The organism is Sporosarcina sp. P17b (assembly GCF_002743115.1).
Classification (GTDB): domain Bacteria; phylum Bacillota; class Bacilli; order Bacillales_A; family Planococcaceae; genus Sporosarcina; species Sporosarcina ureae_C.
This window is the reverse complement of record NZ_PDYP01000006.1, coordinates 173,014-218,233: the sequence shown is the minus strand read 5'-3', so window position 1 is coordinate 218,233 and position 45,220 is coordinate 173,014. Positions and strand designations below refer to the sequence as shown.

The following is a 45,220-nucleotide window of genomic DNA, read 5'->3' as shown; positions in this document are numbered from 1 at the left end:
CGCAAACAGTTCGATCAATATGTCAATATCCGTCCCATCCAGTTGTTGAACGGTGCGCCTTGTCCTATTGATAACGGAACGAAGGAAACGATTGATATGTTGTTCATTCGGGAAAACAGTGAAGGTGAATATGCTGGGGCTGGTGATTGGTTGTTTAAAGGTAAGCCGGAGGAAGTGGTGTTGCAGACGGGGGTGTTCTCTCGTAAAGGAACGGAGCGGATCATTCGGTATGCATTTGAGACAGCTTCAAATCTTGGAATACCGTTGTTGGATTCGATTGAGGAACTATTGGTGACGAAATCTGTTATTGAGCTTGGAGATTTGATAGAGGACGTACTGAATAAAATTATGATGACGATAAAATATGAATATTGGAATTCACATTTATCCATGGCCGTAATTTCTTTTCGTTACAGGTAGGCTCTTTATAGGCACGACTTCAGATTCGATTGTTCCTACTGGAGAAGACGTTCTTCTCTTACGATACATGCATGTTGGGCTTTATATTGAGTGGTTCGGGTTATACTTTTGGTGCCGTAGACCATCTACTGCACCAAAGCACAGATCTTTTTCATGATACTATCCACACCTACCTACTGCGTGGATAGTGTTTTTTAGCTATTTCTTGCTTGAATCCTCTTTTAAATATTTCCTGCACGTTGTTGACTGTGACATATGCCTCTTCATCTATATGCTGTAAAATACGTCTGAGGTGAACGAGTTCTGATTGATTGATGATTAAATATAGAATATCTTTCTTTTCCAATGTGTAGCCGCCACGGCCGTCTAGAATCGTGACACCTCTTCCCATCGTAGTCAGTAGCTCCTGTCGAATTACTTCCTGGTGATTAGAGATTATCATTACGGCTTTGCGATCATCTGCTCCATCCACAATTTTATCAATCACAATGGCGCCAACATAGACAGCTACTAATGTATACATAGCCTTTTCTTTACCTATAACGTAAACCGAGAGTAAGATCACTGCGATATCAATGACGAGTATGGATTTACCTACACTCCAGCCCAGTAATTGAGACATCAGCCTAGCTAATATCGTCGTTCCTCCGGAGGTTCCACCGACTCTAAAAATAATTCCAAGCCCTCCACCAACGAATACCCCCGCAAACAGCGCAGCTAGGAACGTATCATTGCTGAATTGTACTCCCCAATTGACGGTCAGTTGCAAAAATATCGACATGAACACCGTTGTGATCAGTGTATAGACAAACGCCTTTTTGTCTAAAAACTTATATCCTACTAAAATTAAGACTAAATTCAAAACAAGACTTGCTACTGCGGTTGACCAGTTGAATACGTAATGAGCAATAATGGAAAGACCAATCACACCACCTTCAGACAGCATGTTAGGAATAGCGAAGTAGTTAATGCCAATCGCAAAAATTAGAGAGCCGGAAATCAATGCTACATAATCAATCCATCTTTGTTTCATTACTCCACCCTTTCGACTTCATCATGCAATTAATATGATTCATATGGATGTGTTGCTATAAACATGAAATAGTCCCCACCGATTGTAAGATGAGGACCATTAGATGTTAGACGTTTATCTTGCGTCAAGACAAGAAGTTTTCTTTACCCTTTAAAATTATAAAGACGTTAATTAGTTGTTGTAGTTAAATCAAGAATAAACACACCAATTCAATAGTGTTTTCGCTACCCTGTTCATCTTCTACTCACTAATGTATCAATCAATACTTTTAGAAAACGACAAGACGGATCGCATTAACAGTTCCATTCTAGGAAGGAATGTATCCAATTCCATATACTCATCTACCGCATGCCAGTTGCCGCCTACAGGTCCCATTGCACATATAGTAGGGATTCCAATTGATGAAGCAAACCCTGCATCCGCGGCACCTTTAGTTTTCTGCTCAGTTATCGGCAGTGACATTTCCTGAGCACTTTTTTTCACGATTTCATAAAGATGCGCAATTCCATCGTTATATTCCATCGGTAAGATACTCACTCCACCTGATAAAGTGCTTTTCGTTCCTGGGATATACGATGTATTTACAATCTCTTCAATTCCTTTATACAATTCATCGAAGTCTTCCGTTTTCCAAAATCCTGAATGAACAGTAGCTGTTGCATGTGGCGATACCATATTATTACTGACACCGCCCTTAATAATGCCAATATTAACGGTTACGTCCTTATCATTATTCATTAGTTCTTTAATTTTGATCATCTTCAACGCAAGTTCATCATTCGCGCTAATTCCGTTCTCAATGAACGCACCGGAATGGGAAGCCTTTCCTTCTACTTCAATTTTTAGATGTGCAGACCCTTTTCGCGCGGTAACAACCGAGCCATCAGGACGTCCTGCTTCGAGATTGAAAACAGCCAATGCATCTTTAGCCCTTTCTTCAATAACTGCCCTAGAGATTGGAGAACCAATTTCCTCTTCCGGTGTAAATAAGATTTCAATATCGCATAAGTCTTCAGCAGCAAACTCCTTAAGTGCTGTTGCTGCATAAATCATTGTAACTAGGCCAGCTTTCATGTCTGAAACTCCAGGTCCGCGCAAAAGATTCCCCTCTACAGCGAAGGGTCTTTCCTTTGTCGTTCCATCTGGATGAACGGTATCCATGTGACCCATCAATAAGATTTTTCCGTCTTTCGGACCTTTAATCGTAGCGATTATATGGTTTCCGAATTCCTCATTTTCTCTTACCTCATAAGGAATATCTTTACTATCCAGCAACCCCATAATCTTCGTGGCTACATTATTGACTCCTACTTTATCGTAAGAAAAACTATCCGTGTTTACAATCGACTTAAGAAAATCCAAAGCCTCTTGTTCATTTTCTGCTAGGTAATCGGTAAGCTTTGTCATTACTTGAGTGCTCATCATTCAATCACTTTCCTTTTCTAATTTCCTTGTTAACGTATACTTTTTGAATTCATTAAATATAATTTTTCCGAAGACGAGGATTGTAATGACTAAAATGACCGCACTTACTGGTCTAGTGAAGAAAATACTTAAGCTTTCTTGGGACAATAACATAGACCTTCTGAAGTTCGTTTCTGCAATAGGAGCTAGAATCATCGCTAACAGTAGAGGTGCTAAAGGTAATTCGACTTTTAGCATCACATATCCCAACAAACCAAAAATCAGCATAATCATTACATCAAACATTGAATTTGCGATAGAATATGAACCCAATACACAAAGTACTACAATAACAGGCATTAAAATCCCTTCAGGTATACGCAGTAACTTAGGGAAAATCTTAGTGGCACCGAGCCCTAATACTAGCATGAAGATATTCGCTACAATTAAAGCCATGAAAATCCCATAAATTACATCAGCATTTGTTGTAAATAGCATCGGTCCTGGCGTTAGCCCTTGAATCATCAATGCACCTAGCATTACAGCCGTGATAACATCGCCTGGAATACCTAATGTCAGTAGAGGTACTAATGCTCCACCTGTTACTGCACTATTAGCAGATTCAGTTGCAGCTAAACCATCTACGTTTCCTTTTCCAAACTTTGTTTTGTCTTTCGAAGCACGCTTCGCTTCATTATAAGCAACGAAAGAAGCCACACCTGAACCTGTTGCCGGAATAATCCCTATAAAAGTTCCAATTACTGAAGAACGAAGTAGGTTAAACCAGTTTCTTTTTAAATCGGATATTTTCAATCCGATGGAAGTAGATCCAATTTTACTCCTGAGCTGTTCACCCTTTCCTTCCACCCTTGTTAGGACTTCCGAAATGGCGAATAATCCAACCAACGCAGGTACAACATTAATTCCATTTAATAAATCTACACTGCCAAACGTAAATCTTTCTGTTCCTTTTACCGGATCTAACCCGATAGAAGCAATGAATAAGCCTATTAAACCTGCAATCACACCTTTTAATAGTGATTTACCTGAAACACCTGCCACTATCGATAAGCCAAATAGAGCTAAAGCAAAGTATTCAGGTGGTCCGAATGTCAGGGCAAATTTCGCTAATTGCGGTGAAATTAGGATTAGTACAACACAACTGAATACTCCACCGATAACAGATGCTACTGTTGTCATAGTCAAAGCTTTTTTTGCTTCGCCATTTTTAGTCATTGCTGGCCCTTCTAACAACGCTGCCGCTGCTGCCGCCGTTCCAGGTGTTCCTACTAGGATTGCAGTGATTGATCCGGCGTAGACAGCCCCAACATATACCCCTAATAAAGCACTAAATGCGACTACAGGTGGTATACCAAAGGTGAGAGGTATTAATAGCGCAAGACCCATTGTCGCTGTGAGTCCAGGCAATGCTCCAAAAACAATCCCCAGTGCAACTCCTGCTAAGTTAGCAAGGAGCGCGGCTGGTGCCAAAGCGAATAGTAATCCTGCAAGAATTTCTGGGGACACATAATCCCCTCCTTTTTAAAGTTTAAGGTAATGGAATTTTGAAAAGGAAAGTAAACACAAAATATAAAACAAAAGGTAGTAGTATAGATGTTGCGATCAAGACGGGAATCTTCCGAATTCCAAATAACCATTGCCCAATAAAGAGGAATATGATGGTAGATATAATGAACCCCGCAAGAAAGAACAAAGCAATATAACCAATTAACAAAAGAATGAAGAAAACAACTCCAAAAATCATCTTTCCACTAATCGTTATTATTTCTGTACTGCGTTTGAACCTCAAGATTGCGGTCAAAAGTAAGAACACAGCTGTAATCATCAATAGAAGAAATATTAATCTCGGAAAGAAATCCGGTCCATACTTAGTCGTAGAATCTACTGCTAACTTTGCTGAATAAAAATAACCAATCACAGAAAACAACAATATAACGATACCTGTAGAAATATCACTAACTTCTTTTTTCATAGATTCCATACCACCTATGTCGTGTTATTTTAATTTAACGACTGAATTACTTTTGCATTTTTTTCGTTTTCCACTAATACTTTCTCTTTAAATTCATCAGAGTTCAGGTATTTAATTGGAAGTCCTGCATTTTCAAATTGATCTTTAACTTTGTCTTCTTCCAATGCATTTTTGATAGCGTTATCCAATCTATCTACGATTTCTTTAGGTGTATCTTTAGGTGCCATAAAGCCAAACCACGCACCTTGACCGACCAATTCATAGCCCAATTCTTTGAATGTAGGAACGTCAGGCAAGCTTTCCAATCTTTCATCTGTAGTAACAGCTAGAATTTTCAGTGCATTATTTTCGGCGTGAGGAATAATCTCAGAAATAGTATTAACAGCCGCAGTGATATGATTGCCAAGTAGCGCACTAACTGCTTCTGCTCCTCCATCGAACGGAACATGCTCCATATCCACATCAGGAAGTTGGTTCAAGAAATCAGAAGTAACAACATGTTGGTGCAATCCAGCTCCTGTAGTTCCATAAGTAGCTTTACCAGGGTTCTCTTTTGCAAATTCCAATAAATCGTCCAAGGATTCAATACCTGAGTTTGAATTAACAGCTATGCCATATGGCGCCTCGGAAATTTGTGATATCGGATAAAAATCTTCGGATACGTTATATCCAACTTCATTTGCATTTGGTGTCAATGTAGATGGACCTACAGCTGTCAAAATAATAGTATAGCCATCTGGTTTAGAGCCTTTTAGTGAGTTCATACCTGTCGCACCAGCTGCCCCCGGCTTAGATACAACATTGACCGTTTCACCCAGTTGTTCTTGAAGTGATTGGCCGATCAAGCGCGCTTGTACATCCGCACTACCTCCCGGGCCATATGGTATTATCAAACTAATTGGACGTTTTGGAAAATCCGAACCACCCTTTGAAGCGCTTTCATTTCCTGACTCCTTATTACAAGCAGTTAGAATAACAAGTGCCAATGCAAGGAATAGCACTGCGAACCGTTTACTATTTTTCATCATTTATTTCCTCCCTATTTCCATTTTAAGTTTAATTTTCTACCTTTTTCGCCATGAATTACACAATGAGCTTTCAGAAGATTTAAACATAGTGCTATAATATATCTATATCTTATAAATGTAAAATATATATCAAGTGTATTCTATATATCTTTTTCCTATATAGAAATAGAGGAGATTATTGAATATGAATATTCAAAAACTAAAATACTTTATAGCAGTCGTTGAATACGGAACCATTTCCAAGGCTGCTATAGCACTCAATATCACGCAGCCACCGTTAAGTGCATCCATTAAAAGCTTCGAGGAAGAACTCGGCGTTGATTTATTCAATAGAGTTGGCAAAAGAATGCATCTAAACACTACCGGTGAGTTGTTGTATGAACGTGGAAAAGAATTACTAGCCTCTACAGAAATAATTACTCAAGAAATTAACGAACATCACCAAGGTCAGCGGGGCCATGTCACAATAGGTTGTTCAACCATTGCCAATCTCACTATTATCCCTGAGGTAGTCCATTATTTTAATAAACGAGACATTCCAATAACCATTCATGTTAAAGAAGGAAACGCCGCTTATATTTTAGATCAAATACGTCACCATAAATTGGATATAGGTATATTACGTAATGTGTTTAATAAAGAAGATTTACATACAACAGCTTTACTGTCAGAGCGATTGTTAGTCGCCCTTCCACCATCTCATCCTTTAGCAGGTAATACTTCAGTTACATTGGATGAATTAAAAGACGAGAAATTCTTTTTGCAACATACTACTTTTGGCCATGGAATCTCAGATGATATCTTGGAAGAATGTTATCTTCGTGGGTTTAATCCTAACGTCATTTATTGGGGAACTGAAACACTACCTATGCTTAGTATGGTAAAGAGAGGCATGGGCATAGCTTTTTGCCCGGAAGCCTTTTCAAAATTAGAGGGATTCGATCCTCCTCCACTTTTAGAGTTATCTGATCCAGTTATTAATACAAAACTAAATTTGGTGATATCGAAAAACAGTGTAAAGAAAGCTGCAACAGAACATTTTATTAAGGTTACTAAAGAAATTTTAAAGGATATGGATACTCACTAAATATATTTTATATATAGGATATTTACAAAATCATCCGAAAAACTGAATATGCATCCCCCTTTTTAAATGATAGTCTAATAATGAATATACAATCACAAAGAAAAGAGTGACCAAATGAACCCTTACAAAATAGCCGTAATCTCCGGAGACGGAATCGGCCCAGAAGTAATTGACGAAGGTATCAAAGTAATGAAACGCGTAGCTGAATTGGACGGACGACTCTCCTTCGAATTCACCCACTTCCCATGGGGCTGCGAGTATTACTTAGAGCATGGACAAATGATGGCGAGTGACGGGATGGAGCAACTTGAGAAGTTTGACGCGATTTATTTAGGCGCGGTGGGATTCCCTGGAGTACCTGACCATATTTCGTTATGGGATCTACTATTGATCATTCGCAAACAGTTCGATCAATATGTCAATATCCGTCCCATCCAGTTGTTGAACGGTGCGCCTTGTCCTATTGATAACGGAACGAAGGAAACGATTGATATGTTGTTCATTCGTGAAAACAGTGAAGGTGAATATGCTGGAGCTGGTGATTGGTTGTTTAAAGGTAAGCCGGAGGAAGTGGTGTTGCAGACGGGAGTGTTCTCTCGTAAAGGTACGGAGCGGATCATTCGGTATGCATTTGAGACGGCTTCAGATCTTGGGAAGACGCTGACTAGTATTAGTAAAGCCAATGCGTTGAACTATTCGATGGTTTTCTGGGATCAAGTATTTGAAGAAGTAAGTCTAGAGTATCCGCATGTGGAGACGGCAAGCTACCTGGTCGATGCGGCTGCCATGTTGATGATTAAAAATCCGGCACGATTCGAAGTGGTCGTTACGTCGAATCTATTCGGTGATATTTTGACGGATTTAGGCGCTGCACTAGCTGGAGGAATGGGACTGGCTGCTGGGGCGAATATTAATCCAGAAAAGACGTACCCTTCTATGTTCGAACCGATTCACGGATCGGCCCCTGATATTGCAGGTCAGCATATTGCGAATCCGTTAGCGGCTATTTGGTCAGCTAGTCAAATGTTCGACTTCTTTGGATTCGAGGATTTGGGTAAGTTGTTGCTGGATTCGATTGAAGAATTGTTGGTGACGAAGTCTGCCTTGACACCGGATTTAGGTGGTAGTGCTTCGACTATTGAAGTGGGCGATGCGATTGTGGCATTAATTGAATCGAAGTATGTAAATAATAAATAGTTAATATAAAAAGGTGCTATTTTGCCAATAGCACCTTTCCTTAATAAATCATTATGTAAGATACCTACTTAAATTGTACTCATCATCCTTTTGTAGTCTTTCCCCCAATCTAACTTCTTCAATTTCTCTAAATCCACTTCATACATATTTTTATACGTACGCGCAATGTCTTCGACTGGCGTTTTTGATCCATAGTACAGAATGTGAAAGTCATCATCGCGGTATTGGACAACAAATACGTCGTCGAACTTCTCGAACGTATTCTTATTAAATACTATAAAGCTATTACTTTGTTGAGCAGTCGTTTTGACGCTAATCAACCGCCCTTGGCTCACTACGTCGAAGCCATGTTGATTCGTTTCACGGGCGAGTTGTCCGTCCGTCATCATGGCACAATACAATTCGCCAATCCTTCCAATCAGATGGCGTAATTCTGTTGGTTGGCACGACAAAACTTGTAACTCAAAACGTAATACACGAATATATTCTTCATACAAATTCTTAATCTGTTCGGGACTAATCGTATCGCGATTCTGCAAGTCTGCTGGATAGAGTGTTTTCACCCCATCCTTCCATTCCCCAATCACTACTTCTTCCTGCGTGCTTTTTGACTTGTGGAAAATCATTCCTGTGTATTTGGCATATTCTCCAATGTACTTATACGTACTTTTCGTTAGGTACACGAATAGATGTTTAGTAAATGTAATGCCATTATTAAAGCGGTTATAGCAAAAATCTGATGGAATTACGCTACTTGGATTTGTACCATGCATTAATTGAAGTTCGCGCTTCAAATCACCCGCAGTAATAATATCCCCTTCTCTTCCTTCCAGCACTTGCTTCATCTGATCATAAATTTTCAATGAATTCCCTCCCTAAAAGTGTTTTCGTTATACCGATGCAAGTGAAAACAGCAAAATCCTTACTTCTCGTTGTTTTCACTAATGACCCAATTCGCTGTCCTAGAAGGAAATAAATCCAACCAGAAAATCTATTTATCTGCTAGCAGAATTATATGCGCTATCGATAACCTATCTCACTAAAAATTCTTATCCTTCGAGCTGTTCAATACGCTACCGATCCAACGTTTCTTTCGTAAGTAGTAATATAACCCCCACGTAGACAGAACGATGACGAGAATTGCTCCTACATAGCCATATTTCCAATCGAGTTCCGGCATAAATCTGAAGTTCATTCCCCATAAGGCACCCCAAGCGGCTACTGGTGTGAAGAGCATGGTGATGACGGTCAATGTTTTGACGATTTCATTGCCTCGATAGGAGGAGATGATCGATTCAAGATCGACCAGTTGGCCTATTTCTTCGTTGTATTCTCGGATCGTTTGGCGGCAACGTCGGATACGCCGACAGGTTCGCTTGTAGAAATTCCCTTCCATGATGTCGTCTCCGAATGCTTCCACTGTGGCTTCTTGAATTTCCATGAACGGAATGACGAGGTTTTTCCAAACTAGAATTTCGAACCGATTGTCCATAATCTGTTCAAAGACCGGCTCATCATTCTTCGCTTTGACGCTCCACAGTAAATCATGCATCCGGTCTTCAAAGCTATCGATTTCTTGTAGGAATACGTTCGTAATTTCTCCGATGAGCACCATGAACCCTTCGATGGCATCCTCTGCTTTGTCCATGTATTTCAGTACTTGCTGTTTGGCAGCACCTGTGAAGAACGCTGTATCGATCCCCGACGTTAGAAGGGTATCTTTTGTAAGGTAATAATGAAGGATGGTCTTTTCGCTGCGGACTTCAACGTTCTGGGAATAGACAACGGAGCCCCACATCGATTCCTTCCCCTCTTCAGTTCCGTCCATTTCCAAATTGCTGTTTTGACGTTCGTTCAACGACATGGCCCAGCGTTTGCTGGCAAGTGGGATATCCGGGGACTCGTTAATCTCCTGTTGAGTGGCTGCATCAATGCGAACCCATGTCCAATTATTATACGCAAGTACAGGTTCCATCATCGGACTACCCCCTTTTTCTTTCTAACTTTCCTTGTTGAGAAACAAATTAAACATTTGAGCGCTAATTCCAAGTCCTTCACTTTCACCGCATCACGATAAACGTTGAGTTTCTATTAAATAAGCAAATTTCTCTTTCTGAAGTAAACATCAGTGATCTTCACTAGAGACACTTTTTGCTCTTTTAAAGAAGAATAAAGCTATTCCAAGAGTCAGTATATCCGCAAGCGGAATCGCAAAGAAAATTGAGAAAGACGGGCAGATTGTGAAAATATCATATTTCTCGAAGATAGTCGGCAAGATGATCACAAGTGGTATGACGGAAACGACTTGTCTCGTTACTCCGATGATGACGGCTTTCATTTCGCTACCTGTCACTTGAAGCAGCGTCATGATTGTATACGTCACGCCGAGAATGGGAAACGTGATGAAGATCACTTGGATGATCGACATGACTGAGTCGATGATTGCTTGATCCCCTGTGAATAGCACGAGAATATATTTTCCTACTAAGAATACGATCGCTGTGATTCCGATTCCGTAGAAGAAACAATACTGTACGGTTTTCTTTACGACGAGAAGTTTTTTATCTTCATCGCCTTTTCCATTGAAGTACGCAATGATCGTTTGAACGGCTTGTGTGATACCAATGATTGGCATCAATAGTAGCATGTACATTTTATTGGCAATATTCCACATCGCGATATGTGCATTGCCGCCTACTGTCAGCAACTGATAATTGACGATGAATGCGGTTATGCCTGCTAATAGTTGAATCGTCGTTTGGGCAAATCCGATTTTGAACATATTATACGACATCGTGATAAACGACTTTGGTGAAATGGGGTTAGATGTAAACCAGTTATGGTTTTTCACGAGATACATGACAGCCAGCAGCGCGCACACTACTTCACTAATGAGTGTGCCGAGTGCGATCCCGATCATTCCGAGCTCTAAGCCGAATGTCAGGATGGCGTTACCTACTACGTTGATGACAACAGATAGAACGATGATGACGGCTTCCGCTTTTGGATTTCCGAATGCGCGTATGACACTTGTTAGCGTATACCCGATCGCACTGAATATATTACTGATTATGATAATGCGTAAATAATCTTGCGCCAGTTCGTATACTTCCGCCTCGGCACCAAGCATCGACAATATGGGATGCATGAATAAGTAGACGAGGAATGACGTACTGGCGCTGACGACGATCGTCATGATGAAGCCACTCTTGAAATAATTATTCAGTTTTGTTTTGTCGTTTCGACCTAAGTATGTAGAGATCATAATAGCTGTAGAAATTGCAAACAGTGTTTGAAGTGCTACAAATACCGCCATCAGTGGGGATAATAACCCCATTGCGGTCAATGCACTTTCACTTTGGCTACCTAAGTGTCCCGCAAAGGAAGTGTCCACGACCGCTGTCATCATTTCTATGAGTAAAGAAAAGATCGCTGGAATGGAAAACGTCAGGATGAGTCTATTAATTGATTGGCTTTCATATACGTTATTTTTCATTGGATATCCCTCCGAAAATAACTATACCAATCGTAATAGGACACCTAATGTCTTATTTGAAAATGAACTGTGTATGTTCTTTGTAAGAAATAAATGTTCTTTCAAATTCTATTTCCGTACACTGCGCTTCTTTAATTGTAGAGATGTCAATCAATAGATAGTCCACGTCGTAAGCGTATAGGTATAATCCTTCCGACCGTAATACATAACTAATCGGCGCGACTAAAATCTGCTCGTCACCGCATGTAACTGCAAGTAGTACTTCTTCATCCAAGCAATGATTGATTTTCTTATATACGCTTTCGGTCATATCTATTTTTTCTCCTGTAAAATCCACAACGAAATAATCATTTGCATCCGTCTCCAATAAATCAACCAACTCCGGTGAAATAAGAGCCAGTTTTTTCATGACTTGATCTTTATTTCGGTTTGAAGAGATGCTATCGTACATCGACAATGCAATGGTGATCGTTTGCAAGTCTTCATTCGTGAAGAAGCTTTCGGTTAATTTATAGCTCTCTTCTATATAGATCCCACCTTGATTTCCTTGCTTACACGTTACGGGGACGCCCATCATAGATAATTTATCCACATCTCGCTGAATCGTTTTGACACTCACTTCAAACATCTCGGATAATTCTTTATGGGTTACTTTTTTCACTTTCAATAAATACAGCAATATTTCAAATTGACGATTCCGTATGACACTCCCTCCAATCTTTTCTATATTAGTCCTCTATGTATCGTAGCTTTTCTTATTATGTAATGAAAGTAATGAACGGTGTATTCACAAATAAAAAAACGCCACGGCATCTATATACCACGGCGTTTGATTTCTTCTTTAAGTAGTTCAATAAATGCTGGCTCTACACGTATTTTCTCTGTTCGCTCATAGGCTTCGAGTAATGCAGCGTTTGATAAATTCAGCATAAGGGGCACCTACTTTCTACGTAGTTTCAACTTTGTTTGTTTATGATACCCCTTACGTACAGCATGTAAACCATTAAATGAACTTATTGTATATTTATTTTGTAAACACATAGACATTTGAAGTAAAAGCATTATATTGGAAATAAATCTTTGCGATTTAAAATATAGTGTACTAATTTCCTACTTACAAATGCATTAAATATACTAAAGTTTCACTTAATTACAACACTTTATAGTGACTAAGATGTTATAATAGAGTTCGTAATCATGAGAGGAGTTTTTCATATGACATATTCGGTCCATAAAAATAAGGAAATGGAACTGACGAAAGGCATAGAATCTTTACTAGTCGGCCACGTAGTGTATACGTACACAGACCGCAACAAATATATAGAACATGCTACTTCCTATGTAGCTGAAGGATTGGATAAAAACCACATCATTTTATATGTCGATCAACCCACGAGTTTCGCTGCAGTTAAGGAGAATCTTCGAAATGCGGGTTATACGGAAGAGCAAATGGATCATATTTATTTTGTCGATACCGATATGGCATATGAAACGCATGATAACTTTAATGCAGAAGCTGTTTTAAAGAATTTAAATGACTTTTTTGATCCGCATATTATAGAAGGAAATGTTCTCCGCGGGTGGGGTTTGGTGACGTGGCGGCCTCAAAATATAAAAACATTGATTCCTTCTGTAGCCTTACATGAACAAAATTTTGATGATTTTTTCTCTAGAGTCGCGAATATCACGAAAAATTACATCAATGTGTGCGCATACGACAGTTTATCTTTATCCGGTTCGCTCTTGACTGAACTTTTGCAAACGCATGAATACCATATGACGGATACCAATTTCTTACCTTCGCATTTGTATAAAAAACAACCTGTTCCGTTCACAGGAATATCCACACAACTGCAGTTGGAAAACGAATTACGAAGCCATGATACACGTAGAGATAAATTGGACATCACTGGAAAATTAGCTTCTATTATCGCCCACGAACTTCGCAGCACACTTACTGTCGTTCAAGGACGTTTACAGTTATTTGATTTAACTAGTGGCGGTCAGAATGAGGCCAGTCAAGTACATCTTGACGAGATCAAAAAAGGATTAAAAGAGATTGAGCAAACCGCATCTGAATTTCTATCTTTAGCTGAATCGCATGTAGAAGATCAAAAAACCATCAACATTACAACGTTAATCGAACAAGTTAAAGCTCAAATGGAATCGGATATGGAGATGAAAGCCATTGACATCCATATGGACTCCGGTCATAACGAAATGCTGATTTTCGGCGATGCACTGAAAATAAGACAAGTGTTTATTAATTTAATCAAAAACGCGATCGAAGCTATGGAAACGGGAACCATCATACTCCGTGTGAAAGATGATCTTGATCACGTGACGATCGATGTGTGTGATAATGGTCCAGGCATCCCCGATGAGATCCTACGTCAGATAGGTGATCCATTTATGTCTTCAAAAGAAGATGGAACAGGGTTAGGATTGTTGATTAGTGAAAAGATTGTTAGAGAACATAACGGAAGCTTATTGCTGCAAACTCAGATTGGTAAAGGGTCCACCTTCACCATTCACTTGCCGAAATTAGAACAGGAATGACTTGCAACGAAAAAGAAGCTGAAGCCAGTTCGGGCTCCAACTTCTTTTTATTTTGCGATTTTATGAATCCTTTTCAAGCTACTTCATTCAAATAATAACATTCAACAATATACTCAACGTCACCACACTCAACACTGTAGAGAACAAGGTAATCGTCGAGACCAGCTCGGGTTCCGTGTCAAATTCAATTGCGTACATCGTCGTCGTGGCCGCTGTAGGCATTGCGGAGATAATGATGAGGACGGTACCTACTAAAGGGTCCACGTTTGCGAATAGTACGAAAATGAAAGCGAGTATCGGCGCTATGAACATTTTCAATACGACGCCTGAAATGACTACTTGCCAGTTTGGCTTCTTGCTCATGACGGATCCAAGTTGCATGCCGAGCATGACCATCATGACAGGAATTGCTGCATCCCCTACCATGGAAGTCGCAGACATAATGGATTCGGGTACGGTTATCTTAAAGTACTGGAAAATGAAAGCGAAAATCGCGGCATAGGTAGTCGGCATTTTGAAGACCATTTTAACCGAGCGCATCATGCCACTCGTACTGCGCGATGCATAATAGACACCGAAGAAGTTGTTTTGGAGAGATTGGATGACCATGATGAAGATGGCATACGGTAGCGCTTTTTCTCCTAAGCTGAACAACACCACGGGCAAGCCATAGTTTCCGGAGTTCATGAAACCCGTCGCCAGTATCGAGGCGCTTTCTACTTTTTTATCCCATTTGAGGATTTTCGCCAACACTTTGTTCAGAAACACCATGGCGTAAAAAAGTGCGAACATGTAAATCAAGATCATCGTATAGCTCGAATTAAAATCCGCCTTATACAACGAAGTAAAGACGAGCGCTGGTGTTAGTATGTAAATGGAAAGAGAGGAGATCGATTTGATATCTAAGTTTTTGACTCGTTGTAATAAGAATCCCACTGCGAATACTGCAATGATCGGTAAAATCACCGTGAAAAATAAGCCCATTTGTACACCTCTAATGAATAGTATCTTCTCAGCTGCTTGTATATATGTAAATACATTTTCTACTCTACATAGATAACCTACTTAATCTATATTAATAGTAATCATGTCAATTGTCTCTCTATTTGGCATAATAGTTTTTATTGGAAACCAAGATTGCATGCAAAAGACGTTACCTCCCCTGTTTTGAGAGATAACGTCTTTTACATTAGGTTCTACGAATGGCGACTGCTTCATCATGTGTTTCTGTAATATACTTCGCGATTTCTGATTGTTCTTCCGTCAATTCAGTCAGCGTCGCATTTAACTCCTCTACTGTTGCCGTACTTTGTTCCACTACCGCAGCAAACTCGACTGTATGCTTGCGGATTGTCGATGTCCGACCCGTAATGATGTCAAACTCCTGTATAAATTCGGTCAACTCGTTTTGCAATGCGGACATAACGTGGTGCAACGCCACAAAGGATGCACTTGATTCATCCGCCACACTATTTTGCATCGTCAACTGCTTCAATCCTTCTCCTAGCTTATTCACAGCGATTGCGTTCGTGCTATTTAACTCGACTAGGTTAGTATCGATTTTCTTCAACGTTCCATCTGTCAAACCAGCAAGTTTACGGATTTCATCCGCAACTACCGCAAATCCTTTACCATGTTGTCCTGCACGCGCGGCTTCAATCGATGCATTCAACGCTAATAAATTCGTTTGCTCGGTAATTTGTTTGATTGAACTTGCAAATGCATTCGTCTCATTAATTTTACTCGTCAGGATACCGAACGTATTATTCAAATCCGTAAAGAATTCCGCGAATGTATCAAGACTGTCTTTTAACTGAGACATATGTGCAGATCCTTGCTCTGCTTTGGTGCCTGCGTCATTTGTTTTATCACCAAGCACTAAAAGCCCTGTCGAAATTTCTTGAATGGCTTCATGTGTTTGTTCCGCGTTTTCAGCAATCTCTGAAATATGATCGGCTTGATGTTGACTGCCTGAACTCACTTCGTTGACCGCCTCTAACATTTCGCGTTGCGAAATCGTGGATCGTTCAGCATTCGTTTGAAGATATGCCAAATTAGACGTGATTTTCGTGACTGCCGCATCGAGTTTCTCAGAAAGCGCGTGTTCTTCTTCGGCTTTCTGCGACGTGAGTACGAGAAGTTCTTCTACATGATTAAAGACACGACCGTTCTGTCTCACTAATAAAAACAAAGAAAGTGCGACGAGGAAATGGAGGAGCAGAAGATTGGAACCGCTTCCATTTATTAAGTCAGGCGATATGAAATACACATGGTTAAAGATCATTGCGATCAAACTCAGTACATACGCGTAACCCATGATCAGCATTCTCCCATGAACGGCACCTAGCACTAACACGAGATAAATAACACCGATTGTTCCTAAGTTAGCACCCGAGAAAAGAATGAGACTCATCGAAATACAGAAATTCAAAAAGATCAAGATATAAGGGAATTGCTTCGTAATCAATCTTGATTTACCCATCACTACAAAAAACAGCAGTGCGATCACGAATGGTATGGCAACTGATGTAATGATGATTGCAGTCGACTGAAGAATGACTTGTGCAATGAGTCCAAGACCGGCAGCTAGTCCAAAAATCAGCGCCATAATCTTGTTTTTTTTCATCCAATCGGTTAATTTCAGTTCTTCTATCTTCATTTTACATGCTCCTTTGATAGCCGATTGGCCTATGAGAGTTAGGGAAAGCCCTTATGTAAAATGTACCATTTATAGGAAGTTATATATATGGGCATTACGATTCAATTATATTAATATAACTTATCAATATTCTGGCTGGAACCGGTATCATGTCCCTATACTCTCTCGATACTATCTGCAGCCCATTCTAATTTCTATGTATATATGTAGACTTCGTCATCAGACGCCCCCTTTTCCTTCGACTTTGTCACGTTAAGATGGAATGTAAAAGTTTCGTCTTGGGTAGAATAACAAAAAAGAAGGGCGGAGGGGCTGGATTGAGAGACTTGTTGTTTATCTTTCTCTATGCAGGGATCGTCGGGATTGTCATCGAGATAGCAGTCGTATTGTTTGTGATGCGGCACTCATCAAGAAGAATTTTTCAGACATGTTGTCTGAGGACGATATGTTGTAAGGTAAAAAGGTCCTGTTAGACGTATCTATCATACAATCCTTCCAACTCCGCATCCGCTAAGCGCTCTAAATAGTCCACTGAATAAGTTGATCGTAGACAGATAACTAAGATCAAGATGCCACGTTGTTCCTTGCTCATGCCCCCACCATTCGATACAAAATCCGCTCTCCTGCTTTCGCGTGACCGACATACGCAGGATACATGAGCACGTCTTTCTTATGATCATACAAACTTTCTTCAACGCCTGTATCTGCGAACGTCATCGAGTTGATCATCAGTCGGTCTGCTCGCGTAATTTTGTGCTGATTTTGACGGAACAGCTCTTCGTGTAGCCGGTACGCATCGAGCGAATGCTCTGCTAAGTAGAACACGTACCAGTCGTTTTCTGTATCCATGACGAACAACTTCACCTTGCCGATATCCAAGATGTTCTGCTCCATCATGCGCTGTACTTCTGCTTCGTCGAATTCGATACCTTTTAATTTTTCACTATCGTCTTGTAAAGTGATTTGGTTCGTCATGAGCGCCCAGTAAATACTGTGCGCCAAGTGTGATAAATCAATTTCGAATGCGTATTCCAACATATCTTTCACTGTGATCATAGGTTAGCTCCCCCTTTATATTTGTTTTCATCGAAATCGTATAGCTTGCCAGTTTCTTTGCTGTAGATGGTGGTGATCGTACCGGTCGGACCATTGCGGTGTTTAGCAATTTCAATTTCCAGTAGGTTCGTCGGGGCTTTTTCTCTTTCGTAGTAATCTTCCCGATAAAGAAGCGCGATGACGTCAGCATCTTGTTCAATATTTCCTGAGTCACGTAAATCACTCATGACGGGATGTTTGTCGTAACGCGTTTCAGATGCTCTTGATAGCTGCGATAGAACGACGACGGGACAGTCGAATTCTTTTGCCATCGCTTTTAATTCATTGCTAATCTGCCCGATTGCTACCGTTTGATTGTTTACTTTGCCTTCAGGACGAATGATTTGTAAGTAATCGATGAATATAATCGGTCGTTTGGTCGGATTCGTTTTGATGATATACCGTGCTTTTGCTTTGATTTTTCTAACGGTTAAAGTGCTTTGATCGTCAATATGAATACCCCCACCGTTCAAGTGATTCAGCGTTGGTGTCCATCGATCTTTTTGTGGTTCGGTGAAATATTTATACGGATTGCGCATTCGTAAGCGATTATATTCACCTGTCGAAGCGATCATTCGGTCAATCATTGATTTACGACTCATTTCAAGTGAGAAGATGATCGGCATATGTCCATCTTTGCTGGCTTGTAGTGCGAAATGGTTTAGCAGATCCGTCTTTCCCATAGATGGCCGAGCCGCCACGATGATGTATTCACAGCTTTGGAAGCCGTTTAGGATTTTATCCAAATCGCTAAGTCCTGTCGAGATGCCAGGCTCAGTTTCATCCGGCATGAACGGTCTTTCATATTGTGCGAGTAGATGTTCCGTTAAAGTAGTCGCTTCTCTACAGCTATGGAGTTCTTCCAGTTCCCCTAAAGCATGCAGTATGTCATCAGTGCTCCAATCATGCTCAATCGCTTGCTGTAATATCCGTGCCGTTTCTCGCTTTTTCCATTGGTCAATAATCATCTCTTCGTATTCATCAAAACGTTCGACATTCGCAAATCGTTTTAGCCCATATACGTAATTGACTCCTCCTAGTTCGCTCGGTTCTCTCCTTGTCAGAACGGTAATATAGTCTACCGGTTTTCCTTCCTGCGCCAATTCCCGCATGACCGTGTAAATTGTTTGATGCACATGCCCCTGGAAGAATCTCGCTTGCATGTGGCTATCAAGAATTAAATAATTTTCCTCAAACATCGCACCTAGTAAGCTTTTTTCAGCAAGTTCGTAACTCATATGCATTCTCTCCTTTTTCAAAATCTAATGTGGGTGACACATAGGCTTCCAATACGATCGATCGAGCCATTTCAGCTGGGGCTTCATTTAAATAGTTTTCAAATTTCTCTGCTTTAAATAATGTCGATGGTTGTAAGTAGTGGCGGAATTTTGGGTGATGGAGCCATTGCGCCGCCTTCGTATCAATCACTAGTTTAAAATCGTCTAGTGTGTAGCCTTCTGCGATACGCTCAAGGAGAAGGTCCATCGTCGTATTCGTATTGTGCTTGAATCGCTTGAATGCTTTTTCGTTTAAATAATCAATGACAGAAGAAATAGTGGCGAGATCCCTCTCGCTATATCTCTTATTCTTTGTAGTTTGTTTAAGTTCTTTGGTTATTGCTGGGAGCATTATGTTCTCCTCAGGCAGACGTTTTTGTTCGACTCCATCGACCGTTCCCGTCTGCTCGAAGGGTACAAATTCGCCGCACGTCTGTGACAGCTTTTCGTAATCAATTCGATACCATTTCGTGCGATCCATTGGCATTTTATCTTATTACCAACAGAAGACTCCCGTTTCAAGGAATGAATCGGGCACGGCCCAATGAGTAAGCAGGAGATGAATGTCGGTTGCGCTAGCCAAAAAGTGTATCAGTCTGCTATAATGGAAACATACGTTCCCTAATGATGGAGGTGCACTTCATGCTGATCCACAAAGCGTTTCGGTTCCGAATCTATCCAACGAAAGAACAGCAGGTGTTGATCGCCAAGACCATTGGCTGCAGCCGGTTTGTCTTTAATCACTTCTTGTTCAAGTGGGAACACACCTTTAAGGAAACCGGCAAAGGACTTTCTTATGGCATCTGTTCTGCTGAATTAACGCAATTAAAAAAGCAAGAAGATACGATTTGGTTGAAAGAAGTCGATAGTATTTCTCTTCAGTCTTCTTTGAAAAATCTAGCGGACGCTTTTGAAAGGTTTTTCAAAAAACAAAATGCTTTCCCACGCTTTAAATCGAAAAATCATCATGTTCAATCGTACACAACCAGACAAACAAACGGCAATATCGCCATTGTCTGTCATGCGATTAAACTTCCTAAGCTCGGTTTGGTAAAGCTCGCCAAAAGTCGAGAAGTAGATGGACGAATTATGAATGCGACCATCCGACGTACTGCCACTGGAAAATATTTTGTATCCGTCTTGGTGGAAACCGTAATGTCCGAACTGCCCAAGACTCACTCTGTCGTAGGGATAGATGTCGGATTGAAGGATTTCGCTGTCTTGTCAGACGGAACGGTATACGAAAACCTAAAGTTCTTTCGCTCGATGGAGAAAAAATTAACGAAAGCAGAGCGGATTCTTTCAAGACGGAAGGAATCGGCTCGTAAAAGAAAGTGTCTGTTGAGCGATGCGAAAAATTATCAGAAACAACGGATCGTAGTCGCACGCATTCAAGAAACTATCGCCAATAAAAGAAAAGATTACTTGCATAAACGATCAACCGAAATCATCAAAAACCACGATGTCATCGGAATCGAGGATTTGCAAGTAGCCAAACTGCTCAAAAATCCCAAATTGGCGAAAGCAATAAGCGACGTGAGCTGGTCACAGTTTCGTTCCATGCTTGAATATAAAGCGAAATGGTATGGCAAACACGTGGTAGTCGTTGGAAAAACATTTCCTTCCAGCCAGCTTTGTTCGGGATGTGGGGCTAGAAACCAAGACGTGAAGCATCTTGCCTTGCGTGAATGGGGCTGTCCGAATTGCGGATGCCATCATGACCGGGATCTGAACGCAAGTATAAACCTTAAAAACGAAGCCATAAGACTTCGAACCGCAGGGACTGCGGGGATCGCCTAATCCATAACTAGTGGTTACGCTGGTGTTCTTAGGAATCTCCCTCTTCTAAACGTAGTGAAAGTGGGAGTAGTTCAATGTATTCAGAAGTAATGATCAATTGGTCCGTTTCCAGTTTTCTCACTAGCCTCTTCACCACATGCATCTTCCAACACGGAAATTCATGCGTCCACTCTTCATATGTGTTATACACCCATCTATGACCGTCGTTACTATTTTTAGATATTTGCAATCGGTAATGCAGTTGCTGTAGAAACAGCGCTTCATTTGTACCCACAATTGCTGCAAACTGTGGGGAGAATGGTATTTTGATATGTAGGCTATTTTATTTCATTATTCTGTGCCTCCTGTGTAGTTGCTTGATGATTTGTTCTTTCATTAGTCATATAGAAGAATTATTCAAAAAGGATACTGCTTTTTAAAATTTAATTTTTACTTGTTTAAATTCGCGCACAAAAAAAGAAGTTACGGCTCGTGTTTTGAGCTGTAACTTCTTTTTTTGCATGGTTTTTTGACCACTTTTAGTTTTTACTGAACTTTATTTCCAATTCACTGTTGGATTTTTCGTTACGCAATCTATATGCACATTCGTTTTAACCTTTCCACCAAATGTATGATTGGAACCAAATGCGACGTGAATCGTTTCATAGGCTTTTTCATCTTCAAGAATATTGCCGGTTAAACGAGCTGCGTGATTTGTTCCAATGCCTAGTTCGCATAAGTATCGTCCGTCTCCATCGCCTAGCAGTTCCAGCAATTTCTTTCCGTCCTGTCCACTAGCGGCGATTAAGCGACCTTTTTCTATCGTTAACACAATAGGCTCCGCCACTAGCCCAATACCTGAAATGGATCCGTTTATTTCGATTGTTCCTTCTGCTTCACCTTCAAGCGGTGCAATATATGCCTCACCAGATGGCAGATTGCCAGACGCCGCTTGTCCACGGAATACCCCTGTACTCGGCACTCCATCACGCCCGTTTACTGGAATGACTAGCTCATGTGCAGCTCCCGTTTCAATAGTGACCGTATGGGCATCTGTTAATTTGTCTGTCATACTAAGCGTTTCTTTTTCCACACGACTGTAATCTGCAGACATCGCACCATGTAAAAACATATCTTCTGTAATACCTGGCATTGTGATGACGCTGATTCCATGAGTATTGGCATTCTTTCTAGCGACTGTATGTGTCAATGAATGTTTCGTTAAACAGAACACTAAATCATATTTCAACATTTCATCTGCAGCTTCTTGCGGTGGTTCCTCTCCAGACCTAGTACGATCTTCCATAAGATACGTGCGTACTTTCCAGCCATCCTTTTGCAGCGCATCTGTAAACTTCTTCCCCAACTCCTCAGTACTCATATCCATCAGCACCAAAGCATTAATGTCTTTTGTCACTTCAAAGTTATTTACCATTAACGTAGAAACTGTTTGTTGAAAATTATTCATTCTGCTACACCCTTTCTTTTTGATAAATATACACTATATAACACAAATACTAACGCAATAAACGTTCCCGCCCCTACTGGCTCATGCAATAGGAAATAGCCTAATAAGATTGTCGTAATAGGCATTAAATACGTAATCGATAGCGCAAAAATGGCTCCGCCTGACTTTACTATATAATAAAACAATAAATTTCCTATGCCCGAGTTGACTCCACCTAGTAAGAGAAACCAATAGAAGTTTTGGCTGTCTGTAAATCCAGATAGACTGTTAGCATCCACTGCCAACATTATGGGACCTGAAAAGAGAATACCAGCTGTCATGGAACAAAGAGAAATCGTCACAACCGAGTACTTCGCTAAATACTTCCCTGTTAAAACTGATGATAAAGCATAAAAATTTACCGCTAAGAGTAGTACAACAGCACTTCCTATTTGGAAACTCTTCGTCTCCGCTGAACCAATAGCAAAAGCGATAAAGATTCCTATAAATCCAACTATGACACTAAGAACTGCAGGCCTTTCCACTCGTTCTCTTAGTAAAAATATAGTGATTAGCACGCCAAATATTGGACCCGTTGCATTTAATACAGCACTGATCGTCGTGTCTAAGTTCTGCAAACTGATGCTCATGAGTATCCACGGAATCCCTGCACTAAGTAAAGGGATTCCCAACAGTAGAGGAACCACGTCCCATGTAAACTTCCCTTTTCCTTTTTTCATTAGATAAAAAGGCAATAACGTCAGCGCACCGAATAAGCAGCGATAGAATACAATAGACACGGGATGGAAGTCTGGCAGCAATAGCTTGGTGAAATAGAATGTCGAGCCCCACAGTATACTGAGCAAGAATAAAGCGATAATTGGCATGTTACTACCCCCCATGTAAAAAAGACCCGGAAAACCGGGTCTATTCAGACACAAACTCAGACAGGATTTGGGAAACCAATGTACGCGGCAAGGTCACCGGTAGCCCACTGCCCTTTACAGCCTCCAATTTATGTTCTTCACCATAGCCCATGCAATCAAGTACAATCATACTTGCCCCTTGCTCTTGCAGTGCAAGGGCAGCACCTGCGATATCACTTTTTTCATAGGGTGATGCCACTTCTGTAAAGAATTTCAGTCCTTGCTGATTCCACTTCGCCAGTAATTTCTCTCTTTGCTCTTCTAATGGAATGATCAGCCCGATTGAGCATGATGGTGATATAGCGCTAACCATTTCATTTAGCACTTGATCCGGATAGATAATAGGTCGTGTCGTGCGCAATGTTGGGAAATCACCCGTACATAACATTAATGTAATATCCGTTTTACTCTCCAGTTCGGTTAATTCTTTTTGCAATAAAGGAAGGAGTTTGCTTTTCCCAATTTTCACGGACTGACCATTTCGCATTCTGGAAATATAAGTTGTATCAGTGTCATCAGGTTCAACAGAATGAATAGTTTCGTCCGTCAAACTGTCCAATCCCCCACTTTCTATAATGGTGACGTCTGATCCCAGAACGGATTGAATAAATGGCGTCACATCTGTTCGCGGCGACTGTCCGATTGTCAAAACACCTACGATTTTCTTTGTCATTTTTCTTCATTTCCTAATGTTTGAAGATGCTTCATGGAACCATATAGCATTTCCAAACGTTCGAATTCTTTTTTATCGTAGAGTTCTATTTGACCTCTTGTAAATTCTTTAGCAATTTCGATCGTAAATCGGACTGCTTGCGCTACGTCCACTTCATGACTTGCACCCGTTCCGCTACCTGGCACAGCCGTTTTAGCAGTGATTGCCACGCCTACAACAGGTGCATCGGTTGCGACTGCAGGCTGTAGAATACTGTTGATGTGATATACATCATTTCCGTAAGGTGTAATATCCTGCGTCGTCACTGCAAATGTTACAGGTAGGTCCCCTGTTGTCATTTCCATGATTCGTAGTAACTCATCACTAAATTTCAGAACATAGCCTGATTTCACAGTTGGCGATAGTGCAATACCACGATGGTTAAATACACGATTTCCTTTTGTAGTGTCGATGGAAACTACCGCATCCATCTCAGGAACTACTTCATATTGGTTCATCGTTAGGATATCTACAGGTGATCCCATGAAATCTACTGGTTCGTGTGGTTGTGTAGGCGCAGTTGGACAGATATGTGTAGTGATAATGACATCACCAGGTAAACGGTCGCCTTTTACTGACATATTAGCGAGTTTCACGCCTATCGTGACCGCGGCCGCTGCTCCATCTCCATCTGATACAAATCCTATTCTGTGAGGACGGGCACCTATTCCACCTAAACGACCAACGATTCCTAGTGTTCGAGCTTTTCCACCGCTAAGCTTACCTTCTGTTCCTCTGACAACGATTTTCACAAAGTCTGTAGAACCTTTAGCGCCTGTAACTGTTTCATAAGAAGCTTCACAATGTTCAAATCCCTCGAATAGATCGACTACTTGTCTCCCGCTCGCATTGATATCATCTAAGATTTCCATAACGTCCATTGTATATTTTAATGACATAGGTGATCATCCTTTTCAAATAATAGTTTTGTTAATAATCGGTTCAATCACACGTAATAATTTTTCATTGAACATCGTTGAGCTTAATTTTAAATGCTCTTTCGGTACCGAAATTACTGCAATCTTCATTCCTTCTTCTAGCTCTGCACTGACAACAGGCATTCCTGTTTCTGAGTTAAATGTCATAATGAGATCAGGGAATGTGCCTTTTCTTTCGCCATTCATTTCCACTGTCATGTATTCATTCCAAAATGTCATTTCAAGATCATCTACCTGTACAAAACCGACGTCAAATCCCTTTACTGCTTGTAAGTCAAATCGGCTGATTGTTCCTGAATGAATGACACGACCTTTTAAATGTGCAGCTACCGCTTCAATTCGATCAGGACCTTCTACTGAGAAGAAGACTTCACCAAGTTCAATGGCTTGAGAAATGCCACCAACCGCGGCATGTTCTTTAATATGACTAATAGATACAGGGTTTCTGCAAACCCCTACCATGCCACCTGCTTCTACCGAGACTGACCGCACAACGTTGGATGAAATGTCCAGCGTACTAGAGATGACACCTTCTACTCGTCGATCCCCTTCACCACCCGCAAATGCTTGAACGGACACGTAGTCTTCCTCTTCTGATAAGTTCAGAGATCCCATGGAACCAGTTGGGTGAGCTCTACCGTTGCATGGTGCATCCAAGAATGGAAGTCCCGTTGCAGCTGCTTGAAGCCAGCCATTTATAGTGGTGGCAGCCCCATTTTCATTTGTCATGAGTGCTTTAATCGGCCTTGAAAATTCTTTCTGAACCCGTTCTACTGTTGAGACAAGCTGTTCACTGTTGATATACACATCTCTTGCGGAGGGTGCACCAACTAGTGATACACATGCAACATAATCTTCATCTTCTAATTCATCTATCGTGATAAGTTGTGGAGAGCCGAGAGTAAAGGCTTGCTCTGTTTTTTCTAAACCATCTGAAATCCAGCCACCCCCACCTCCGCCTAAAATACAGCCTCCATACACTCCATTAATTGCATCAGCTTTTGTAAGTGTTCGTATCGTCACAAGTATTCCTCCAATTCATTACTTTACTTTCCATAGTGATGTGAAGAAACTATAGATCGCGTCTCCAGCGATAAATCCTGCTGCCATGGTGTACATTGCAGATTCTGCTTCTGGACCTTTTACTTTCAATACAATAAATCGAATCGTTATACCTACAAGTACAGCCCAGCCTGCGATTGGATTCACAATCAATAGCCCCGTGGCGAATAAGATACCCATTTGTCTTTTAGGGCCACCAATTAATTGAATAATCGCTCCTGGAATTGCCCATAAAAGAAGTAACATACCAACATTTCCGCCCAAGCCGCTTTCAATCGTAGTGGCATAGACAAGATCTACTGGTGGTACAAGGTCTTGCGCGAAGAAGGAATCATGGAAAAGTGCTACCATGACAATCGCTACACCAAAACCGATTAATGAACTTTTTAATTGTTGCCTGCGACCAAATATCTCAATTGCTTTCTTTTCATGACTACGCAAGATTGCACCTGATTTAAAGTCATAGCCTAAATCAGCAAACGCTGGACCAGTTGCAGCTGTAAAACCAGTAAGTAACGCAAGTGCAATCGGTGGGAAGCCTAACATCATACCGATCAGCAAGGAAATCAATGTCACCGCAAATGCCGGGAACCAACCAGAGTGCATGGCTGCAATTCCAACGATAATCTCACTAGCTAATGCGGCAAATGCGGCAAACAGTACAAACATAATCGTTTGTGTAACAGTCATATCACCGATGATTCCACCAATAACCGCTAAAATAAGAGCCGCCACTAAATATAGTAGAAAACCGATACCAAATCCTTTTTTCACATCATTATCTGAGCGCGTGTAGCTATAGTCACCCTCTTCTTCACGTTGTGTATTCTTTTGTTTCTTTGCCTCCCAAAGCGTGATGACAAATTGCAGTAAAGCAACTGAGCCCGCACCAATCATCATGCCGTGTGGAATATAAAATTCATTTAAATCCACGCCAAACATCGGAATGGAATAGCCGCGAAGTAATAGGCCAATACCAAACATGAGTAACGCCCAAATGTTTCCGATGAATGCCACACCAAAAGCTGACATCGCGATACCAAAGTACGAACCGATTACGCCTATTCCAATACCGATACCAAGGAATTTGGCTTTTGAACCACCTTGGTCCCCAGCTTTTAACGCTTCAGCTGTCGCAATACCTGGCGGCCATGCTTCGTTGGCTCCAAATAATTTTGAATCAAATACTTTGTAGAGAATGAATACATCGATGAACAAAGCCAGACCTGCACCGATCAGCATCGGCGTAATCAGCTCTGGCATACCCATTACAAATGGGAGACCAATCGGAATGAGCAAGCTATTTGCCGCTCCGAAAGTTGCTGCAGATATGGAAGTCTGAATAAGATTTTGATTCTCTATGGAACGATACTTATAAAACATCTGCATTGGTATTCTAGCTATGAGCATCGCAACCAATGCACCGATAATCGACGTATTCGGTGTGATTCCCAAAGAAGTAATCAACTGCATCCCGATTATTGCGCCAAATATTGAAATGATAATCGAGAAAATAACAAACGGTAAATCAAATGTTTTTGTCTTTGTATTCATCCCTTATCCTCCTTTGCAAATTGCTTATATACGATTGCCTGTGCTTCTACCAAATCAATGATGGGTATATGAATATTCATTGATAAAAATGCTTTCAGTCGAATCGTAGAGAATCCGGTACAGGCAAATAATAAGACATCCGCCCCTGAATTCACTACTTTATTCGCAAGTGCTAGTAATTCTACTTTTGCTTGTTCTGTAAATAGGTCTGTAGTTTTTTGTAAGTTTTGCGAATGTGAATAGGAGTAGAAATGTCCACCTAATTCATCTTTGATATTTTTCGGTATCGTATCCGTAATTCCTATCACTGCAACTTTTCGTCCTGCTTGCATAGCCGCCTTTGCTCCACATTCACCAGCACCCATTATGTAAAAATCGACTATTTCCTTTAACTCTTGTAACGCTGGATCGGCTGCACAACTAATTGTTATTGCATCCACTCCAGGTTCGCTGATGAGTTCTTGAGCGAGAGAAATGATCTTCGGGACAGCTTCTGCTTCTGTCTGACGATCATAAATACCATTTGGCTGATCTTGAATACATCTAGTAAGCGTTTGAATTTGATCCGTTTCCCACATGTGTCTTCCATGCTCGAGCAAGATCTTTTCATCATCCGTTGTAAGCACTCGAATAATTCCCAACATTCCCACCACTCCTTTGAACTAACTATAAATAATTTGACTATTCAATGTAATGTTAGTAGTGTGCAATATTCAGTTGATTACATTGCACATAATTTACACCATAAAAAATAGACGTTCAAAGACGTCTATCGATCTAAGGATTTTATTCGGAGACAAAAGTTCAGAATGAAACGGTTTTCTGCGTCATCAATATTCATTTGCAATAGTTCTTGTATTTTCTGCAACCGGAAAGTCAGTGTTCTTCGGTGTATGAATAATTTTTCCGATGCCTTTGTAATATTACCATTTTCATTCAAATATACTTCTAGAGTGTGAAGTAACTCTTTATTTTGATCGACAAATAATGGCTCTAAAATACTTTTGGTATAGTTTTTCACTACATTTTGAGACGCTATATTAATAAGAATTTCATATATGCCTAATTGATCGTAGGTGTAGAAGTTCTCTTCTTTTCTAATTAGTTGTCCAACTTCCATGGTATTATCCACCAAACGAATACTATCTACCAACGCCCTACTGTCTTTTTCTATTAGTGCTACTGCAATTGTTAGGGAATGATTGCCGTCTGTTACTAATTTTTTAAGTGAATTCATAACAGACATGTCGTTATTTTTTGTACAATTTACTAATGCATAGAAGTGACCATGCTTTTCAAACAATGTGAAAGTGCATTCAGGAATGTTTTCCATACTAGATAGTAGATCTTTCAATACTATATTTGAATGATCAATTACATAATGTGCTAGCGTACTATGTGTTTCAAACCAGCTTGCATGAAAGCGAATAATGAAGTGGTCTTTCAATTTAAATTCTTGCTCATCCGCTTGGTTGAATTGCTCCAGGCGTTTAAGATGCTCAATTCGCTTTTTTTGTAGGTATAGCTGTTCATTCATAAATAACTCTTCTATCTTTTCCACGGTCTCTTTCAGATTTTCGATTGGACTATTGCCGGCTTGAAGCTTTTCCGTATACGGTATATGAAGCATCCCAAAGACATATTTGTTAGATAATAACGGCATGACCAAGATATTCCGAAAGCCATCTATTTTCAGCAATGTTCCACCGGTTTGTATAAGTGATGTCTTCCATTCTTCAGAAAGCTCTACATAATTCGTATGGATTGGTCTAGAAAATAAGGCATTGGAATTGCGCCAGCCGTTTGGAAGAAATGTTTTCGTACAATAGAGTAGCGAACATTGTACATCTTCTATATATAATGGACCTCCGATAATTACACTCAGTTCTTCCATTGCCTTTGAGAGTGAGGCAAAAGATTTGGATTCAAAGTCTATTAGCGGTTGATAGGAATTCTCCTTTAGCTGTTTCTCTTTGTATAGCCGCTCATATAAGGGGGCTAGGACATTGATATACGAAACACTTTTAGGTATGACAATGATAGGGAAATTTTCTTTGTTCGCAAGGGCTAACATCTTTTCCGGCAATTCATCTACGAATCGGCCAAGTTTAATGACAATACCTGCTGCATTTTTATCAATCAACGTCTGAACAATTTCTATTTGCTTTTCTTTATCATTTTTAATCGAATAAAACGTTGTCATTACTAATATCCCTGATGTAACCCAGCTGACTACTTCAGGAACTTCCATTACTTCTATGGAGGTAATTTTACGTGTTATACCTTCGGATCCAGCAACAATTATACTCTTCGTCAAATCTCCAATCGTTAGCGCGTCTTGAATATTCATCTGTATCCCTCCTAAGTTAATAGTATACAATATACTGTAGATTATACGTTTAGAAAGGGATTAGGTTTTTTTGATATTTACTTTCCTTTATCTAAGATGAAACTGCATAACACGCTTACGCTACTTCTTCGCTACTCCCGCTCTATCGTATATGTTTCAATTTTATTGCACTATGAGCCATAGCAATCAAAGTATTGGAGTTTCGAGTAACCATAAGTAAACGCCTTCCCATCTTTACGATAGGAAGGCGTTTTTCTTTCATTCATCTCAGAGTACATAGCCTTACTTCTTACCCGCAATAATTTCAAAAATGATATTCGCATGATCGGTATTATCTAACAACCCTGTAAAGCGCTCTTTAGATGGTCCATATGCATAAACAGGTACATCTTCACCTGTATGTCCACCGGTTGTCCAACCCGTATAGGAGCGTGTGTCGATAATTTGTTTGATAGCCGTTTCAATATCACTTGCCTCTGTACCTGCTGCTTGAACTGCTTCTATTTCTTTCTGTTCTAAAGGTAAACTTTCTTGGTCGATGTAGCGTGTCAATGTCTCCTCTACATCTGAACCGTTTGCAATTTGTTGCGAAATGAATGCCGGTGTGCGTTTCACTGCTTTGATCACATCAACTGACCAATCATATACGCCATCCGCTCCTATGGAAAATCCGCCAGTTGAATGATCCGCAGTCGCAACGACTAATGTATGCTCATCTTGTTTAGCAAATTCGATGGCTGCTTGGAACGCTTTATCGAAGTCTTCCATTTCACTCATCGCACCGACAATATCATTATCATGCCCCGCCCAGTCGACTTGGCTTCCTTCGACCATAAGGAAAAATCCATCTTCGTTTTTCTTCAGTCGCTCAATCGCCGCTTCTGTCATATCTTCCAATGAAGGTGTTTCTGCTGGACGGTCGATCATTTTGGACATGCCGCCATCTGCGAACAATCCAAGTATTTTATCATTCTTATTCTTCAATAATTCTTCTTTTGTTGTGACATATCCATATCCATCCAGTTCGAATGAATGCGCATGGCTCAAGTCTTCCCTGACAAAGTGTTTTTTCCCACCGCCCAGAAGGACATCGATTGTGTGCTCACCGTTGATGCGTTCATTGTAATAATCATCGGCGATCTCATCCATATTCTTTCTACTTTCATTATGGGCACCGTAAGCTGCAGGTGTCGCATGTGTAATTTCAGAAGTAGCTACAAGTCCAGTCGATTTGCCGGCTTCTTTTGCCGCTTCGAGGACAGTTTGCACACGCTCCTTCTTTTTATCCACTGCAATGGCATTATTATATGTTTTAATACCTGACGACATAGCCGTTGCTGCGGACGCTGAATCTGTAATTGACTCTTCGTCATCATCAGGATACGTCATTTGTTGTCCAACTAGATGTTGATCGAACGCTGTTAATTCTATCTCAGGGGTAGTCGGGTCATCTTTGAAGTAACGATAAGCGGATGTATAGGAACTCCCCATGCCATCCCCAATCAAAAATATGACATTCTTGATCTCCGGTGCGTCGTCCTGTTTCACTTCATCATCCGAACTCGCTGAATAATTCCCAGTCCAGATGGCTCCACCAATTAATGCAGCCGATAGTGCTACTACGGGTACGATTTTCTTCAACAATAAACAACCTCCTGTATTTGTAATCAACTTCTACTCTACGGGAAGTTTATTAATATACAGAGAAGGTTGTGTAAATGTTTTGTAAGGAATGAGTTGTTATGAACAATATTTTTTTACTTTTCTATAGCCATTCCACATGCGCAAACCCGGTAATTTGTTGATATCCAATCTCTCGGTAAATTTTATTCGCTGTCGGATTGGCGAGGTCTGTAAATAAAATACAAAAATCGTATTCTTTTAGTAATTCCGCAGATACTTTTGCGACAAGCGATCGAGCATAGCCTTTCTTGCGTTCATCTTCAGGAGTGAATACCATCGAAACCGTCACGCCGTGCTTCGTCGGACGCGCTTTTTTCATCATAGACACGACGCGTCCATCGACTTCCCAAACAAATACTTCGTTGTTTTGAATGAATACTTCTACTTGTTGCTGCACTACTTCATTTTCTGTAGGTGGCAATTCCGCATCGATTTCGAATAATGTGTACCATTTCGCTATTAACGCCACATCTTTATCCACTGCATTGCGCCAGTGGCCTTCGCTATATGTAAGGTCGGTCTGGATGGTATCGAGACGATAAATGCCTTCGTTAACTACTTTACGTTCTGTCGCTTCTACGTTTGTCCACTTGCTGGCAAAGTGAAAAGCTACCTGTTTAACGCCAATAACGGATGAAATGGCTACAGCTTCTTCTCGTAACCGAGCCACCAACTCGTCGATAATGGACTCTATAGAGTCTTCTTCTACAATTATGATATTTAGCGGATAAGGAGCCGTCATTTGTAACAACGCCAGCACGTGTCCCTCCTTCTCAAGCACCGCCATGAATGGATTTTGATAGGATCCTGATTTAATGGATACGAGTACTCCATAGAACAAGCTATATACATCTTCATTACGTTCGAGTATCGGGTCTGCTTGTATGGCGAATTGGTGGGGATCTGTGTAGATGGTAAATTTCATGCGCACTCCTCCTATTTTAAATAATCTTGATATTTGATTATACACTTGTTCTAATTTCAATAAAAATGTATACTAATTTAAAAAATCGAGTATATTTGAATTAAGGAGTTGTTTATACTATGACTTATGAAAAGTTAAGCAAGCTATTTTACAAATTAGATGCGGTTTCCTTCGAGAATGAATATAAGAAACGAGTCACTAGTTATGGAAGCATGAACACATCATTACCTATTCGGGCATTCAGAAAAGGAAGGGTTGATCGGGAGCATTTTGAGCTTTTCTATGTAATGATACCCGAGCTCATAAAACTGAACAATGAAGCGCTTTTAAACAGCGGTAAAATTCTTTCACTGGTTGGTAAACTTCCTGCTTTTGCAGCACAACCTTACTTTCAACGTCTAATTATTAATGACGCACAAAGTAATAATGAAATTGAAGGAATTAGGAGTACGAAGAAAGAACTAAGCCATGTACTTCAACGCTTACATGAGCCTAATCCAAAAATGAAACGTTTCACAGGGATGATGAAAACCTATCTTCATATTGAAGAGATCGGTCCTTTTCGTTCACTTGAGAATTTTAGAGCGCTATACGATAATCTAGTTTCCGATGAAATCCCTATGAAGTATGCTCCGGATGGTCGTCTGTTTAGAAAAGATGAAGTGGAAGTTACAGATGGATCAAGAATTACACATGTTGGTTTGGAAACTGAAGCGAAAATTGAAGAGGGACTTTTTCATCTTATTCAATTTTTACAAGACGATACACATCCAGAGTTATTCCGGTATTTAATTGCACATTATTACTATGAATATATTCATCCTTTTTATGATGGTAACGGTAGAACGGGAAGACTGTTAGTTGGTAGTTATCTTTCCAAATATCTAGAACGCTACTCAGCAGTTACGTTCTCCTACGCTATCAATAAAGATAAAGCTAAGTATTATCAGGCTTTGGAAGACGTCCCCTTTCCTATGAATAAAGGAGAATTGACATTCTATCTGAAAAGTATGCTGGAGTTATTGGTTACTGGACAAAATAATATACTAGATGACTTATCAATTAGTGAAGCGAAACTAGTTCGTATACAACATTTTCTAATTAACAATTCCCGAGAATTAGGGAAAGAGGAACAAGAAATTCTTTTCTACTTACTTGTATTGACTGTATTCAGTTCCCAAGACGATATATTGGTTAGTCGACTGATTACCTTATCAGGTTACTCGCGATACAAAGTCAAGCAGGCCCTTGATAAGTTAGATGAGAAGGGAATTGTCTCTCCACAACAGCTTCGACCGATTTCATACAGTCTGACTGACGAATTTTTGCATGAAACACTACATATTTAAACCTGTTGATTCCATTCTATTCGATCTCTTCCTTAATGGGCGGAATCTGCTTGCCCCGATTCCTCATGAACATCTCCAAAGTACCTGAACCGAAAATCACGCCTGCCACAATAAATATCAATCCGATAAAGTGAGCGGGATAAATGGATTCTCCTAAAAACAAACTAGCGCCAATCAGCGCGAAAAATGTATTGAAGTTTAAAAAGATTGAAGCGCGCGCTGCACCTATTGTTTGAATGGCGGAATTATACGCCATGTGACCCACAGCGGTTGCGATCAAGGCAGAGAAGATGAAAACGCCCCAAACAGTAGGTGTTCCTTTACTTAATTCAGCGAAGCCGCCTGGTTCCTTAATGAATGAGACGATGACTAAAACGACGGATCCAACTAGCATCATATATCCCGTCAGTAGTCTAGCATCCATTGTTCTGGATGCTTTTTTGATCAGCATGAAACTAATGGCTTGCGACAAGATCGATAAGAAAATTTCCACATCTCCAAATGAAATTTTGCCCAATGTACCACTGCCGCCAAGCACTACAATACTTACGCCTATACCGCCGAAGATAAAACCCATAGCGCGTACGCCTGTGATTTTTTCCTTCAAAATGAAGACGGCTAACGTCGCAGTCAATAGTGGCCCCAGCCCTAAAATCAGCCCCCCATTAGCGGCACTTGTTCTGGACAGTCCTTCCGCCAGAAAGTAATGATGCAACACGACATTGGTCGCGGCACCCCCTATGATATAAAGCCATTCTCGATTTCTAGGTAAACGTATTTGCTTAAGAAAAAACAAGATAATAAAGACTAAAATCACGGCTGACATAATACGCATCGATGTCATCGTGATGGGATCAAAATAAGTGACAAGGTATTTGAGAGCTGACACGTTAATTCCCCATAAGAACATGACGAGGATCAACGTGATGATGACTTTTAAATCTTTCATAGTGTGTATACCTTTCTTACAGAATATTTAGTCGATGTGCCAATTATAGTAGGTACATCGATAATGTCAACGCCAGCAAACTCGCACTTCCCATCCCTACACAATTATGTGTATACTAAATAATAAAATCGGTTAACTAGTAAACAGTGTGGAAAAGGTGGGGTTCTATGATTAAATTACGCGGGCATCATATATTTTGTTTACTCGGGTACCGTGGGATGGGGTATTCCGAAGAGTATACGGCTAATATGACCAATATCCACGACGAACTACGTGAACGGCCTGATACGTTCATTCAAATCATGAAAGGACCTGATTATTTATGTGCGAAGTTTCCTGAAGGACAACCCTATCATTGCGAGGATGACGGAATCTATGTGAGAGATTCGGAAATTTTACACAAGCTTGGATTGAAGGTCAGCGATGTGCTGCCTTGGCGTGAGGTCGAGAGAAGAATTCGAGTGCATGTAGTACCGGAAGATATTGCGGTGGTGTGTGAGACGTGTTCTTGGCGTTCGTATGGGTTTTGTCAGGAAGGGGTCACAGGTATAGTGGACTCAAGAGGATTAAGGGATGTCCTTCTAGAAAAACATACTTCTCAGAACAATAGTCCAAGTTGATAGTGCATGCTTATGATAAGCATGTAGAATGAAAGTACACTCATATACCTTCATCATGTATAATATTACAAAGAAGAGATTTCTTTGTATATATTTCTACAACAAAAAGGAACATCCGAGCCGTCTTACTATTAACGCTAATATCATAAACTAGCGCAATAGTTGCCATCGAGTATCAAACAGCGACGCAATACGTTTATTTGCATTATTACAGAACTTCTTTAAAAATAGGACGCGTTTTTTGCCTAGTACGAAAAAGTTGCAACCGATAACGATGAGAGAAGTAGCGGACAGTATTGAAAGGTATTAGTCAACCATTAGCCGTACCGTTTCCATTAAAGTAATCCAAACGTCGGCCGGTACGTTCGAAATGCATTCAATAATCTTGATTAGGAAAAAACGTTGTGGATTCTTAAATATTCTATTCCGAAATAATTAAACAAGCCGACCTGTCTACTATCGACTGTTCGGCTTGTTTGATTGACTATTATGCTTTATATACTTTGGTATCGATCGTAAACTTCTTGAGATTCTCCTCGTTAATATCATATCCAATACCCGGCTTATCAGTAACCGCGATGTTGCCGTGCTTATTCATGATTACTTCGGGTTCGATAATATCTTCATGCCAATATCTTGAAGATGGAGACGTATCACCAGGTATAGTGAAGTTAGCAAGTGTCGTAATTGCAATATTATGTGCTCTTCCAATGCCAGATTCGAGCATACCTCCACACCAAACAGGAATATTGTGCTTTTGACATAAATCGTGAATAGCTACTGCTTCGGATAGACCACCTACACGACCGATTTTAATATTGATTACTTTACAGCTTCCCAGTTCGATAGCTCTTCTTGCATCATCATATGAATGAATACTTTCATCCAAGCAAATAGGGGTCTTAAGCTCACTTTGAAGCTTTCTGTGATCGACGATATCATCATGCTCTAAAGGTTGTTCAATCATCATCAAGTCTAATTTATCCATTTCTTTAAATAGCGGAAGATCTGCCAATGAATAAGCAGAATTCGCATCTGCCATTAGATTTATATCGCCAAATCGTTCTCTAATTGCACGTAAAACCTCAATATCTTTTCCAGGTTTAATTTTAACTTTTATCTTTTGGAATCCGTCTTTCAAATGCTGATCAATTCTATCAAACAGTACCTCAATATCTTCTTCTATCCCTAGACTAACGCCTACCGCAACTTCTTTTTTCTTGCCTCCAAGTGCCTCCGCCAAAGTAATCCCTTTAAACTTTGCATAAAGATCCCAAAGAGCGCCTTCTACACCGGCCTTTGCCATGTTATTACGTTTGATGCGTGCGAATTGTTCATTGAACTCATCAGGATGATCAAAATCTTTTCCTACGACTAACTTCGACAAGAATTCATCGATAATAGAATACGCAGTGGATACCGTTTCTTCACTGTAATAAGGATAAGCTGTCGCAACACACTCTCCATAACCTACCAGACCTTCCCCATGCGCTTCAATAATCATAAAAGTACGATTAGTCTGTGTCATGAAACTCGTTTCAAACGGATGTTTCAAGTCCATGCTTAATTTTCTAATTACCAATTTTTCAACCTTCATTACATTCACACTCCCTTAATTGTTATACAGGTGACACGCCACTTTATGATCTGGTACGTTTTCCATTAGTTCGGGTATTACTGTTTTGCATTTATCAAATGCGAATGGACATCTAGTTTCAAATACACATCCCGATGGTGGATTAATTGGTGAAGGTATTTCACCTTTAAGTTTAATTTTCTCACGCTTAATAGCTGGATTGGGTACAGGGATGGAAGATAAAAGTGCTTTTGTATAAGGATGCATAGGATTACTGAAGATTTCATCTGTGGATGTCTCCTCCACCAGTTTACCTAAATACATAACTCCAATTCGATCTGATATATGTCGTACCACACTTAAATCGTGAGAGATAAACAATAATGTTAGATGAAAGTCATTTTGAAGTTCCTCTAGTAGATTCAAAACTTGCGACTGTATGGACACATCCAAAGCGGAAACAGGTTCATCGCAAATGATAATATCAGGGTTCATGATCAATGCACGTGCCAAACCAATACGTTGCCGCTGTCCTCCAGAAAACTCGTGTGGGAAGCGAAAATAATGTTCGTCTTGGAAGCCTACTGTGCTTAAAATATCCATCACCTTTTGTGTTCTTTCCTCTTTATCCCCAATATTGTGGATTTTCAAAGTTTCCTCCAAAATTCTTCCTACTCGTTTGCGGGGATTAAGAGATGAATACGGATCTTGAAATACCATTTGCAATTTCCTACGTATTGGCATCATTTCCTTATTCCCCAGCTTCGTAATAGGTTCACCTAAGTATATAATTTCCCCATCTGTTGGTTCAACCAGCCGCAAGATGGAGCGCCCAGTTGTGCTTTTCCCACAACCTGATTCACCAACGAGACTGTAGGTTTCACCTTTATTCAAATGAAATGATATATCATTGACCGCCTTGACGAATTTCTTCTCTCCACCGAATGTATTGGCAGCAGGAAAATAAGTTTTAAGGTTTTTTACCTCTAACACTTTTTCATTCATCTTCTGCTACACCTCCACTTGCCTGGATTTCTTTAAAATTCCAGCACCGCACTTTTTGGTTACCATGATTTTCCAGGGGTGGTTGATGCCGGATACACTTTTGGGTTGCAAATTCACATCGGGGTGCAAAACGGCACCCACTTGGCACTTGATTCAGAGTAGGAACTTTACCTTCAATTACATACAGCTTCACATTACGATCACCGTCTATATGCGGAATAGACTTGAGCAATCCTTGCGTATACGGATGGAGAGGTGCATCAAATAATGATAAAACATCAGCTTCTTCAATTACTTGACCTAAATACATGACTACTACCCGGTCGCATACTTCAGCAACTACACCTAAATCATGCGTAATCATAATAGTACCCATATCAAACTCGTCTTTAAGATCTTTTATCAGATCTAGGATTTGTGATTGCATGGTAACATCTAGAGCGGTGGTTGGTTCATCAGCAATCAATAACTTGGGCTTACAGGAAAGAGCCATGGCAATCATAACCCTCTGTCTCATACCACCAGAGAGTTGATGTGGAAATTCATCAACTCGTTTTTGGGGTGCTGGAATACCTGTTAATGTCAACATTTCAATCGCTCTTTCTCGCGCTTCTTTACTTGATACTTTTTGATGAAGTAAAATGGACTCGATTATTTGATTGCCGACAGTATAGACTGGATTTAATGAACTCATAGGATCCTGAAAGATCATCGCAATGTCATTACCCCTTATCTCTCGCATCTCTCTTTCAGACTTTGCAAGAAGGTTCTGCCCCTCAAGTCGTATTTGCCCTTCATATTGAGTATGTTTTTCATCTAGTAATCGAAGAATGGACTCAGCAGTTACACTTTTACCACAACCTGACTCCCCAACAACCCCTACTATTTCACCTTTACGAACACTAAATGTAACATCATCCACTGCAGTCACTGATTTCTCTTCCGTATCAAAATGCACTTTCAAATGCTCTATTTCCAATAGGTTATCAGTCATATGCCTCCCTCCTTTATTCACTTTTTAGATTTATTATGAGGATCTAGCAGATCGCGCAATCCATCTCCAAACAGATTTAATCCAAATACTGTAAGCATGATTGCAATACCTGGGAAGATCGTCATCCACCATGCATTGAAAATAACTGTTTTTCCATCATATAAGATATTCCCCCAGCTTGGAGCTGGTGCGGGAATACCAGCCCCCAAGAAGCTCAACGCCGCTTCAACGATAATTGCATCCGCGAATATAAATGTTGCTTGTACTATCAGGGGTGAGATAATATTCGGAAAAATGTTTAGCCAAACAATTCGTAAACTGCTGGCACCTTGTGCTTTTAATGCCTCTACATAGGTTTGCTCTTTGACCACTAGGGCGGCAGAGCGGATGGTCCTACCAACTAAGGGGGTAAATACAACCGTTAATGCAATAATTACATTGGTGATATTCGCTCCAAGAGATGCCATAATTGCAATGGCTAATAAAATTGCTGGAAATGCCATTAGTCCATCGGAAATTCTCATTAAAATGCCATCGAAGCCTTTAAAGTATGCCGCATACAATCCAATGATTGTCCCTAGGATTGCAGTCAAAGTAGCGACAGAAAAGCCAATTATGAGCGACACTCTTGCACCGTACATCACTCTAGTAAATACATCGCGGCCATAATTATCGGTTCCAAAAAAATGTTCCGCACTCGGTGGAAGTAGTCTGTTTGTTGCTTCCAAAGCATTAGGCGAAGTGGTGATGATCATAGGCGCTAAAACGGCCAAGAATGTGATGATGACCATAATGATTGCTCCTGTAAGAGCTAGCTTATTCCTGAAAAACTTCTTCAGGAATAAAGCCTTTTGTTTTTTTTTCATCTGTCTTTTAATCAAAGACAGATCATTTGTGATTAGCTCTTGAGTCATTTTGCTCGCCTCCTACTTCTTACCGACCCGTAGCCGTGGATCTACAACGCCATATAACAAGTCTATAATCAGGTTTACTGTCACATAGCTGACTGCTATTAATAGAACAGAACCTTGGATAACTTCAAAATCACGTCTTTCAACTGAATTAATGATAAGTTGTCCGATACCCGGTATATTGAATACCGTCTCGACAACTGCAGCGCCTGCTATCAGTGTTCCAAACGTCTGACCTATAATGGTAAGAATAGGAACAAATGCATTTCGCAAAGAATGTTTCAAAGTAATAACAATTTCTTTAACACCTTTTGAACGCGCTGTTTTTATATAATTTGAGGACAGTACATCAAGCATGGAAGACCGTGTCATTCTAGCAATCAGAGCAGCTTGCATAGAGCCAAGTGCAATCGCAGGCATAACTAGGTAACGAAGATGCTGACCGAAACCTGAAGCTAATGTTTTATAGCCTGCTACTGGGAACCACCGCAACTCCACTCCAAAAAGAAGAATTAAAAATAAACCTAGAAGGAAACTCGGTACAGAAATACCGACCAAAGCAACAATCATGAAAGATTGATCTAGAACAGTACCTCTGAATTTGGCGGATAAAACACCTAGGGGGATCGCAATGAATATTGCAAATAACTGCGCTAGTATTGCTAGGGATAACGTTGGCCCTAAGTGTTCTAAAAACGCGGTCAAGACAGGCTGTTTCATAAACACAGAATTTCCTAAATCACCTTTAAAAATATTACCTACCCATGTAACATACTGCTCTACAATAGGACGGTTTAAGCCGAGTTGATCTTGTAGCTCAGCCACCTCCTGAGGAGAGGCCTCGGGACCCAACATAACCGAAGCCGGATCACCAGGCGTAATATGAACTAGAAGGAATACTACAATCGAAACTACAAAGAGCACAGGTACTAACGATAGGAGTCTTCTTATAATAAAGTTCAACATGGTGGATCTCCTCCCAAAAAATTACTTCACATTATATAAAATGATCCCTTGAAGAAAATCGTATCCTTCCAAAGATTCATCGTAAGCTGTAACCGTTGTTTTATTTCCAAACTTGATAATTGGTACGTAATCATAATACTCAGCCATTAAATCTTCATAGTATTTCTTTGCTTCTTTTTGGTCTGATGCAGTTGCGATTTTATGCAGTAATTCGTCTATTTCTTCACTGTTAGTCCAGCCCGCCCATTCTGTATCAGAATCTAAAAATACATATTTATTGGGTACAGGTTCGGTTGGAAATCCAGTGATAAATAAATCATATGAATTTTCTTCTGTACGACGCTGTTGCACTGTCGGCCAATCATATATGTCAAGCCTTACTTTCATACCAATCTTTTCCAACTCTTGTTGAACAACAACTGCTGCATTGTAATGATCTTCATAATCACGCGTCGCTAAAATAACGATTTCTTCACCGTTATAGCCAGCCTTGTCTAATAACTCTTTAGCCTTATTCGCATCTTTCTGGTTATACATATTATCGCCGATATCAGAATACCAATCCGACTGTTCTTTAATCATTAAACCGGATTCTAACTCATAAAATTCGGGTTTCGAGAAGGCAGCTGTCAGAATAGCTTCTTCATCAATTGCCACATTGACCGCCTGACGGGCTTCTTTTATAGAGAAGAAACCTGCTTTTTTATTAAAGACAATACCATTAAAGCCATTGTGATCGACAGATGTCTCAAGCGTGTCAATAGTTTTTAATTGGTCTACATTATCAAAAGGTATAGCATTTGCAATATCATATTCACCTGTCTGAATACCCGCAAAACGTGTAGATGCATCGGTTACAAAATTAAAGTATACTTGCTCGTACTTAGCATCTTTTTTACCCGCCAATCCGCTTGTTTCTTTATCATCAGCAGTATAGTCATCGAACTTCTCCAATAACACGTGCTGATCACTCTTCCACTCCACAAACTTATATGGACCTGTTCCGATGAACTCATTCAGTCCTTCAGCTGTCGCGGCATCATTTGCTTCTTTTTTGGTGATTATAGCTATTTGGCTAGGGTCAGCAAGTAAATGCTGAGCTATAAACAAGCGCTCTGGCATAACAAGCTCTACCGTCTTCTCATCTACCTTTTTAAAAGTAGCATCTGCAAAATACGCTGAGCCGAGTCCTGTAGTTGTCATCCATCTCTGCATTGAGGAAACTACGTCGTCCGCAGTCATTTCACTACCGTCATGGAATTTAACACCTTCGCGTAAAACAAAAGTTAATGTTTTGCCGTCTTCACTTTCTTCAACGGATTCAGCTAGCATAGGAGCTACTGCAGAATCTTCGTCTAAAGTAATCAATGATTCATAAATATTACGACCAATGTCCCGTGTTGCTACAGCCGTTGTCATAAGCGGATCCATTGTTGGTGGTTGTGCATTATAAGCAACTTTTAGTTCAGAATAATCTTTATCCACCCCTCCTGAACTTTCTCCTTGCTCTTTATCATCTGAAGAACATGCAGTTACCAACAATAGCAAGCTGGCAAATAATAAAGTCAATATTTTTCTTTTCTTCATACACAAATCCCTCCAAACAGCATTTTATAAAGTGTTCGCTTTGTTTGATAGATTAAAAGAGCAAACGCTTCATCATAGTTATTAAGCTAACAGATAATTATGTATAATACAATTAATTTTTTAAATTATTTGAAATTGTAATACTCCTCTATTATGATATAAATAAATCAATTGATTATTTTAATTAATTTTTAAATCGTTTTCTTTATTCGAGTGAAGGAGGTAACACTATTAGTAACTACGAAAATAAAATTATACAGAACTTCGACAATTTATCTCCTACTCTAAAAAAGGTAGCTATATTTCTAAAAGAAGAACCGAAGATCTTCGCTTCACGTTCAGCTTCTAAAATAGCTAGTATTATCGGTGTTAGTGAGACGAGTGTCATTAGATTTGTCTATGCTATAAATTACGACAGCTTTAGTGAACTGCAAAATGATGTGCAAGACTCTGTATTTGAACTGAAAAATTCGCTGAAAGATTTGTCACATTCTTTTACAGAACCCATTGAACATAAAGGTATTGAAGAAGTAATGCTTCGTGACCAAATTAACATCAAGAAGACTGCTGAAAATATTGACTACTGTATGTTCAAAATGGTAGTCAAGAAAATTGCCGAAGCGGAAGAGGTGATTATTTTAGGTAGCGGAGCTTCCTATGGCTTTGCCCACTGGTTTAGTTTTACTTTAAATACAGTTCGAGGAAATAGCCGAATTCTAAATCTCTTAACTGACGATTTATCTTATATAACATCTTTGAATAAGAAAAGCGTTATTATCACTTTTTCATTTAACCGATATATCAAACAAACTCTAGAGATAACAAAAGAATTAAAAAAACAAGGCGTGTATATTATTGGCATCACTGATTCAGATTTGGCCCCAATTAATCAAATAGCTGATTCTACTTTCGTTACAAAGATGTCCCATATGTCGACTATCGATTCAGGCCCGGTTATCTCTTCTTTATTAAATACAATCATCTATCAGTTAACGGTAGATTATCCTATGGAATATCAAGAACAAAAGAAGAAATACGAAAGTTTCTATAAAAATCTATTTTGGGATGAGGAGATTTATCATGATTACACCTGAGATTACAAAAGAAATACTTGAACACTATCATTATTTACACAATCATGCTGAAGTAAGCTGGAAAGAAACACACACGACCGAATATATTAAATCTATTTTGTTACCACTAGGTTTTTCAATAAAGGATTTCGATGATTCTACGGGATTATTTGCGGATCTTGGGAATGGCAACCCTATCGTTGCGATTCGTGCAGATATTGACGCGCTATGGCAAGAAGTAGACGGACAATTTACCGCTAATCATTCTTGTGGTCATGATGCCCATATGAGTATCGTGATTGGACTCGCCTATACAATGAGCAAAAAGAAGTTCAATGGAACATTACGATTAATATTCCAGCCTGCAGAAGAAAAAGGCGAAGGCGCTTTAAAAATGGTAGAAAAAGGTGCAGTAGATAATGTCGATTATTTATTTGGTATTCATCTAAGACCTATTCAAGAAATCCCTTTTGGTAAAGCGTCTCCCGTCATTGTACACGGAGCTGGTAGTATAATAGACGGCTATATAAAGGGTGGCGACTGTCATGGTGCGCGCCCACACTTAGGGAGCAATGCAATCGAGCTAATGTCTTCTTTAAATGAACAGATAGCTAAGATTCACATTGATCCCCAAGTTCCCTCCTCTATAAAAATGACATATATTCAAGCTGGTGGTGACAGTCGAAACGTAATACCTGGAAATGGAAAATTCGGCATCGATGCGCGTGCACAGGATAATGAGACAATAAAAGAGCTTCTATTGAAATTCAGAAAAGTGGTAGACAGCATACAAGCAGCAACAGATTCAGAAATCAGCTTCTCCATTAGGAGTGATATGCCAGCTGCTATTCAGAATGAGGTAGCTATAAGGCATGCATCTAACGGTATTATTAAGACACTAGGTAATGAGAACATCGTGCCTACCTTAATCACATCGGGCGGAGATGATTTCCACTTCTATACAATTAAACGCCCTGACCTGAAGGCAACTATGATAGGATTAGGCTGTGATTTATCGCCAGGACTACATCACCCAAATATGCGTTTCAATCTTGATGCATTGCAGATTGGTACCAATATTTTAGTGAACACCGTGGAAGACTTATTAGATATCGTTCGCTAATAACTAATGTAACTCATCTTAACTATATAATAGGATTTCTAATCACAAATAGCTCAACCAGTCCCCTGTCGACTGATTGAACTGGTAGATCAACCTTTCAGCGCCCCCACTCCAACACATCGGTCACTGTACGATATGAATTCACAAAAAAAACGTGCAATCCATCCCAATCGATGGTGTGCACGTTTTTTTAGTTAATTCACAAACGAAGTGAAGCCATCCGAAGAATTGAATTTCACTTTGAAGCGTCCATTATCTGAATCCAGATTGAATGTATACTGGTCAAATGTGTACTTCGCATCTGTTACAGGATCCAATTCAATTTGCTGAGTAGTTGTAACATATTTAGCTACCATATTTTTATGTCCATAAGATGTAAACTCGGCTTCCAACACTTTTTTAGCTTCATTGATCGTCAGCTGGAAGTTCTTCGTCCCGACCTT

Annotated in this window: 43 protein-coding genes and 1 pseudogene (1 of these 44 cut by a window edge); 10 read left to right on the top strand and 34 right to left on the bottom strand. The window is 40.0% G+C overall.

Annotated features, from left to right (window positions below):
• Positions 1-420 (top strand): isocitrate/isopropylmalate family dehydrogenase (locus tag CSV76_RS17695; RefSeq protein ID WP_255406936.1); only part of this gene is annotated, 420 nt, incomplete at its 5' end.
• A 169-nt stretch (positions 421-589) separates the two neighbouring features.
• On the opposite strand, the gene CSV76_RS09780 is transcribed toward CSV76_RS17695, so the two are convergent.
• The 5 genes from CSV76_RS09780 to CSV76_RS09760 form a co-directional block, all read right to left on the bottom strand.
• Positions 590-1,453 (bottom strand): YitT family protein, encoded by an 864-nt coding sequence (locus CSV76_RS09780; protein ID WP_099625464.1) that lies wholly within the window; start codon positions 1,451-1,453, stop codon positions 590-592.
• Between the two features lie 255 nt (positions 1,454-1,708).
• Positions 1,709-2,860 carry a M20 family metallopeptidase gene (locus CSV76_RS09775; RefSeq protein WP_158232783.1) on the bottom strand — a complete coding sequence of 384 codons (1,152 nt, stop codon included), beginning with the start codon at positions 2,858-2,860 and terminating at the stop codon, positions 1,709-1,711.
• 18 nt (positions 2,861-2,878) lie between these two features.
• Entirely contained in the window at positions 2,879-4,384 is a 1,506-nt protein-coding gene (locus CSV76_RS09770) for a tripartite tricarboxylate transporter permease (protein WP_099625462.1), read from the bottom strand.
• 22 nt (positions 4,385-4,406) lie between these two features.
• Positions 4,407-4,850, bottom strand: a complete 444-nt coding sequence (locus CSV76_RS17975; RefSeq protein ID WP_158232782.1) for a tripartite tricarboxylate transporter TctB family protein — start codon at positions 4,848-4,850, stop codon at positions 4,407-4,409.
• Between the two features lie 29 nt (positions 4,851-4,879).
• Complete coding sequence (locus CSV76_RS09760) at positions 4,880-5,875, bottom strand: Bug family tripartite tricarboxylate transporter substrate binding protein (RefSeq protein ID WP_158232781.1); 996 nt, start codon at positions 5,873-5,875, stop codon at positions 4,880-4,882.
• A gap of 187 nt (positions 5,876-6,062) precedes the next feature.
• On the opposite strand from CSV76_RS09760, the gene CSV76_RS09755 reads away from it, so the two are divergent.
• Positions 6,063-6,965, top strand: a complete 903-nt coding sequence (locus CSV76_RS09755) for a LysR family transcriptional regulator (protein ID WP_099625459.1) — start codon at positions 6,063-6,065, stop codon at positions 6,963-6,965.
• A 114-nt stretch (positions 6,966-7,079) separates the two neighbouring features.
• Positions 7,080-8,162 (top strand): tartrate dehydrogenase, encoded by a 1,083-nt coding sequence (locus CSV76_RS09750; RefSeq protein ID WP_099625458.1) that lies wholly within the window; start codon positions 7,080-7,082, stop codon positions 8,160-8,162.
• Between the two features lie 68 nt (positions 8,163-8,230).
• Here CSV76_RS09750 and CSV76_RS09745 read toward each other — a convergent pair whose 3' ends face one another.
• The 5 genes from CSV76_RS09745 to sda form a co-directional block, all read right to left on the bottom strand.
• On the bottom strand, positions 8,231-9,025 hold the full coding sequence (locus CSV76_RS09745; protein ID WP_099625457.1) for a DUF7225 domain-containing protein: 795 nt from the start codon (positions 9,023-9,025) through the stop codon (positions 8,231-8,233).
• Positions 9,026-9,201: 176 nt separating this feature from the next.
• Positions 9,202-10,140, bottom strand: coding sequence for a magnesium transporter CorA family protein (locus CSV76_RS09740; RefSeq protein WP_099625456.1), 939 nt, complete (start codon positions 10,138-10,140; stop codon positions 9,202-9,204).
• Between the two features lie 147 nt (positions 10,141-10,287).
• Positions 10,288-11,658 (bottom strand): MATE family efflux transporter, encoded by a 1,371-nt coding sequence (locus tag CSV76_RS09735; RefSeq protein WP_099625455.1) that lies wholly within the window; start codon positions 11,656-11,658, stop codon positions 10,288-10,290.
• Positions 11,659-11,710: 52 nt separating this feature from the next.
• The gene (locus tag CSV76_RS09730) at positions 11,711-12,340 is read right to left on the bottom strand and encodes a helix-turn-helix transcriptional regulator (protein WP_255406938.1); all 630 of its coding nucleotides are present in this window, start codon (positions 12,338-12,340) and stop codon (positions 11,711-11,713) included.
• Between the two features lie 131 nt (positions 12,341-12,471).
• Complete coding sequence (sda, locus tag CSV76_RS09725; RefSeq protein ID WP_085427983.1) at positions 12,472-12,588, bottom strand: sporulation histidine kinase inhibitor Sda; 117 nt, start codon at positions 12,586-12,588, stop codon at positions 12,472-12,474.
• A 285-nt stretch (positions 12,589-12,873) separates the two neighbouring features.
• Here sda and CSV76_RS09720 point away from each other — a divergent pair, with 285 nt between their 5' ends.
• Positions 12,874-14,217, top strand: coding sequence for an ATP-binding protein (locus CSV76_RS09720; protein WP_158232779.1), 1,344 nt, complete (start codon positions 12,874-12,876; stop codon positions 14,215-14,217).
• Between the two features lie 87 nt (positions 14,218-14,304).
• Here the strand turns inward: CSV76_RS09720 and CSV76_RS09715 are convergent, their stop codons facing one another.
• From CSV76_RS09715 to CSV76_RS09695, 5 genes are all read right to left on the bottom strand, one after another.
• A complete protein-coding gene (locus CSV76_RS09715; protein ID WP_099625452.1) occupies positions 14,305-15,201 on the bottom strand; it encodes an AEC family transporter in 897 nt (298 codons plus the stop codon).
• A gap of 205 nt (positions 15,202-15,406) precedes the next feature.
• Positions 15,407-16,876 carry a methyl-accepting chemotaxis protein gene (locus tag CSV76_RS09710; protein WP_099625451.1) on the bottom strand — a complete coding sequence of 490 codons (1,470 nt, stop codon included), beginning with the start codon at positions 16,874-16,876 and terminating at the stop codon, positions 15,407-15,409.
• A 588-nt stretch (positions 16,877-17,464) separates the two neighbouring features.
• Entirely contained in the window at positions 17,465-17,932 is a 468-nt protein-coding gene (locus tag CSV76_RS09705) for a hypothetical protein (RefSeq protein ID WP_099625450.1), read from the bottom strand.
• The gene (locus tag CSV76_RS09700; RefSeq protein ID WP_158232778.1) at positions 17,929-19,209 is read right to left on the bottom strand and encodes a replicative DNA helicase; all 1,281 of its coding nucleotides are present in this window, start codon (positions 19,207-19,209) and stop codon (positions 17,929-17,931) included. Before CSV76_RS09700 ends, CSV76_RS09705 begins: the two co-directional genes overlap by 4 nt.
• Positions 19,190-19,729, bottom strand: a complete 540-nt coding sequence (locus CSV76_RS09695; protein ID WP_158232777.1) for a conserved phage C-terminal domain-containing protein — start codon at positions 19,727-19,729, stop codon at positions 19,190-19,192. Before CSV76_RS09695 ends, CSV76_RS09700 begins: the two co-directional genes overlap by 20 nt.
• Before the next feature lie 161 nt (positions 19,730-19,890).
• On the opposite strand from CSV76_RS09695, the gene tnpB reads away from it, so the two are divergent.
• On the top strand, positions 19,891-21,048 hold the full coding sequence (gene tnpB, locus CSV76_RS09690; RefSeq protein ID WP_099625447.1) for an IS200/IS605 family element RNA-guided endonuclease TnpB: 1,158 nt from the start codon (positions 19,891-19,893) through the stop codon (positions 21,046-21,048).
• 28 nt (positions 21,049-21,076) lie between these two features.
• Here tnpB and CSV76_RS17125 read toward each other — a convergent pair whose 3' ends face one another.
• The 11 genes from CSV76_RS17125 to CSV76_RS09640 all read right to left on the bottom strand — a co-directional run bounded on the left by CSV76_RS17125 (position 21,077) and on the right by CSV76_RS09640 (position 32,624).
• Entirely contained in the window at positions 21,077-21,277 is a 201-nt protein-coding gene (locus CSV76_RS17125) for a hypothetical protein (RefSeq protein ID WP_158232776.1), read from the bottom strand.
• 306 nt (positions 21,278-21,583) lie between these two features.
• Complete coding sequence (locus tag CSV76_RS09685; RefSeq protein WP_099625446.1) at positions 21,584-22,495, bottom strand: aminopeptidase; 912 nt, start codon at positions 22,493-22,495, stop codon at positions 21,584-21,586.
• Positions 22,492-23,361 carry a DMT family transporter gene (locus tag CSV76_RS09680; RefSeq protein WP_158232627.1) on the bottom strand — a complete coding sequence of 290 codons (870 nt, stop codon included), beginning with the start codon at positions 23,359-23,361 and terminating at the stop codon, positions 22,492-22,494. The genes CSV76_RS09685 and CSV76_RS09680 overlap by 4 nt, the downstream gene beginning before the upstream one ends.
• Before the next feature lie 40 nt (positions 23,362-23,401).
• Complete coding sequence (locus tag CSV76_RS09675; RefSeq protein WP_099625444.1) at positions 23,402-24,073, bottom strand: AroM family protein; 672 nt, start codon at positions 24,071-24,073, stop codon at positions 23,402-23,404.
• Positions 24,070-25,011, bottom strand: coding sequence for a DUF1177 domain-containing protein (locus CSV76_RS09670; RefSeq protein WP_099625443.1), 942 nt, complete (start codon positions 25,009-25,011; stop codon positions 24,070-24,072). Before CSV76_RS09670 ends, CSV76_RS09675 begins: the two co-directional genes overlap by 4 nt.
• A 15-nt stretch (positions 25,012-25,026) precedes the next feature.
• Positions 25,027-26,073: an S-methyl thiohydantoin desulfurase domain-containing protein gene (locus tag CSV76_RS09665; protein ID WP_099625442.1), complete on the bottom strand. Its 1,047-nt coding sequence runs from the start codon at positions 26,071-26,073 to the stop codon at positions 25,027-25,029.
• An 18-nt stretch (positions 26,074-26,091) separates the two neighbouring features.
• Complete coding sequence (locus CSV76_RS09660) at positions 26,092-27,666, bottom strand: OPT/YSL family transporter (RefSeq protein ID WP_099625441.1); 1,575 nt, start codon at positions 27,664-27,666, stop codon at positions 26,092-26,094.
• Entirely contained in the window at positions 27,663-28,310 is a 648-nt protein-coding gene (locus CSV76_RS09655; protein WP_099625440.1) for an aspartate/glutamate racemase family protein, read from the bottom strand. The genes CSV76_RS09660 and CSV76_RS09655 overlap by 4 nt, the downstream gene beginning before the upstream one ends.
• A gap of 125 nt (positions 28,311-28,435) precedes the next feature.
• On the bottom strand, positions 28,436-30,016 hold the full coding sequence (locus CSV76_RS09650; RefSeq protein ID WP_099625439.1) for a PucR family transcriptional regulator: 1,581 nt from the start codon (positions 30,014-30,016) through the stop codon (positions 28,436-28,438).
• A gap of 282 nt (positions 30,017-30,298) precedes the next feature.
• Positions 30,299-31,660, bottom strand: coding sequence for an alkaline phosphatase (locus CSV76_RS09645; RefSeq protein ID WP_099625438.1), 1,362 nt, complete (start codon positions 31,658-31,660; stop codon positions 30,299-30,301).
• A 121-nt stretch (positions 31,661-31,781) separates the two neighbouring features.
• Positions 31,782-32,624, bottom strand: a complete 843-nt coding sequence (locus tag CSV76_RS09640) for a GNAT family N-acetyltransferase (protein ID WP_099625437.1) — start codon at positions 32,622-32,624, stop codon at positions 31,782-31,784.
• 119 nt (positions 32,625-32,743) lie between these two features.
• Between CSV76_RS09640 and CSV76_RS09635 the strand changes: the two genes are divergently transcribed.
• Positions 32,744-33,973: a Fic family protein gene (locus tag CSV76_RS09635; protein ID WP_099625436.1), complete on the top strand. Its 1,230-nt coding sequence runs from the start codon at positions 32,744-32,746 to the stop codon at positions 33,971-33,973.
• A gap of 16 nt (positions 33,974-33,989) precedes the next feature.
• Here CSV76_RS09635 and CSV76_RS09630 read toward each other — a convergent pair whose 3' ends face one another.
• Complete coding sequence (locus tag CSV76_RS09630; RefSeq protein WP_099625435.1) at positions 33,990-34,922, bottom strand: DMT family transporter; 933 nt, start codon at positions 34,920-34,922, stop codon at positions 33,990-33,992.
• Positions 34,923-35,089: 167 nt separating this feature from the next.
• On the opposite strand from CSV76_RS09630, the gene CSV76_RS09625 reads away from it, so the two are divergent.
• The gene (locus tag CSV76_RS09625) at positions 35,090-35,542 is read left to right on the top strand and encodes a DUF1284 domain-containing protein (RefSeq protein WP_099625434.1); all 453 of its coding nucleotides are present in this window, start codon (positions 35,090-35,092) and stop codon (positions 35,540-35,542) included.
• Positions 35,543-36,029: 487 nt separating this feature from the next.
• Here CSV76_RS09625 and menC read toward each other — a convergent pair whose 3' ends face one another.
• The 6 genes from menC to CSV76_RS09595 are packed head-to-tail and all read right to left on the bottom strand — an operon-like array spanning position 36,030 to position 42,581.
• On the bottom strand, positions 36,030-37,139 hold the full coding sequence (menC, locus tag CSV76_RS09620; RefSeq protein WP_099625433.1) for an o-succinylbenzoate synthase: 1,110 nt from the start codon (positions 37,137-37,139) through the stop codon (positions 36,030-36,032).
• A gap of 15 nt (positions 37,140-37,154) precedes the next feature.
• Positions 37,155-38,123 carry an ABC transporter ATP-binding protein gene (locus tag CSV76_RS09615; RefSeq protein WP_099625432.1) on the bottom strand — a complete coding sequence of 323 codons (969 nt, stop codon included), beginning with the start codon at positions 38,121-38,123 and terminating at the stop codon, positions 37,155-37,157.
• Positions 38,116-39,117, bottom strand: a complete 1,002-nt coding sequence (locus CSV76_RS09610; RefSeq protein WP_099625431.1) for an ABC transporter ATP-binding protein — start codon at positions 39,115-39,117, stop codon at positions 38,116-38,118. The genes CSV76_RS09615 and CSV76_RS09610 overlap by 8 nt, the downstream gene beginning before the upstream one ends.
• A gap of 17 nt (positions 39,118-39,134) precedes the next feature.
• Positions 39,135-40,031 carry an ABC transporter permease gene (locus CSV76_RS09605; RefSeq protein WP_099625430.1) on the bottom strand — a complete coding sequence of 299 codons (897 nt, stop codon included), beginning with the start codon at positions 40,029-40,031 and terminating at the stop codon, positions 39,135-39,137.
• Between the two features lie 12 nt (positions 40,032-40,043).
• Positions 40,044-40,994 (bottom strand): ABC transporter permease, encoded by a 951-nt coding sequence (locus tag CSV76_RS09600; RefSeq protein ID WP_099625429.1) that lies wholly within the window; start codon positions 40,992-40,994, stop codon positions 40,044-40,046.
• 21 nt (positions 40,995-41,015) lie between these two features.
• Positions 41,016-42,581 carry an ABC transporter substrate-binding protein gene (locus CSV76_RS09595; RefSeq protein ID WP_099625428.1) on the bottom strand — a complete coding sequence of 522 codons (1,566 nt, stop codon included), beginning with the start codon at positions 42,579-42,581 and terminating at the stop codon, positions 41,016-41,018.
• Positions 42,582-42,811: 230 nt separating this feature from the next.
• Here CSV76_RS09595 and CSV76_RS17970 point away from each other — a divergent pair.
• From CSV76_RS17970 to CSV76_RS09585, 3 genes and pseudogenes are all read left to right on the top strand, one after another.
• Positions 42,812-43,021 (top strand): annotated as a pseudogene (locus CSV76_RS17970) (MurR/RpiR family transcriptional regulator); the annotation flags it as partial.
• Positions 43,022-43,675 carry a MurR/RpiR family transcriptional regulator gene (locus CSV76_RS09590; protein WP_099625427.1) on the top strand — a complete coding sequence of 218 codons (654 nt, stop codon included), beginning with the start codon at positions 43,022-43,024 and terminating at the stop codon, positions 43,673-43,675.
• Positions 43,662-44,777, top strand: a complete 1,116-nt coding sequence (locus CSV76_RS09585; protein WP_099625426.1) for an amidohydrolase — start codon at positions 43,662-43,664, stop codon at positions 44,775-44,777. Before CSV76_RS09590 ends, CSV76_RS09585 begins: the two co-directional genes overlap by 14 nt.
• Before the next feature lie 194 nt (positions 44,778-44,971).
• Here the strand turns inward: CSV76_RS09585 and CSV76_RS09580 are convergent, their stop codons facing one another.
• A protein-coding gene (locus tag CSV76_RS09580; protein ID WP_099625425.1) for an S-layer homology domain-containing protein crosses the window boundary here: on the bottom strand, positions 44,972-45,220 show its 3' end. 1,005 nt of this gene lie beyond the right edge of the window; 249 of the gene's 1,254 nt are visible here — the last part of the coding sequence; the start codon falls outside the window, past its right edge; its stop codon occupies positions 44,972-44,974.

Bases quoted from the DNA above. Each gene is read 5' to 3' on its own strand.
- CSV76_RS09740 (WP_099625456.1), bottom strand. From the start codon at position 10,140: ATGATGGAACCTGTACTTGCGTATAATAATTGGACATGGGTTCGCATT.
- CSV76_RS09585 (WP_099625426.1), top strand. From the start codon at position 43,662: ATGATTACACCTGAGATTACAAAAGAAATACTTGAACACTATCATTAT.
- CSV76_RS09760 (WP_158232781.1), bottom strand. From the start codon at position 5,875: ATGAAAAATAGTAAACGGTTCGCAGTGCTATTCCTTGCATTGGCACTT.
- CSV76_RS09600 (WP_099625429.1), bottom strand. From the start codon at position 40,994: ATGTTGAACTTTATTATAAGAAGACTCCTATCGTTAGTACCTGTGCTC.
- CSV76_RS09670 (WP_099625443.1), bottom strand. From the start codon at position 25,011: ATGTCATTAAAATATACAATGGACGTTATGGAAATCTTAGATGATATC.
- CSV76_RS09700 (WP_158232778.1), bottom strand. From the start codon at position 19,209: ATGAGTTACGAACTTGCTGAAAAAAGCTTACTAGGTGCGATGTTTGAG.
- CSV76_RS09735 (WP_099625455.1), bottom strand. From the start codon at position 11,658: ATGAAAAATAACGTATATGAAAGCCAATCAATTAATAGACTCATCCTG.
- CSV76_RS09640 (WP_099625437.1), bottom strand. From the start codon at position 32,624: ATGAAATTTACCATCTACACAGATCCCCACCAATTCGCCATACAAGCA.
- tnpB (WP_099625447.1), top strand. From the start codon at position 19,891: ATGCTGATCCACAAAGCGTTTCGGTTCCGAATCTATCCAACGAAAGAA.
- CSV76_RS09605 (WP_099625430.1), bottom strand. From the start codon at position 40,031: ATGACTCAAGAGCTAATCACAAATGATCTGTCTTTGATTAAAAGACAG.
- CSV76_RS09775 (WP_158232783.1), bottom strand. From the start codon at position 2,860: ATGACAAAGCTTACCGATTACCTAGCAGAAAATGAACAAGAGGCTTTG.
- CSV76_RS09635 (WP_099625436.1), top strand. From the start codon at position 32,744: ATGACTTATGAAAAGTTAAGCAAGCTATTTTACAAATTAGATGCGGTT.
- CSV76_RS09755 (WP_099625459.1), top strand. From the start codon at position 6,063: ATGAATATTCAAAAACTAAAATACTTTATAGCAGTCGTTGAATACGGA.
- CSV76_RS09705 (WP_099625450.1), bottom strand. From the start codon at position 17,932: ATGATCACAGTGAAAGATATGTTGGAATACGCATTCGAAATTGATTTA.
- CSV76_RS09650 (WP_099625439.1), bottom strand. From the start codon at position 30,016: ATGAATATTCAAGACGCGCTAACGATTGGAGATTTGACGAAGAGTATA.
- CSV76_RS09680 (WP_158232627.1), bottom strand. From the start codon at position 23,361: ATGCCAATTATCGCTTTATTCTTGCTCAGTATACTGTGGGGCTCGACA.
- CSV76_RS09660 (WP_099625441.1), bottom strand. From the start codon at position 27,666: ATGAATACAAAGACAAAAACATTTGATTTACCGTTTGTTATTTTCTCG.
- CSV76_RS09595 (WP_099625428.1), bottom strand. From the start codon at position 42,581: ATGAAGAAAAGAAAAATATTGACTTTATTATTTGCCAGCTTGCTATTG.
- CSV76_RS09675 (WP_099625444.1), bottom strand. From the start codon at position 24,073: ATGACAAAGAAAATCGTAGGTGTTTTGACAATCGGACAGTCGCCGCGA.
- CSV76_RS17975 (WP_158232782.1), bottom strand. From the start codon at position 4,850: ATGAAAAAAGAAGTTAGTGATATTTCTACAGGTATCGTTATATTGTTG.
- sda (WP_085427983.1), bottom strand. From the start codon at position 12,588: ATGCTGAATTTATCAAACGCTGCATTACTCGAAGCCTATGAGCGAACA.
- CSV76_RS09780 (WP_099625464.1), bottom strand. From the start codon at position 1,453: ATGAAACAAAGATGGATTGATTATGTAGCATTGATTTCCGGCTCTCTA.
- CSV76_RS09615 (WP_099625432.1), bottom strand. From the start codon at position 38,123: ATGAATGAAAAAGTGTTAGAGGTAAAAAACCTTAAAACTTATTTTCCT.
- CSV76_RS09610 (WP_099625431.1), bottom strand. From the start codon at position 39,117: ATGACTGATAACCTATTGGAAATAGAGCATTTGAAAGTGCATTTTGAT.
- CSV76_RS09655 (WP_099625440.1), bottom strand. From the start codon at position 28,310: ATGTTGGGAATTATTCGAGTGCTTACAACGGATGATGAAAAGATCTTG.
- CSV76_RS09710 (WP_099625451.1), bottom strand. From the start codon at position 16,876: ATGAAGATAGAAGAACTGAAATTAACCGATTGGATGAAAAAAAACAAG.
- CSV76_RS09715 (WP_099625452.1), bottom strand. From the start codon at position 15,201: ATGGGCTTATTTTTCACGGTGATTTTACCGATCATTGCAGTATTCGCA.
- CSV76_RS09695 (WP_158232777.1), bottom strand. From the start codon at position 19,729: ATGGATCGCACGAAATGGTATCGAATTGATTACGAAAAGCTGTCACAG.
- CSV76_RS09750 (WP_099625458.1), top strand. From the start codon at position 7,080: ATGAACCCTTACAAAATAGCCGTAATCTCCGGAGACGGAATCGGCCCA.
- CSV76_RS09720 (WP_158232779.1), top strand. From the start codon at position 12,874: ATGACATATTCGGTCCATAAAAATAAGGAAATGGAACTGACGAAAGGC.
- CSV76_RS09630 (WP_099625435.1), bottom strand. From the start codon at position 34,922: ATGAAAGATTTAAAAGTCATCATCACGTTGATCCTCGTCATGTTCTTA.
- menC (WP_099625433.1), bottom strand. From the start codon at position 37,139: ATGAAGGTTGAAAAATTGGTAATTAGAAAATTAAGCATGGACTTGAAA.
- CSV76_RS09625 (WP_099625434.1), top strand. From the start codon at position 35,090: ATGATTAAATTACGCGGGCATCATATATTTTGTTTACTCGGGTACCGT.
- CSV76_RS09685 (WP_099625446.1), bottom strand. From the start codon at position 22,495: ATGAATAATTTTCAACAAACAGTTTCTACGTTAATGGTAAATAACTTT.